Below are 57,671 nucleotides of genomic sequence, written 5' to 3' on the forward strand. Positions count from 1 at the left end.
GTGGAGCCTGCGTCTCCGCAGGTCCGAGCTGGTCTACCTGGACTCGAACCAAGACTAACTGAACCAGAATCAGTCGTGCTGCCAATTACACCATAGACCAATGTGGTTTAGACCAGACAGTACCCCCGACCGGATTCGAACCGGCGCTACCGCCTTGAGAGGGCGGCGTGCTAGGCCGCTACACAACGGGGGCCCTAGCGATCCTGCATCGATGGTGGTGGGAGCTACCCGAGCCACCTTCGCGGGAAGGATCTGTACCCCCGACCGGATTCGAACCGGCGCTACTGCCTTGAGAGGGCAGCGTGCTAGGCCGCTACACAACGGGGGCTTTGCAGATGAGCTCTGCGAGCTGGCCTACCTGGACTCGAACCAAGACTAACTGAACCAGAATCAGTCGTGCTGCCAATTACACCATAGGCCACTGGAACGCAAGCCCCGAGGGGGATCTTGTTCTAGTTTCACGCTGTGGGGTTCCGGCCTTTCGGCCCGCTCCCCTCGGCGCAGGAAGAACATTACCCGAAGGTGGACGGGGCTCCAAAACGGGTATCCGCGCCGAGGAGCGCGGGGAGTTCGGCGAGGGTGGCGATCCGGTGCGGGCCGACGGGTGCGTCGACGTCGGCGTAGGCGCCGTCACGATTGATCCACACCGAGAGCAGGCCGGCGTCGGCGGCGCCCCGGCCGTCGATCTCCGGGTGGTCCCCGACGTACGCCACCTCGTGCGGGGCGAGGTCGAGGGCGTCGCAGGCGGCGAGGAAGGCGGCGGCCTCCGGTTTGGAGACACCGAGTTCCGCAGCGCACAGGATCGCCTCGAAGCGGTCGTGCACGCCGAGGACGCGCAGCTTGTGGTCCTGGACGTGGATGCTGGAGTTGGACAGCACGGCGTGCCGGTGGCTGGCGGCGAGGCTGTCCAGGACCGGCAGGACGTCCGGGAAGAGGGCCCAGACGGTCTCGTAGTGGGCCAGGTAGCGCCGGAACCAGGCATCGGCGTCGGCGTCCGTCAGCCGCTCGCCCAGGAACACCCGTACACGGTCGCGGCGCTGGTCCTCGAAGGAGATCTCGCCGGCCGAGAAACGCGCCCACTGGGCGTCGGTGATGTTCCGCCAACGCACGAGGGCCTGCTCCGGGGTCTCGTCCCCGGTGAGCAGGCCCTCGGCCGTCAGATGCAGGCGCATGCCCTCGCGGTCCGCCGTGGTGTAGTCGAAGAGAGTGTCGTCCACATCCCAGATCACGGCGTGAATGCTCATGATCCGACGGTAACTCGGGCCGCGCGGGCGCGTCCGGCGATTGGGATTACGCCGCCAGCTTCGCCAGCGCCGCGTCGATGCGGGCCAGCGTCGTCTCCTTGCCCAGGATCTCCAGGGACTCGAAGAGCGGCAGGCCGACGGTGCGGCCGGTGACGGCGACGCGGACCGGGGCCTGGGCCTTGCCGAGCTTGAGGCCGTGGGCCTCGCCGGCGGCCAGGACGGCCTCCTTCAGCGACTCCGCCGAGGTCCAGTCGGCCGCGTCCAGCTTCTCGCGGGCCGTCGTCAGCAGGGCGTCGCTGCCCTCCTTCATCGCCTTCGTCCAGGACGGCTCGTCGAAGACCGGCTCGGGGAGGAAGAGGAAGTCGACGTTGTCGGTGATCTCCGACAGGACCTTCAGACGGGTCTGCGCGTGCGGGGCGATCGCCTGCCACTTCGCGTCGTCGAAGTCCTCCGGGGACCACGGGGCGAAGGGGGCCTTCAGCCAGGGCGCGCAGCGCTCGGTGAAGTCCTTCACGTCCAGCAGGCGGATGTGGTCGGCGTTGATCGCCTCGCACTTCTTCAGGTCGAAGCGCGCCGGGTTGGGGTTCACGTCCGCGATGTCGAAGGCCGCGACCAGCTCGTCGGTGGTGAAGATGTCCTTGTCCGCCGAGAGCGACCAGCCCAGCAGGGACAGGTAGTTGAGCAGCCCCTCGGGCAGGAAGCCGCGCTCGCGGTAGAGGTTGAGGGAGGCCTGCGGGTCGCGCTTGGAGAGCTTCTTGTTGCCCTCGCCCATCACGTAGGGCAGGTGGCCGAACTGCGGGATGCCCTTGGCGACGCCCAGCTCGATCAGCGCCTTGTACAGGGCGATCTGGCGGGGGGTGGAGGAGAGCAGGTCCTCGCCGCGCAGGACGTGGGTGATCTCCATCAGGGCGTCGTCGACCGGGTTGACGAGGGTGTACAGCGGGGCGCCGTTGGCGCGGACGATGCCGTAGTCCGGGACGTTCTCCGGGGTGAACGTCAGCTCGCCGCGGACCAGGTCCGTGAAGGTGATCGTCTCGTCGGGCATGCGGAAGCGGACGATCGGCTCGCGGCCCTCGGCGCGGTAGGCCTCGACCTGCTCGGCGCTCAGGTCGCGGCAGTGGCCGTCGTAGCCGGAGGGCTTGCCGGCGGCGCGGGCGGCCTCGCGGCGCTCGTCCAGCTCCGTCTGGGAGCAGTAGCAGTGGTAGGCGTGGCCGGCGTCCAGGAGCTTGGCGGCGACGTCCTTGTAGAGGTCCATGCGCTGCGACTGGCGGTAGGGCGCGTGCGGGCCGCCGATCTCGGGGCCCTCGTCCCAGTCGAAGCCCAGCCAGCGCATCGAGTCGAGCAGCTGGTTGTACGACTCCTCGGAGTCGCGGGCCGCGTCGGTGTCCTCGATGCGGAAGACCAGGGTGCCCTGGTGGTGCCGGGCGAACGCCCAGTTGAACAGGGCGGTGCGGACCAGGCCCACGTGGGGGTTACCGGTGGGCGAGGGGCAGAAACGTACGCGGACGGGTGCGCTAGCCACGCTTGACAACCTTGTTGGTGAGAGTGCCGATGCCTTCGATGGTGACGGCGACCTCGTCGCCGACGGTGAGCGGCCCGACGCCTGCCGGGGTGCCCGTGAGGATCACGTCGCCGGGGAGCAGCGTCATGGCCTCGGAGATGTTGACGATCAGATCCTCGATCGGGTGGATCATCTCGCTGGTGCGGCCCAGCTGGCGTTGTTCGCCGTTGACCGTGAGCTGGATGGTCAGGTCGGACGCCGTCGCCAGGTCGAGGCCGGTCTCCACCCAGGGCCCGAGCGGGCAGGAGGAGTCGAAGCCCTTGGCCCGCGCCCACTGCTTCTCACGCTTCTGGACGTCACGGGCGGTGATGTCGTTCGCGCAGGTGAAGCCGAAGATCACGTCCTGGACTCGCTCGCGCGGGACCTCGCGGCACATACGGCCGATGACCACCGCGAGCTCGGCCTCGTGGTGGAGGTCCTCGGTGAAGGAGGGGTACTGGATCGCGTCGCCCGGGCCGATCACCGAGGTGGAGGGCTTGAAGAAGGCGAACGGGACGTCCGGGACCTCGTTGCCCAGCTCCTTGGCGTGGTCGGCGTAGTTGCGGCCGTACGCCACGACCTTGTTGGGGAGCACCGGCGGCAGCAGCCGGACCTTGCTCAGCGGGACCTTGGTGCCGGAGAGCTCGAAGTCCGCGAACGGGATGCCCTTGATGATGTCGAGGACGAGCTCGTCCGGCTTGTCACCCTCGACCGCGCCGAAGGCGACGTTCCCGTCGATGGAGAATCTGGCGATGCGCACGGGATCCTTGCGCCCCTTAACTGAGCTGGCTGGAGTCTGACGCTCCAGGCTAACGCGGCAAGGGGCGGGTGCCGCGCGCAATAACCGAGGGCGCCCCGCGGCTCGGCGTGGGCGCCCTGGTGGTGGTGCGGCTGTGATCTACTCGGCGACGGCTGCGGCCGGGATCTCCATCAGGACCGTGCGCCGCGGGTTGGCCGTCTGGGCCGGGAGGTCGACGGAGTGCTCCGGGAGCTCCGGGGTCTGCAGGTCGTCGGCGTCCTCGAGATGCGCCAGCGTCGTGCGCCGCGGGTTGGCAATGTTGCGGAACATCATCGTCGTCTTCACGGTTGTAGTGGACCTTGTCGTCCTCGGGCGCAGGCGGGGCCCCGAAGGACCCTCGCGCAGACGCAGGTTGTCAAAGTGTTACGTCATGTAAAGCGTCAGGCTAAACATGCAATTCCCCTCCGATCAGCCGAAGACCCCTTGATCCGCATGTGAGTTTGCTCACGGCCGGAGGGGCAAAGCGGTCAATTCCGGCCCGCGCCTCACCCCTACGAAACGGACATTGACCCCCTGAAGCCATCATTCCGCTCCTGATCATGGCGACTGGGACACCCGCCCCGCACCAACGTTACGTGGGCATACGTCCGTTATCGCCCGGATCACTTTCTACGACCGGTGACGCACCCCTCACATGGTGTCACGTAGGTCACGGCCTGACCCACGGCCCTTGTTGGAGATCCTGCACTGTGCTGGAATCTCACGGACCGCCGCAGGAACGAGCCGGCGCACAGGGGGCGCGACGAGCGCCGAGTGGCGGCGAGAAGGGGGAGCCAGCGCCGGTCACTCACGACCATCGGGGGGCGTAATTCAGGGCGCCCCTCAGTACGCCGACACCGTGTCCTTCCGTTCACCCGGAGGGCGCCTGGTCCAGAGGTTGCGACGCTAGTGCAGGGACGTTTCAAGAGGGATGGCAGTGCTTCGGCGGAGCCGGAGCCGCACGGCGGGACGACTGCCCCCAGCAATGGCAGCTCCTCGCCCCAGCACGCCCAGAACCCGGGCACGGCGGCATCCGGCGACGGAGGGCCGCGCCCCGGCGCGTCGGCCTCCGGGGCCGGGAACCCCGCCGCCCCGAAGACCAGGACGCCGAAGGGCCCTAGCGGTCCCGGCTCGCGAATAGCGCTGCGCAACTGGCGTATCTCCACGCGTCTGGTCTCGCTGCTCGCGCTACCCGTGGTCGCGGCCACCTCGCTGGGCGCCCTGCGCATCAGCGACAACGTGGACGACATCCAGCAGCTCGAGAACATGAAGCTGCTCACGGACATGACCAAGCAGGCCACGGCCCTGGCCGAGGCGCTGCAGAACGAGCGTGACCAGTCGGCCGGCCCGCTGGCGCACGGCTCCAGCGCGAGCGACTACACGATCAAGGGACTGCGGGACAAGACCGACCGCGCCATCACGGACTTCGTCGACTCCTCGGAGGAGATCGGCGACGAGAGCGGCAGCCTCCAGGGCATCCGCGACAACGTGGTGCTCCTCGTGGCCAGCCTGCGCTCGGTCGCGCAGGTCCGTAACAGCGCCTACGAGACCCAGGACAACTCCACCCAGACGGTGGAGGCCTACCACCGGCTCATCACGCAGCTGCTGGACCTCTCGCAGGACATGGCGCAGGCCACCAGCAACCCCGACATGATCCAGCGGACGCGTTCCCTGGCGGCCTTCTCCGCCGCCAAGGAGTACGCCTCCATCCAGCGCGCCGTCCTCGCCGCGGCCCTGCCCGCGAACAAGACGACCTTCGGTGACCTCTCGGAGAACGACCGGCTGTACGCCCAGTCGGCCCTGAAGAGCGAGGAATCCGAGCTCAAGAGCTTCCAGTCCATCTACGGCAAGGCCAGCGCCGTCGAGCTTCTGGAGCCCATCAGCGACAACAACACCACCATCCAGGCCTCCGACACCTACGCCAGCCGTGCCCTGGACTCGCCGAACGGTCTGGAGAACCTGGACAAGCGGTCGTACAAGGACTGGCTGGACGACAGCTCGACCAAGATCGACCAGATGGGCAAGATCGAGAGCACCCTGCTCGAACAGATGGAGCAGAAGGCCCGCGAGCTGCGCAACGAGTCGCAGAGCGAAGCGATCATCTCCGGTGCGCTGATCCTGCTCGTCCTCGGTATCTCGCTCGTCGGCGCGTTCGTCGTGGCCCGGTCCATGATCCGCTCGCTGCGGCGGCTGGAGGAGACCGCGACCAAGGTCGCCACCGACCGTCTGCCCGAGCTGGTCAAGCAGCTGTCCGAGTCCGACCCGCAGGACGTCGACACGTCCGTGGAGTCGGTCGGTGTGCACTCGCGCGACGAGATCGGCAAGGTGGCCGCGGCCTTCGACGACGTGCACCGCGAGGCGGTCCGCCTCGCCGCCGAGCAGGCCCTGCTGCGGGGCAACGTCAACGCGATGTTCACCAACCTCTCGCGCCGTTCCCAGGGTCTTATCCAGCGCCAGCTCTCGCTCATCTCCGAGCTGGAGTCCCGCGAGGCCGACCCGGACCAGCTGTCCTCGCTGTTCAAGCTCGACCACCTCGCGACGCGTATGCGCCGTAACGGTGAGAACCTCCTCGTCCTCGCCGGTGAGGAGCCCGGCCGTCGCTGGACCCGGCCGGTCCCGCTGGTCGACGTGCTCCGCGCCGCCGCCTCCGAGGTGGAGCAGTACGAGCGCATCGAGCTGGCCGCCGTGCCGACGACCGAGGTCGCCGGCCGGGTCGTCAACGACCTCGTGCACCTCCTCGCCGAGCTGCTCGAGAACGCCACCTCCTTCTCCTCGCCGCAGACCAAGGTCAAGGTCACCGGTCACGCGCTGCCCGACGGCCGCGTCCTGATCGAGATCCACGACACCGGCATCGGCCTCTCCCCCGAGGACCTCGCCGCGATCAACGAGCGGCTCGCCTCGCCGCCCACCGTGGACGTCTCGGTCTCCCGCCGCATGGGTCTGTTCGTGGTCGGCCGGCTGTCGCAGCGCCACGGCATCCGCATCCAGCTCCGGCCGTCCGACTCCGGTGGTACGACCGCGCTGGTCATGCTGCCCGTCGACGTCGCCCAGGGCGGCAAGAAGCCGCAGCCCAAGCCCGGTCAGGGTGCGGGCGGCGGCGCGCCGTCCGCCGCGCAGGCGGCCGCCGGTGTGGCCGCGGCCCGTAGCGGCTCCGGCCGGCCCGGTGGCGGTTCGCTGGGCGCCGGTGCGCCCGGTGGCGGTGCCCTCGGTGGCGGTGCTCCGGCCGGTGGCCGGATCGGCGCCGGTCAGGGACCGCGGGCCGCGCTGCCGGGTACCGGCAACGGCGGCCGTCCGGGCGCGCCGGGTGGCGCGCGCGGGCCGCAGTCCCCGTCGGCTCCGCCGCAGGGCCGGCCCGCTCCGGCCGGTGCGGGTGCGGGCTTCGGCGGTCAGGCTCCGGGTGCCCCGCAGGGTCTCCAGGCGGCCGGTACCGGTGGCATGCAGGACGCGTTCGGTGGCGGTCGGCCGCCGCAGCAGTCCGCTCCGTCGGCGGGCTCGGGCGAGCGGGGCGGCCGTCGGGGCCGTCAGCTGCCGGGCCGCAACGGTCCGCGGGCCGAGCTGCCGGGCGGCAACGCTCAGCAGTCGCGGCCCAGTTGGAGCGACGAGAACGCCCAGCCGCAGATCTCGCACGCCTCGCTCGACACCCCGCGCGGCCATGACGAGCAGGACCCCTCGCAGACCTCGCGCATGCCGCGGATCGACGACCGGCAGGGCCCGGGCTCCACGTCCGAGTTCCCGCGCCCGGACTTCGACGCCCCGATGCCCGGTGTCGGCGGCCCGCAGCAGACCGGTCAGTTCCCGCGGCCGAACATGGCCCCCGGTGCGCAGGACTCCGGCCAGTACGCCAGGCCCGGGACCTCGCAGGACTCCGGCCAGTTCGCCCCGTCCGACTTCGGCGGGCCGCAGGGCACGGGGCAGTTCGCCCAGCCGGGCGGCAACGCCCCGCAGGACGGCACCGGTTCCTTCGTCCGCTCGGACATCTTCGGCACCCCGGCCGCGACCGGCCCGTCCGCGACCGGCCAGTTCCCGGTCCCGCAGGGCTACGACAACGGCTCCACCGGCCAGTTCCCGGTCCCGCAGAGCTACGACAACGGCTCCACCGGCCAGTTCCCGGTGCCGGGCCAGGACAGCAGCTCCACCGGCCAGCACGCGCTGCCGGGCCGCCAGTCCCCCGGCGGACCGGTGAACCCGCAGCAGACCGGCCAGTTCGAGCGGCCGCAGCAGGACGCCGGACGCGGTCCCGCCGACTTCGGCGCCCCGCGGCCCCCGGCCCCGCAGCGTCCGCAGGCGCAGCGGCCGGTACGCCAGGAGCCCGAGGCGCTGCCCCCGGCGACCGGCTCCGGCGACGGACGTACGCCGCTCTACGACACCCTGGAGACCAACTGGTTCCACGGTGCGCAGGACCAGGGCCAGGGTCAGCAGGCGAACGGCAACGGTGCGGCCCCGGCCGCCCCGCAGGCCCAGGCTCCTCAGCAGCCGCAGGCTCCGGCTGCCCCGCAGCGCCCCGGGTCGGCGGCCTGGCGCAGCTCGCCGAACGACGACCTCGTCCGGCAGGCCGAGCGCGTCCGGCAGCCCGCCGCGGGCGGTGTCACCACCTCCGGTCTGCCGCGCCGGGTGCCCCGGGCGAACCTCGTCCCGGGCACGGCTCAGCAGCAACAGCACCAAGCCGGTCCGGCGGTCTCCCGTGCGCCTGATGACGTACGCGGCCGTCTGACCAATCTCCGTCGGGGTATCGCACAGGGTCGTCAGGTCGGCGGTAACGGCCAGACGGGCAGCTTCCCGAACCCCACTCACCAGCAGGAGCGTTAGTTGAGCCCGATGAGCCAGGCGGCACAGAACCTCAACTGGTTGATCACCAACTTCGTGGACAACACCCCCGGGGTGTCCCACACCGTCGTAGTGTCCGCCGACGGTCTTCTGCTGGCGATGTCCGAGGGCTTCCCGCGCGACCGTGCCGACCAGCTGGCGGCCGTCGCGTCGGGTCTGACCTCGCTCACGGCCGGGGCCTCCCGGATCTTCGAGGGCGGCAACGTGGCACAGACGGTCGTCGAGATGGAACGGGGTTTCCTGTTCCTGATGTCCATCTCCGACGGTTCGTCGCTGGCCGTGCTCGCGCACCCGGAGTGCGACATCGGCCTGGTCGGCTACGAGATGGCTCTGCTCGTCGACCGCGCGGGAGCGGTGCTCACGCCCGATCTCCGCGCGGAACTACAGGGCAGTCTGCTTCACTGAACCACCCCCGATCCACCCGCCTCACGAAATCACCGTCGGCCGACACAATCCCCCCACCGGCCTCACCAAGACGGCACGACTGACCGGAAGTTTGCTGTCCCGCCCGGAGGATCAATGACCCCGCCCACCGCCTCTCATGATCCGTACGCGGAGCCGTACGAGGATGAGGGCGACCAGCCGCTGGTACGTCCGTACGCGATGACCGGTGGCCGGACCCGGCCGCGCTACCAGCTGGCCATAGAGGCCCTGATCAGCACCACGGCCGACCCGGCAGCGCTCATGGGGCTGCTCCCGGAACACCAGCGCATCTGCCACCTGTGCCGCGAGGTCAAGTCGGTGGCCGAGGTCTCGGCGCTCCTGGCCATGCCGCTCGGCGTGGCCCGCATCCTCGTCGCGGACCTCGCCGAGGCAGGTCTCGTCGCCATTCACCAGCCGGGCGGCGACGAGAGCACCGGCGCTCCGGACGTGACACTGCTCGAAAGGGTGCTCAGTGGACTTCGCAAGCTCTGACGGAGGCCGGGCGACCACCTCCGCGAAGATCGTGGTGGCCGGCGGCTTCGGCGTCGGCAAGACCACGTTCGTGGGCGCCGTCTCCGAGATCAACCCGCTGCGCACCGAGGCCGTGATGACGTCCGCGAGTGCGGGCATCGACGACCTCACCCACACCGGGGACAAGACCACCACCACGGTGGCCATGGACTTCGGCCGTATCACCCTGGACCAGGACCTGATCCTGTACCTCTTCGGTACGCCGGGCCAGGACCGCTTCTGGTTCATGTGGGACGACCTGGTGCGCGGCGCGATCGGCGCGGTGGTCCTGGTGGACACCCGTCGGCTGGCCGACTGCTTCCCCGCGGTCGACTACTTCGAGAACAGCGGTCTGCCGTTCGTCGTGGCCCTCAACGGCTTCGACGGACACCAGCCCTACGCGCCCGAGGAGGTGCGCGAGGCGCTCCAGATCGGTCCGGACACCCCGATCATCACGACGGACGCCCGGCACCGCTCGGATGCGAAGAGTGCCCTGATCACACTGGTCGAGCACGCCCTCATGGCACGTCTGCGGTAGCACTCAAATCGACAGCGCCATACGGCAGTTGTCGTAGATGCACCGGAGCCGGCTGTGTCCTTTGACACGGTCGGCCCCGGTGTTCATAACGTTTCGGCAGAGGAATCGGGTGGTACGGCCACGCGTCGCGGTCAACCGGTGTCGCTGCGCGCACAAAGGCCCCGTCTTTTGACGGGGCTCGCTCTTTATGACCGTTTTATCTGGGGCTTACATCACTCGGAATCCCCGCCGTCCCATGTTTGGACGAGTACCGGACCACGTGCTGGAATGCCTGAACTGCCCAATAGTCAAAGACGTACTCATCAGTCGATGGCGTACTGGGCTCTGAGAGACTGCGGCACAACGTAGGTGCCGACCCCTCCGAGAGGTTGTTGGTCGAGTGAGGCGAAGCAAGAACGGTCCCGAGCCGTCGGCCCGGGGCAACTTCACCCCGCCGCCGCGCGGAGCGGCGCCCGCCCCTGTGCCCGGACCCGAACCAACGGCTGCTCCGGCGCCGAGCGGTGGCCGGCTGTCTCCCCGCAACTGGCGGGTGCCCACCAGGCTGAACGCGATCCTGCTCATACCCGTGGTGGTCGGCCTCGTCATGGGCGGCTTCCAGGTGAAGAGCTCGATCGACACCTGGCAGGAGGCCGAGGACGCCGAGAAGACCGCGCGCCTGGTCCAAGCCGCGCTGACCTACGGCGACGCCCTCTACAACGAGCGCGACAGCACCGCGGCCCCCCTCCTGGAGGGCAAGGGCCAGAGCTACAAGACGGTCGTCGCCGCCCGCAAGGCCACCGACGACGCGGCCGACGCCTTCGACGAGGCCGCCCAGAACATGCCGCAGAAGGCCGGCCTCAAGCGCCGCCTGGAGCTGTTCCGGGAAGGCGAGGCAGGACTCCAGGGACTGCGGGCCAAGGCCTACACCAAGCAGCTCGGCGGCGTGCAGACCGAAGAGGGCTACGTCGCGGTCGCACACCCCCTCATGGAGTTCGCCAACGAACTCGGTCTCGGCACCGGAAACATCACCAGCTACGGCCGTACCGTCTACGCGATCTCGCTCACCAAGGCGGCGCTGTCGCTGGAGCGCTCCATCGGTACGCACATGCTGGTGGAGCCGGGCCCCAAGGACACCGACCTGGCCGCCCAGCGCACCGCGCTCACCTCGTACGCCTACCTCGAGGGCATCGCCATCGAGGAGTACATCGGCGGTGGCACCGAGGCCGACGCCGCGAAGCTGAAGACGCTCCAGGCGCAGGCCACGGCCGACGGCAAGACCATGGCCGGGCAGGCCAAGCAGAAGGACCCGGACTACGTGGCGCCGCCGTCCGACCCGACCGACATGGTCAGGGCCCTCGGCCAGCTGAACACCACGGACGGCGCCGCGCGCCAGCTGCTCGCCGGCCAGGGCATCACCGCCGACAACTGGTGGGCGGTCAACAGCCTCAAGTACAAGGTCTACCGGACCATCGAGTCCGACATGGCCAACACCGCGGTGGACGAGGCCGCGGGCATCGCCGACGAGGCCAAGCGTGACGCCTTCATCACCGGTGCCGCCGTGGTCGTCGCCCTGCTCGCCGCGTTCATCCTGGCCGGCATGGTGGCCCGCCAGATGTCCCGCTCGATGCGCCAGCTGCGCAACGCCGCCTTCGGCATCGCCGAGCAGCGGCTGCCGATGCTGGTCGACCAGCTCTCGCGCACCGACCCCGGCCGCGTCGACACCCGGGTCGCGCCGATCCCGATCACCTCCACCGACGAGATCGGCGAGGTCGCCCGCGCCTTCGACCAGGTCCACCGCGAGGCCGTCCGGCTCGCCGCCGAGCAGGCCCTGCTGCGGGGCAACATCAACGCGATCTTCACCAACCTCTCGCGCCGCAACCAGTCGCTGATCGAGGGCCAGCTGACCCTGATCACCGACCTGGAGAACAACGAGGCCGACCCGGACCAGCTGGAGAACCTCTTCCGTCTGGACCACCTCGCGACCCGTATGCGCCGCAACGGCGAGAACCTCCTGGTCCTCGCGGGCGAGGAGCCCGGCCGCCGCTGGGACCAGCCGGTCCCGCTGGTCGACGTGCTGCGCGCCGCCTCCTCCGAGGTGGAGCAGTACGAGCGCGTCGAGCTCTCCGGCGTCCCCGAGGCCGAGATCCACGGCCGCGCCGTGACCGACCTCGTGCACCTGCTGGCCGAGCTCCTGGAGAACGCCACCACGTTCTCCTCCCCGCAGACCAAGGTCCGCGTCACCGCGACCCGTCTCCCCGACGGCCGCGTGATGATCGAGATCCACGACAAGGGCATCGGCCTCACCGCCGAGGACTTCGCGGACATCAACCACAAGCTGGCCAACCCGCCGACCGTGGACGCCGCGATCTCGCAGCGCATGGGTCTGTTCGTGGTCGGCCGGCTGTCCGACCGGCACGGCATCCGTGTCCAGCTCCGCCCCTCCGGCGAGCAGGCCGGCACCACCTCGCTGGTCATGCTGCCGGACGCGATCACCCACGGTGGCGGTGGCGAGCAGCAGGCGCCGGCGGACGAGTTCACCGTCTCGCAGATCATCCCGGAGCAGCAGCAGTACCAGGGCGAGGACTTCAACAACGGTCTGCCCATGCGGACGGCCGCCGAGCTCGGTTTCGACGACAGCCGCTACAGCACCGAGGTCCCCGACGACATCCGTGAGCTGGACCCGGTGGGCCGCTCCCTGATGCGCGAGGAGCGCCGCGCGGCCCTGGAGGCCCAGGCGCACACCCCGCAGCCCGGGCAGGAGGCGCCCACGGTCCCGTCGTACGGCGACGAGTTCGACGCCCGGCCGGCCGCGTACGACAACGGCCAGGGCGGCGGCTACCAGGAGCCCGCCTCCTACGAGGGCCGGCAGCAGTCGGCGTACGCCGAGCCGCAGCAGGCACCGTACGAGGAGCCCCGGCAGCCGTCGTACGACGAGCAGTACTACGCGCCGAACGGCGGCCTGCCGCAGAACGACACCTTCTCGTCGAACGGCGGCGGCTACCCCGACCCCGCGTATGCGGAGCCGGTCCAGGAGGAGCCCGCGGCCGCCCAGGCCTCCGTCCCCGAGTCCTTCCCGGCCTTCGAGGAGCGGCGTTACCAGGACGACTGGCCGCAGCAGGACGGCTACCAGAACGGTTACCAGGACCAGTACGCTCCCGAAGCGGAATCCGCACAGGCCGCTGACGCGGGTGAGCGTGACCGCGTAGGCTTCGACCGTCCGGGACCGGGTCCGTCGACCGTCCACGAGCTGACCGACGCCGGCCTTCCCCGCCGCGGATCCACCGGTGGCGGAGCGAACGGCACGAGCAGCGCGAACGGTACGAACGGCACGGGCGGCACGACCGACCTGTTCGGCGCGCGGTCCGTGACCCGCGAGTCGGCGCCCTCCCCCGCGGAGAGCAACGGCAACGGGACCGGCAACGGAGACTGGCGCTCGGCCAACGACGAGCGCTGGCAGCAGGCATCGGCGCTCCGGAAGCCCAAGGCGGGCGGGGTCACCTCCTCCGGTCTGCCGCGGCGGGTACCCAAGGCCAACCTGGTCGAGGGAGCCGCCGAATCCACCCCCCAGGGGGGCCCACAGGTCTCCCGCGCTCCCGAGGACGTCCGGGGCAGGCTGAGCAACCTGCGCCGGGGTGTCCAGCGGGGTCGCAGCGCAGGAAGTGAAACGAACGGCCAGGCCACCAGGAATCAACACGGTGGTCCTGACAGCACCTACAACCAGGAGCGTTAGTGTGAGCCCGATGAGCCAGGCGGCACAGAACCTGAACTGGTTGATCACCAATTTCGTGGACAACACCCCCGGGGTGTCTCACACGGTGGTGGTCTCCGCCGACGGACTCCTTCTGGCGATGTCCGAAGGGTTTCCGCGCGACCGCGCCGACCAGCTTGCGGCCGTCGCCTCCGGACTGACCTCGCTGACCGCGGGTGCTTCCCGCATCTTCGAGGGCGGCAGCGTGAACCAGACGGTTGTGGAGATGGAGCGGGGATTCCTCTTCATCATGTCCATCTCCGACGGTTCCTCCCTCGCGGTGCTGGCCCACCCGGAGGCGGACATCGGCCTCATTGGGTACGAGATGGCCCTTCTGGTGGACCGTGCCGGCACGGTTCTGACGCCCGATCTGCGTGCGGAGCTCCAGGGGAGCCTTCTCAACTAACAGACAGACGGTGCGTTTTGGCGTCCCGGGGTCGTAAGGTTTCGGGACGCGGCTCCACAGAGATGCGGTGCCCGGCACAGTCGGAGGAGGAGAGAGAGTGGCAACACCCCCAGGCGGTTCATCGTCGGGCAATTGGTCGTACGGCCCCGGACAGGGCCAGAACGACGGTGCCCACAACCCGAACCGTTACAACTTCCCCTCCGCACCCAGCCAGCGGCAGCCGTACGCGCCCCAGAGCCCCCAGGGTCCCGGGCCGTCGCCGTACGACCAGCCGCCGGCGCCGCGCATCCAGCCGGTGCAGCCGCATCGACGCGCCCCTGAGCCGGCGCCCGCAGGGGCGTCGAACAACCCCTTGGTGCGCCCGTACGCCATGACCGGCGGCCGGACGCGCCCCCGCTACCAGCTCGCCATCGAGGCGCTGGTGCACACCACCGCGCAGCCGCACCAGATGCAGGGCCAGTTGCCCGAGCATCAGCGGATCTGCAACCTCTGCCGAGAGATCAAGTCGGTGGCCGAGATCTCGGCCCTGCTCACGATCCCCCTCGGCGTGGCCAGGATCCTCGTCGCCGACTTGGCGGAGGCGGGACTGGTCGCGATCCATCAGCCCGGCGGCGACGAGAACGCCGGCGGCCAGCCAGACGTGACACTGCTCGAAAGGGTGCTCAGTGGACTTCGCAAGCTCTAGCGGCGGTCCTTCCCGCTCCACCACCTCCGCGAAGATCGTGGTGGCGGGCGGCTTCGGCGTGGGCAAAACCACGTTCGTCGGCGCCGTCTCGGAGATCAACCCGCTGCGCACTGAGGCCGTGATGACATCCGCGAGTGCGGGTATCGACGACCTCACCCACACCGGGGACAAGACCACCACCACGGTGGCCATGGACTTCGGCCGTATCACCCTGGACCAGGACCTGATCCTGTACCTCTTCGGTACGCCGGGCCAGGACCGCTTCTGGTTCATGTGGGACGACCTGGTGCGCGGCGCGATCGGCGCGATCGTGCTGGTGGACACCCGTCGTCTCGCCGACTGCTTCCCCGCGGTCGACTACTTCGAGAACTCGGGTCTCCCCTTCGTCATCGCCCTCAACGGCTTCGACGGCAACCAGCCGTACAACCCGGACGAGGTCCGCGAGGCGCTCCAGATCGGCCCCGACACCCCGATCATCACGACGGACGCCCGCCACCGCGCGGACGCGAAGTCGGCCCTGATCACGCTGGTGGAGCATGCGCTGATGGCGCGCCTGCGGTAGGTCTGCGACGCATCAACGGCCCCTGCGCCTCCCTTCGGGGGTGCGGGGGCCGTTTGCGTGGCACGGTCACCAGAGACCGACGGGGTCACGGCGGGCCGCCCTGAGGAGGATGCCGCGGAGGGAACCCATCCCGTACTTGTCCTCGTCGCTTGAGAGATCGGCGATCTCCAGGAGGAGTGGACGGAGGTCGACTCCGGCGTCGCGTGCCTACCGTTGGCGAACAGGCCGGCGGACTTCAGCGACCCGGACTGGTTCAGCGCGTTGGCACAGGGGCCCGACCCGCTGGACGAGGCAGGTGTCCGCGCGGAGGCGGAAGCCGCGTTGGCAGGCTGCTCGCGCTCTGCCCGTGCGAGGAGCCGACGCGGATCGAAGTGCGGGCCCTGCTGAACCGCTGCCGATCGTTCAGCAGATCAGCTCGACCTCGTCCGCCAACTCGCCCGGAAAACCCACCAGTTGCCCCCTTCCCTGGTCATCAGCGACCCCACGGTAGGCACACAGAGGCCCCGGCCGCCATACAAAGCGGTCGGGGCCTGTGCGTCGTGCCGGTACGGCTCAGTGCCAGCTGTGCGGGGCGCGGAAGCCGCCCTCGCGCTCCAGGCGGCGCCAGCCTGCCTTGGGGTGGCGGTGGGCCGGGGTCTCCGTGGGCTGGGCGGCGGCGCGGGCCAGGAGGACGGCCGTGATGGCGGCGACTTCCTCGGGCTCGGCGTGGCCCTTCTCGACGCGGATGTCAGGGGAGTTCATAGGTCACAGTCTCCGTGAGAGAGGTTTCCGCAGCGGTACCCGTGGGTTACTGCGGGGGGTTGCCGTGCTTGCGCGAGGGCAGGTCGGCGTGCTTGGTCTGCAGCATCGCCAGGGACTTGATGAGGACCTCGCGGGTCTCCGCGGGGTCGATCACGTCGTCCACCAGGCCGCGCTCGGCCGCGTAGTACGGGTGCATCAGCTCGGACTTGTACTCCTTGACCATCTTCTGCCGCATGGCCTCGGGGTCCTCCGCCTCGGCGATCTGCCGGCGGAAGATCACGTTGGCGGCACCTTCGGCGCCCATCACCGCGATCTCGTTCGTCGGCCAGGCGTAGGTGAGGTCGGCGCCGATGGACTGGCTGTCCATGACGATGTAGGCCCCGCCGTACGCCTTGCGCAGGATCAGCGAGATCCGCGGCACGGTCGCGTTGCAGTAGGCGTAGAGGAGCTTCGCGCCGTGCCGGATGATGCCGCCGTGCTCCTGGTCGACACCCGGGAGGAACCCGGGGACGTCCAGGAAGGTGACGATCGGGATGTTAAAAGCGTCACACATCTGGACGAAACGCGCAGCTTTTTCCGACGCCTCGATGTCCAGTACGCCCGCGAGGGTCTGGGGCTGGTTGGCGACGATGCCGACGACCTGGCCGTCGAGGCGGGCGAGCGCGCAGATGATGTTGCGCGCCCAGCGCTCGTGGACCTCCAGGTAGTCGCCGTCGTCGACGATCTCCTCGATGACCTTGACCATGTCGTACGGCCGGTTGCCGTCCGCCGGCACCAGGTCGAGCAGGACGTCGCCGCGGCGGCCCGGCGCGTCCGTGGACTCCACGCGCGGCGGGTTCTCGCGGTTGTTCTGCGGGAGCAGGGACAGGAGGTAGCGCACCTCCGCGATGCACGTCTCCTCGTCGTCGTGATCTTGTCGGGATGCCCCTCGGTCACGGACTCCGAGGTGAACAGACGACGGGACATGACACTCCAGTTGATTGCGGTCCAAGCACGGACGGCGTCACAGACCGGGCGAAGTGACCCGTGTCACGGCCACGATGGACGACGTCGAACGAGGAGCGCTTGAAGTGCGGCGGAACAAGGGTGGAACGCCCCCGCCGGCTACGGGTTCGTGCCGGCGTTCTGCATTCCCGCGTTCTTGAGGGCTCGGGCGAGTTCGCGGGCGCGTTCCTGGTCGTCCGCGGAGACGCCGGCGACCACGACCTTCGCTCGCGGGCCGCCGTCGGCCGCGATGCGCCGGGCGATGTCGCAGGCGAGGGCGCCGGCTCCGGAGAAGCCGCCCAGCAGCAGGTGGCGGCCGGTTCCGTGGGCGGCCAGGGCGGATCGGGCGCCGTCGGCGTCGGTGGTGAGCACCAGCAGTTCGTCGGAGCCCGTATAGGCGCGGGACAGCAGGTCGTAGCAGGTCGCCGTGGTGCCCGGCGGCGGCACCAGGCAGATCGTGCCCGCCGACTCGCGCCGTGCCGCGCGCAGGGAGACCAGCGGGGCGCCGCGGCCGGGTTCGGGGGGCTCGGTCATGCGGGGTACGGTCCTGCCCTCCAGCAGGCTCAGGATCTCCGCGATGGTCGTGGTCTCCCCTGTCCTGGACGGGAGTTCGCGCAACAGTGTGGCGCTCTGCACCAGCAGTTCGGCCGCCGCCTCCTCGTCGAGTACGTCGCGGTCGTGGACGCGGGTGAGGACGAGGCGGCCCGCGCTGTCGTGGTGGGCGAGCAGCCCGATGGGCAGGACGGAGCGGGCGGGTACGGTGCCCGGGAACTCGGCCTTGATGCCGTGCGCGGCGAGTTCGGCCTCCAGGCCCTTCACCGGGTGCGGCAGATCCTCGAAGACGATGACGGTGTCGGCGTGGCCGACTCCGGGCTCCTCCTGTTCGTGGGCCCGGAACCAGCCGACGGGAACCCATTCGTAGGCGGCCATGTCCAGGGCGCGGTCCCGCAGTTGGCGCAGCAGGTTCGGTACGGTGCCGGCCGGGTCCACGTCGACGGACATGGGCAGGGCGTTGCGCAGCGGGCCCAGCATCCGGGCGGCGCCGTCGAGCGGGATGCCGCGTCCGGGGGCGGTCACGGCGAAGCAGACGGGGGCGGGGCCGGTGGCGTTGGAGGCGCGGTAGATGAGCATCGCCCAGACGGCCTGGAGGACCGTGCTCTCGGCGATGCCCCAGCGGCCCGCCCACAGTGCCAGGCGGATGGTTTCTGCAGGGGTGAGCCGGAGCCGGGCCCGGCCCACGCCGGTCAGTGCCGCGGTGCCACGGGCGGAGCGGCCCGGCCTGGAGGCGGCGGTGTCGGGGGGTGCGGCGCGCTCCCAGAAGGCCCGGGAGGTCTCCAGGTCCTGGGCCGCGATCCAGGCGGCGTAGTCCCGCAGGTCGGGGCGGCGTTCGCCGCCGGACAGGCTGCCGCCCGCGAGGTAGGCGCGGTAGAACTCGCGCAGCAGGATGTGCGCGCTCCAGTTGTCGAGCAGCGCCCGGTGGTAGGTGAGCACGATCCGGATGGGGGAGGCGGGGGTGCTGGGCCGGTGGCTCCCGTCCGTCTCCAGCAGGGTGAGGCGCAGTGCTCCGGGGCAGCGCAGGTCGAAGCCGCGCAGCCGGTCGTGTTCCAGCAGCGGGGACCAGTCGTCGCCGCGGTGGACGCGGCGGGTGATCTCGGGAGCGACCCGGCTGTGGACCATGAGCTGTGGCTCGGGGCCGCCGGTGAACGCGGTGCGCAGCACGGTTTCGCAGTCGAAGACGGACTGCCAGGCCGCCGTGAAGCGCTCCAGGTCCAGCGGGCCGTGCCAGACCCAGACGACCTGCTCGACATGGCGGCCGGTGCCGGGCTGTCCGTCGCCTCCCAGGTACAGCTCCACCTGTTGGGGGGTGGCGCGGAAGACGGACGGGATCGGGGCGTCGGAGGCCTCGGCCAGCTCTCGCAGCACCTCGCGCAGCAGCTCGCCGAGGGCGGCCACGGTGGTGTCGGTGATGCCCTCGGCCGGGTCGGACAGCCAGTCGAGGCCGATGTGCAGCTTGCCGTCGGCGATGTGGGCGCATGCCTGCAAGCGGTGCGGGGGCCGGTGGCGGGTGCTGTCGTTGTTGCCGTCGTTGCTGCTGTCGTTGCTGCTGTCGTTGTTGCTGTCGTTGTTGCTGTCGTCGGTGCGGTCGCCGGGCACCGGGTGGGCGGCGTGCGGCAGGAGCTCGTCCGGGCCGTGCAGGGTCAGGCAGGCCTGGGCGGGCGCCAGTTCACGCAACGCGGTGCGCAGCAGCGGGTCGGGGCTCCACTCCCGACAGGCCCCGAACCCGGCGCCGCCCGGTGCCTGCCCGGCGGCTGCCGCCAAGGGTCCTGCCACGGCGGCCAGTTGTCCCAGGGTGGTGAGGCCGCGGTCCAGGGTGAGGTGGATGGGGTGCACATCGGTGAGGCGGCCGACATGGCGACGTAGACCCGGATGACCGTTCCGCGGATCGCTGCGGACGTCGAAGCCGACGTCGTCGGCGTGCTGCCAGCGGGCCAGGGCCAGTGCGAACACGCCGGTCAGCACCTGTCCGACGGTCAGCGCGAGCCGCTGGGCCAGACCCTGGGTGATCCGCTCGGTGGCCCCTTCGGGCAGCACGAAGCCGGTACGCCCGACGCCGACCGACCCGGCATCGGGCATGCCGACCAGCGCGGCCTCCGGCACCACCCCGGCCGGCGCCGCGTCCCGCGTCTCCGCCAGGGCGGCCTCGGCCGTGTCGGCCGTGTCGATGGAGCGGAGCACGTGGGCCGAGGTGCGGGCCTCGGTGCCCCGGGCCCTGCGTTCGGCGACGGTCGACCAGTGGCGCATCTCGGCGGGGTCGCGGGCCAGTTCCCGCAGTTCGGTGACCCAGTCGGCCAGCCCGCCCGGCGCGCGTCGCGGCGAGCGTGCCGGAGCTCCCGCCGTCGATGTGCCGAGGGCTGCGATGAGGTCGTCGACGACGATCCGCCAGGACGCGGCGTCCACGGCGAGTTCGTGGGCGACCAGGACCAGCCGGTCGGCGCGCTCCTCCGCGGGGCGACGGTCCCGCGCGAGCAGGGCCCGCACCTGGATGCCGTCGGACGCGTCGAGGCCGCGTCCGACGGCTTCGACGGCGGCGGCGAAGCCGGCCTCGTCGGCGAACTCGCCTTCCACCAGCAGCCCTTGCCCGACCGAAGCAGCCGCAGCAGCCTCAGTAGCCGAAGCAGCCGAAGCAGCCGCAGCAGCCTCAGTAGCCGAAGCAGCCGAAGCAGCCGAAGCAGCCGAAGCAGCCGAAGCAGCCTCAGTGGCCGAAGCAGCTGAGGCAGTGCTCTCCCCTGTCACCACCGCTGCCGCACCCTGTCCGCTCAGCCGCCCGCCCCTGCTGTCGAGGCGGAAGCCCAGTTGCGGGTGGGCCGTCAGGACGGTGCGCAGGGCCTCGCGCGCCGTGTCCGCGTCCAGCGGGGTGGCCGGTTCGAGGTACACCGCCTCGTAACGGGGGCCGCCCCCCGAAGCGAGCGCGGCGCACTGGGCGGGCGTGAGGGGATGGTCGGCGGCGGACCGCTCGGTGAGCAGGTCGGCGAGGCGGCCCACCACGAAGGCGGCGGTCGCGTCCTCCCCCGGGGTGAACCGGAGCGTGTGGTGGTCGGGGCCGTGCCGCAGCAGCCGGTGCTGCCGGTCGGCCCGGTCCGGGTCGCCGTCGGCGAGTTCGCCCAGGACGCCCGCCAGCGCGGCAGCGTCGAGCGGCCCGCGCAACTCGAGGTCCCACGGGCTGTCGTGCGGGACGGGTCCGGGGTCCACGACCACGGACATCACCGCGTGCGAGGAGCGAGGAACAGTCATACGCGTCCAGGGACGAGCGCCCCGCCGTGACCGGCGCGGTCCCCTCTCTCCTCTCGGTGGCTGGTGGATGAGCTGCTGGGATGGCGCTCACTCAGCTCTTGCGGGAGCCGGGAGCCGTGCCTAGGACGAGCCGCCTGCGGCCCTGATGGGGGCCGGCCGTAAGCAGTGCCTACGACGTCGGCGGCACCGGTCGGGACGGACGAGCCCCGGAGCCACGCCGTACTGCCTCGCTTCCATGACGCCTCCTGGTCCGCCGGAATCGACAACGGTCGTGCTCAGCACGCTAAAGGCAGCACGTGCTCGGCGTCCGATTTCCCAAGCGGGTGTGGAGCGCTGCCCGAGTTCGGCAGAGGTCATCCGTGAGCGGGGCCCCCGTCCCGCGCTCACGACGCACCGGTCACAGCATGCGGACGGCACTCTCCGCGTGCGTCTTGGCGTGGGCCAGCAGGACACGGCTGTTGCGGCCGAGCGCCTCGCGCACATGCCTGCGGGCGTCGGCGAGGGTCGCCTGCTCGCCCAGTTCGCCGGCGATCTGTTCCTCGCTCAGTACGACGTTGTGCTGCGCGGTGACGGTGACGCCTCGTTCGTCCGGGACGACGGACCATTCGCCGGTGTGGGCCTCTATGAGGGGCAGCGGCGCGGTCTGCTTGTAGACGATGCGTTCGGCGTGCGGGAAGCAGATCCGCACCGAGGAGGTGGTGTGGGTGCCGTACTCGGTGAGCGTCCGCATGGTCAGGTGCTGCACGCCGGGGACGCTCTCGGTGAGGTCGACCTGTTGGACGTGCGGTACCAGGTCGGGCCAGTCGCCGGCCCGGTAGAGGAAGTCGTAGACGAGTTCGGCGGGTCCCTTGATGTGGACCGTGTCCTCGAAGGACAGGACGAGTTCGTCCAGGCGCGTCCATCGCTCGGCGAACGCCTTGAGGTCGGCGAGCTGGGCGCGGGCGTGGGTCTCGGTGGCCCGCTGTGCCCACTCCAGGTCGGCGGGTGAGTCGGCGCCGACGCTGTAGTCGTAGCGCAGTTCGAGCTCGCTGTCGTGCGGGCCGTCCGGGTGTGCGCTCAGGACGCCGCCCGCCGTGCGGAAGGGGGGTGCGGCGATCTCCTGCCAGAACTCCATACGGCGTGCCACGGGGTCCAGGCGCCGCTGCGAGGTCCACGCCTTGATCTGGTCGTCAAGGAGCGTCCAGGTCAGCAGCCGCTCCCGTACGCCGTCGAATTCCAGTTGTTCCACATGGATGATCGAGGAGAAATAGAGCGGCCAGTTCGGCGCGTCGGCCATCAGCGCGTAGGCCACGCCGGCAGGTGCGGATGCGTGCACTTTGCGTGCCCTCTTGTCCGCATGCTCAGCAATCATTTGAGCTCCCCTCCTCTTATAGCGCCGACGGGAACATGAACGGATTATGGCGGCCGTCTGAAGACCGCTCGGGGACGAACAGAATCAGGGTGGATCCGGGCGCGCCCGGGTAGTTGCCGTAATCGGTCGGCGTGTATTTCTGTCATGCATGAGGTGAGCGGGCGTCGTGGGCCCGCACCGGTTGTCCGAGTGCGCACGCTCAGCCGACCGGCATGCTCTCGCGGGCGAGGCGGCCGGTGATCCGGCAGGCGCGGCCCAGCAGGCGAGGCAGTAAACGGCCGCGCGCGAAGAAGTGATGCTGGGGGACGGTGCGGAGCCAGGAGGGTCCGTCGGTCCACTGCCGCCAGCCGTCCGCGATCGTGGGCGGCGCCAGCGGGTTGTCCTGGGAGGCGACGATCAGCATGGGGGTGGTGAGCGGCCCGGCCGGAGAGGGTGTGGCGGCCGCGTCCTCGAGGGACTGGGCGAGCTCCAGGTCGGCGCGGAGCACCGGCAGCATCGCGTGCAGCCAGATGCCCTCGTCGCTGGTGGGCGGCACGGACCCGTTGGCGCTCAGGGCGTCCAGCAGTTCGGCGTCCGTCGCGGTGCGGGCGTCCGGCAGTGCGGGGGCCATGCGGGGCGGCGGGCAGGCCGCGAGGGCGAGGAGCGCGGGGCCGGGCAGGCCGGCCTCGTACAGGATCCGCGTGACGGTGAAGGCGACCATCGCGCCGAGGCCGTGTCCGTAGAGGACGTACGGGCCGGGCTCCGGGTCGGTGAACCGGGGCAGCACGTCGGCGAGCAGGGCCTCGTACGCGGTCGTACGGGTGTCGGATCGATGCCATGGTCCGCCCGGCACGGGGACCGGGACCACCTCCACTCCGGGGCCGACGTTCTCCGACCAGTGGTCGAAGACGGAGACACCCCCTCCGGAATGCGCGAAACAGTGCAGGCGCACCGGCCTTTCGTCCGACATGGCATCCTCCTCTACCCCGACCTGCGTCGCACGGGGTGGGATTCGAGGATTGCCGGACCCCCTCAAGTGCCGCTTGAACCTGATCGGAGGACCCGAGCGGGACACCTCCCGCCCTCCTCCGTCCCGGCCCAGGGACCGGGGAGGGCGCCTGGGCCACGAACAGCCGCCGTGGCCGGCGCCCCCGCTCGGTTCCCCTGCTCGGTGGCCGTGCTCGCTGGCCGTGGTCGGTGGCCGTGGTCGGTGGCCGTGGTCGGTGGCCGTGGTCGGTGGCCGTGAACGGTCGCGATGGTCAGTCACCCGCGAACAGCGGCCGTGGCCGATCACCGGGGTCGATCACCGCAGTGGTGCGCCTCGGACGGCCACCGAGGTCAGTCACCGCGACCGCTCGCCGCGCCGAGAAGGCCGGGGCCAGGTCACCCGGCCTCCTCGGCGATCCTGTTTCCGCATTCGCCTCCGCCTCCGCGTCCGTCGGGCCGGCTCCGCAACCGGCCCTGCCGTCCGACGGCGATCAGGCGTTGAGTACGACGGGGCCCCCGCTCCGGCCGGCCTCAGGCGGCGAAGAGATCGAACGTCGAGGAGCGCCGCTCCCCGGCGACGACGTCCAGCTGCGGGTCGACGGCCAGCATGGCCTGGTGCAGCCGCTGCACCTGGGGGGACGGCTCGACGCCCAGTTCCTCGATCAGCCGGATGCGCAGCTTGCGGTAGACGGCGAGGGCCGACGCCTGCCGTCCCGACCGGTACAGCGCCACCATGGCCTGCGAGTGCAGCCCCTCGTGCTGCGGGTAGCGGGCCGTCAGTTCGGCGAGCTCCGCGATGAGTTCGGAGTGCCTGCCGAGCCGAAGGTCGGCGTCGATGCGGCGCTCGACGGTGCCGAGCCGGCTCTCCTCGAGGCGCATGACCTCGATCCCGAGAATCGGTCCGACGCGTACGTCGACCAGGGCGGGGCCGCGCCACAGTTCCAGCGCCTTGCGGAACCGGTCGGCGGACATCTCGTCGTCGCCCGCCTCGAAGGCCGCCCGTCCTTCGGTGACCATGCGTTCGTACTCGTGCACGTCCACGCTCTCGGGCGGTATCTGCAGCAGATAGCCGCCGTGCCGGGTGGCGAGCACCTCCTTCGCCGCGTCGGGAGCGTCGGGGCCCATCGCGGTGCCCAGGCGCCGGCGGAGCTGAAGGATGTAGGTCTGCAACGTGGTGAGTGCGCTCTGCGGCGGCTCGGTCCCCCAGATTTCCTCCATGAGCATGGGAACGGGCATCACCCGCCCGGGGTAGAGGGCGAGCAGGGAAAGGATCTGCCGCGGCTTACCGGCCGTTGGGACGATCGATCCCCCGTTGACCTCGGCACTCAACGGACCCAGAACCTGAATCTTCACTGCTTTCCTCCGTAGCTCGCGAGTTCCTCTCGTGGCTGAATTCCGTCGCCATAAGCACACTAGCGGGAATCGCGCCAGGCCCGCTTTTCCTCGACCAGGGCTTGAGGACGCTTCAACTTACCTATTCTGTCTGCAAATTGATCGCCCCAAAGGCATCCCCGCCAATTACTTCGCTCTTTTTAATTCCGTGGCGAACAAAGCAAATTGCGGAATGCTTGACGCCGTTTGTCGAGATGGGGCATCTCGCCCGGCACCGCACGACGCCGGCCGCCTCCGGAAACGCAGCAGGCCGGCCCGAGGGACCCGTGTCCCCGCAGTGCCGGCCCGGCTGACGTGCGCGCCCGACTCTCAGCTCGTGTGGACCAGGCGCTCCTTGGCCACGCTGGGGGCTGCCGGCGCGGTCTCGGGGTTCGCCGTGAGGATGGACCGCTGCAGGCGTCGCAGCCCCGCCGACGGCTCCAGGCCGAGGTCCCTCACGAGGGTGGCGCGCAGCCGCTGGTAGACCTCCAGGGCCTCGCCGCGGCGCCCCGAGCGGTACAGGGCGAGCATGAACTGGGCATGCAGGCTCTCGTGGGTGCGGTAACGGTTCACCAGCACGGTCAGCTCGGACAGCAGCTCGCGGTGGCGGCCCAGGCGCAGGTCGGCTTCGATGCGCTGGTCGAGTGCGCACAGCCGGCTCTCCTCCAGGCGCCTGATCTCCATCTCCAGCTGGGTGCCGGCCTGGACGTCCGCGAAGGCGGTGCCGGACCACAGCGCCAGCGCCTCACGCAGATGCCGGGCCGCGTCGGGGAAGTCGCCCGCGTCCATGGCCCGGTAGCCGGTGCCCGCGAGGCGCTCGAAGGTGCGGACGTCGCTCTGTCCGCCGCCGGCGGCCAGCATGTATCCGCTGGGCATCGTCATCAGCACGTCCTTGGCGGTGCGCTGCCTGCCGCCCTCGTCCGCGCCGTCCCGCTCGCCCTTCTCCAGCGCCACGGCGATGAGTTCGCGCAGCTGGAGGACGTAGGTCTGCAGGGTGGTGCGGGCGCTGCGCGGCGGTGCGGCGCCCCACAGTTCCTCGATCAGTGTGGAGACCGGCACCGCCTGGTCGGCGTGGAGTGCCAGCAGAGCCAGAACCTGCCGCGGCTTGGGGGCCGTCGGTGTGATGGAGACCCCGTTCTCCTTCACGGCCAATGCGCCGAGTACCTCGATGTCCACGCGATCTCCCCTGTCTAGTGCCGAGTGCTCCGGTCGTTTCCGTAACCGTCGTCAGATGTCAGTCCGGCGCCATGGACCAGACTAAAAACAGCGCATGCGGTCTGTCAATATCAAACCGCATGCCCTGTATTTTCCAAGCGAGGATCTAACGCCACACAAGACCTGACCTGCGACGATGCAAAATCTCCAGCACACTTCAAGGCCCCCTGGTGCGGATCTCCAGGGGGCCTTGAGGCAAAGAAGGGGCCTAGGTCGGCAAAGTTGATCTCTAAACAGACCGGAAGGTCTGCTATTGCTCGGTACTCGCCCGCAGGGCAGGCCGGTCCTGGGCGGGGATGCCGGCCTGCGGCCAGGTGCCCGCGCTCGCCAGTCCGTCCAGGTTCCGCCGGTCGGCCAGGCGCGGCAGGATCACGTCCCAGAAGCGGGTGACGTTCTGCCGGGACAGCCAGGAGGCGTCATCGCCGCCGAGCACCTCAAAGCCCGCGGTGGCGGCGACGATGAGCCGGGCGCCGTCCGCCCAGGACACCCCTTCCGCCAGAGCCCCGTCGCGCTCGGCCCCGCGCAGGGTGTCCTCGACCCACTCCTGCCACTGCGCCCGCAGGGAGCACTCCCCCCGGTACGCGCAGTCGCCCGCGAGCTCGAACCCCCCGCGGACCACGATGTCGTGAGCGAGCGCTCCCATCAGTTCGTGCGTGGCGTCCACCACCGTCTGGAGCGAGTTGCCCTGCCGGGCGAGCGCCGCCTCGGTGATGTCGCGCACGGCCCTGGCCGCCTGCGTCTCCACCGCCTCGGCGAGCATGCTCTTGTTGGCGAAGTGGAAGTGCAGCGCCCCGTTGCTGACACCGGCCCGCCTGCTGATGGTGCTCAGCGACGCAGTGACGAAGCCTTCCTCGGCGAAGACCGCGGCGGCGGCCTGGATCAGTGCATGCCGGGTACGGGCCGCTCGCTCCTGTTTGACCATGTGGTGTCTCCTGAGAACCGGGACGTCGAGGGCCGGCGCCGCGCCGACGTCCCAAGTCCCACGGAAGTGGTGCTACTGCGGGGGATTGCCGTGCTTGCGGGACGGCAGGTCGGCGTGCTTGCTGCGGAGCATGGCCAGGGAGCGGACGAGGACCTCGCGGGTCTGCGCCGGGTCGATGACGTCGTCGACCAGCCCCCGCTCGGCCGCGTAGTACGGGTGCATCAGCTCGGACTTGTACTCCTTGACCATCTTCTGGCGCATGGCCTCGGGGTCCTCCGCCTCGGCGATCTGCCGGCGGAAGATCACGTTGGCGGCACCTTCGGCGCCCATCACCGCGATCTCGTTCGTCGGCCAGGCGTAGGTGAGGTCGGCGCCGATGGACTGGCTGTCCATGACGATGTAGGCCCCGCCGTACGCCTTGCGCAGGATCAGCGAGATCCGCGGCACGGTCGCGTTGCAGTACGCGTAGAGGAGCTTCGCGCCGTGCCGGATGATGCCGCCGTGCTCCTGGTCGACACCCGGCAGGAAGCCGGGGACGTCCAGCAGCGTGAGGAGCGGGATGTTGAAGGCATCGCACATCTGAACGAAGCGCGCGGCCTTCTCCGAGGCCTCGATGTCGAGCACGCCTGCCAGGGTCTGGGGCTGGTTGGCGACGATACCGACAACCTGCCCGTCGAGGCGGGCGAGTGCGCAGATGATGTTGCGCGCCCAGCGCTCGTGGACCTCCAGGTACTCGCCGTCGTCGACGATCTCCTCGATGACCTTGGCCATGTCGTACGGCCGGTTGCCGTCGGCCGGGACCAGGTCCAGGAGCACCTCGGAGCGCCGGTCGACGGGGTCGTCGGCCAACGCCCTCGGCGGAGCCTCCTGGTTGTTCTGCGGGAGCAGGGACAGGAGGTAGCGCACCTCCGCGATGCACGTCTCCTCGTCGTCGTACGCGAAGTGGCACACGCCGGAGGTCTCGGCGTGGACGTCGGCGCCGCCGAGGCCGTTCTGGGTGATCTCCTCGCCGGTCACCGCCTTGACCACGTCCGGGCCGGTGATGAACATCTGCGAGGTGTCGCGGACCATGAACACGAAGTCCGTCAGGGCGGGGCTGTAGGCCGCGCCGCCCGCGCACGGGCCGAGCATCACCGAGATCTGCGGGATCACCCCGGACGCCTTGGTGTTGCGCTGGAAGATGCCGCCGTACCCGGCGAGCGCGGAGACGCCCTCCTGGATACGGGCGCCGGCGCCGTCGTTGAGCGACACCAGCGGCGCGCCGGTCGCGATGGCCATGTCCATGATCTTGTGGATCTTCGTGGCGTGGGCCTCGCCCAGGGCGCCGCCGAAGATCCGGAAGTCGTGCGCGTAGACGAAGACCGTGCGGCCCTCCACCGTGCCCCAGCCGGTGATGACACCGTCGGTGTACGGCTTCTTCACGTCCATGCCGAAACCGGTCGCCCGGTGCCGGCGCAGCTGCTCGACCTCCTGGAACGAGCCCGGATCGAGGAGGAGTTCGATGCGTTCGCGGGCGGTCAGCTTGCCCTTGGCATGCTGCGCCTCGGTCGCCTTCTCGCTCGGTCCGGCCAGTGCCTGGGCACGGATACCGTCCAGTTCGGCCACTCGCCCGTACATGCCGGTCGGCTCCAGGTCGATCGGCGCCGGGGCGGTTGTCATCGCCATACCAGGTCCCTTCTGGGGCGCGGCCGATGAGAAGTCCCGCCCCAGGTCCATGTAGATCAGATTAACAAACCGCCCACGCGGTTTCCAGTTCGGGGTGCAACTTTCCTGAACCTCTGTCAGCGCCAGCTGTCGGGGGCCCGGTACACACCCGGTGACCGCCACCCGCCGGAGCCGCCGCGGCGCGGCTCCTCGGGCTGCTCCTCGACGGCCCCCTGGAGCGCGAGAAGAACGACCGCGAGCGCGGCCAGCTCCTCCGGCCCGGCCTGTCCGCGCTCGACGCGCAGCATCGGTTCGCCGTTGCCCATGTCCCCCACTTCCCTTCTCAGGCTTGTGGACACGGTCTGCCGGGCTGCTCAAGAACCGGTCTCGTTCCGCTTGAAGTCCGCTTCGGGTCTGCGCCCGAAGAGCCGCGCGCCGGCCGGAATGCCGAGGACTCCGCAACCCGGTGGGGCTGCGGAGTCCTCGGTTCCCGTGCGGCAGGCGGGGTCACCCCAGCCGGACGGGCAGTTCCCGGTAACCGTTGATCAGGAAGGACTCGACCGGGGCCAGTTCCGCCGCCCCGACAGCCAGTTCGATGTCGGGGAAGCGCTCGAAGAGCGCCGCCAGGGCCTCCCCGGCCTCCACCGTGGCCAGGGGGGCTCCCAGGCAGCGGTGCACACCGTGGCCGAAGCCGAGTCCGAAACCGTCGCCGCGGTCTGTGCGCAGAAGGTCGAAATCAGCCGCGTCCCGGCCGTAGCGGTCGGGATCCAGTCCGGCCGCCGCGAACGAGACGAGGATCGGGTCCCCCTTCTTGATCAGGACGCCGTCCAGGTCGATGTCCTCGACCGCGAAGCGCATCGGCGAGTAGGCGCCAGGGGCGTGCGTGCGCATCGTCTCGGCCATCACGTCGTCCCAGTCCGCCCGCCCCTCCCGCACGTGGGCCAGCTGCTCGGGGTGGCTCAGCAGCGCCCCCACCGCGTTGGTGATGAGGGTGCTGGTCGTCTCCTGGCCGCCCGCTATCAGCAGGTTGAGGCTGCCGAGAAGCTCCTCCTGGGTGAGCCGGTCGCCCTCGTCCCCCGCCACGATCAGCGCGGACGTCAGGTCATCGCCCGGTTGGGCCCGCTTGCTCATGACGAGCTCGCCCAGCAGCTCGAAGACCCTCATCTGGGCCGCGGCCATCGCCTGGGCCGAGACGGACGTGCTGAACACCGTCTCCATGGCGCCGCACAGCTGGTCGCGGTCGTCCCGGTCGATGCCGAACAGCTCGCAGATCACCCTCATCGGCAGCAACTTGGCGAACGCGGCCCGCAGATCGACGACTTCGCCCGGGGGCAGGGCCGCCAGATCGTCCAGCAGTTCCGTGGTGATCTCCGCGACCCGGGGCCGCAGCAGTTCGGAACGCCGTGCGGTGAACGCGCCGGCAACCAGGCGCCGCAGCCGGGCGCGCTTCTCGCCGTACGTGAAGAGCATGTTCTCGTTGGCCACCCACGGATACAGCGGCCAGTCCTCGGTGATCCGTCCGTCGATGAACGCCGGCCAGTGCAGCCGGGCGTCCTTGGAGACCCGGGGATCGACCAGCAGGCGCTTGACCTGCTGTTCGCGGACCACCGCCCAGGCGCGCACGCCGCCGGGCAGCTCCACCTCTACGGCGGCCCCCCGGGCCCGCAGCATCGCGGCTTCCCCCGCGAGGTCGCGCGCCGAGACGTCCAGCCGATAGGGGCAGACAGCAGTTTCCATTGGTGCGCTCCATCCGAATCAGTCGCTTCTGATCTGATACGTGCCGAGGAGGCTGCTGCGTACAGCTCCTCGCGTCCCCCCGCGATGGATCGCTGCGAGGTTGTCGTCAAGCGGTCATGGCGGTTTCCTCAGTGGCGGGCTGTCGTTCTTTCATGACCGTCTCGTACACCTTCTTGCCTCGCTCCGGAGTGAAGTCGAGCTGTACGAGAACGCCGGGCACCGCGGCGGCCGTCAGGATGTACGAGTACAGGTCGCAGACCCGCTGCATCATGTCGGAGCGTCCCTCCATGATGTTCGACAGCATCTGGACCCCGGTGAAGGCACCCACGGACAGCCGTGCGATGGACTCCAGATCGACGTTCGGGAGCAGTTCCCCGGCCGCCTTCGCCTCGGCGAACAGCGACTTGTTGTAGTCGATCCACAGCCGCATCGGGACCCTCTGGTCCAGCCCCGCCGCGCCCACCGCCGGATCGATGGTGAGGCTCACGCTGCCGCGGATAATGGGATCACCCGTCTCCTTCTGAAGCAGCAGCGTCAGCAACAGCACCTCGTCCACCACCTGTTGCAGCTTCAGCGGCGGCACCGGGACCGACGGCAGCGCTCTGACCTGCTCCGCGAGTACGGCCTGGGCGAGCTCCTCCTTCGACGTGAAGTGGAAGTACAGCGCACCCTTCGTCACCCCGGCCTCTTTGAGGATCTCGGAGATGGTTGCCGCGTCGTATCCGACGTCGTCGAACACCTTGGCGGCGGCAACCAGGATCGCCTGCCGGGTCCGGATGGCTCGATCCTGCCGCGCCACAACGCACCTCCATACCGTTCTACGGCATCGCTCGGTCTGTCGGCCCGGAAAAGAAACCGACAGGTTCGATTCTAGTGGCACCACCTCTGTCAACGGGACGGTCAGCTTCAGCCTCTTGCCCTGTCAGGCGCTCTGGTGCATCCCCCGAGGGGACAATAAAACCTGGCATCCGGTTTTTCAAGGGCCTCCGACTAGGGCATACCGGTCGGCTCCGCCTTGAGCAGCGACGGAGTGAGAACCCTGTTCCGCCAGCTCTCACTTGGAATACGGCCGTCCGGATCCCGATGGTCAAGCGTTGCTAAAGAGCCTTGAGAAAGAAACCGGTGGGTTTGTATTTTGCTAGTCCGGCGCTCCTCTCCCCCCCACATCACTCCAACCCCACTTGTGGAGAGGGTTATGACCCTGCTGACCATGCAGAGCCAGGCTCCCAGCTTCGACGGAGCTGCGGAGACCGCCCCCGACCGGGCGATCATCAGCGAGTTGACGCACCAGTTGTTCAACGAAGACGAACGTGGCCGACTGCACGGAACCTGGCGGGATCTCATCGGGAACGAGAAGTTCCGATACCGCCCGGGGCTCACCTCCGACGAACGCATAGCGCTGTCCTACGAGCGCCTGCGGCTCGTCAACGAGTCGATCGACGACCCGGCGTCCCTGGCCCGCGATCCGCACCTGCTGGCAGGCCTGCACGAGTGGACGGGGGTGGTGGACGGAGCGCTCGGCACACTGGCCGGCATCCACTACAACCTGTTCCTGGGCAGCCTGCTGGACCACGACGACAGCGAGCGCCACCAGTTGCCCCAGTTCACCTCCATGCAGCGCACGGGAACCTTCCTGTGCACGGAGCTGGACCACGGCAACGATGCGGCGGCCTTGCAGACCACCTGCGAACTGGACCGCACCACCAATGAGTTCATCCTGCACACGCCCACACCGGGCGCCCGGAAGTTCATGCCCAACACCAGCCTCGCCGGCGGTCCCAAGAGCGGTGTCGTGGCAGCCCGGCTCCTGATCGACGGCCAGGACCAGGGCGTCTTCCTCTTCCTGACCCCCCTGACCGACGAGAACGGCCCACGGCCGGGCGTCCGCATACGTCCGCTGCCCACCCGGCTGGCCAGCCCCGTCGACCACTGCCTCACCAGTTTCGACCGGGTACGGCTGCCCCGTGAGGCCCTGCTGGAAGGCGACCACGGGCGTCTCACCCCGGAGGCCGGTCTCCTCAGCGGCCTGGGCAATCCGCGCAAACGTTTCCTCCACTCCATCAAGCGGGTCACCTGGGGCAAGCTCTGCATGAGCGGCGCCGGCATCGGGGTCGCCCGGGCCGCGCTGTCCATCGCCGTACGGCGCGCGCACCTGCGCACCATCAGCGGCCCGAAGGTCGGTACCCACGTTCCGCTGGCCGCCCACCGCACCCACCACAGCAGGCTGCTTCAGGCGGTCGCCACGACGTACGCCATGACCTTCCTGCACCGTGCGGTCCTCGCCCGCTGCGTCGACGCCGTCGAGGCCGAACGCGAGGAGGTGGAGCGGCTGGTCGCGATCACCAAGGGGTGGATCACCTGGCAGGGGCGTGACATCGCCATGGAGTGCCGTGAGCGCTGCGGCGCGGCCGGATTCTTCTCCTTCAACGCGCTGCCCGACTTCACCCAGAACCTGGAGGGCGCCATCACGGCGGAGGGTGACAACCTGGTCGTCTGGGCCAAGGCCGCGGCGGAGATGGTCTTCGGGCACCAGACGGACCACAGCACCTCTCTCACCATGCCCCTGGATCTCCAGCCGCTGGCCGAACTGTCCTTCCTGCGGGGGCTCATGGCCAAGGTGGAGCACCTGTGGCAGGCCAGGGCCAGGACGGCGCTGCGCGGCGGTCCGTCGGGCAATCCGCTGGCCCGCTGGAACGTCGCCTCGAACGCGGGCATCGAGATGGTCCGGGCCCACGCCCGGCTCCAGGCGGCCGACGCCTTCCTCGCCGCGATCGCCCGCACCACGGAGCCGGGGGCGCGTTCCCTGCTGGAGGACCTGTGCCGGCTCTTCCTGCTCCAGGAGCTCACCCCGCACACGGGTGATCTGCTGGCCGAAGGACACCTGACCCCCGATCACGTCCATGAGCTGCCGGTCGCCGTCGACCAGCTCATGGAGCGCCTCGCCCCTCAACTGCCGCTGCTGGTGGAGGCGTTCGACCTTCCGGAGGAGTTCCTCGCCCGGATCCCGCTGGCCAACGGGGGTCACTCGCTGATGCTGGACGACTTCCTGACCCCCGAGACCGAGACGACCCCGCCCCTGGACCTCTCCGCCTGCCTGCCCAGGCAGCGCCAGAACCCGGAGGCGTCCGACAGGGAGCTCGCGCTGCTGACCTAGGACACGGGCCGTGGGGCCTTCGGGGCCTTGGGCGCAGGGCGCGGGCAAGTTTGTGCGCGTGTGGTGTGGCCGCCTTCTCCGCGGAGGGGCGGCCATGCCGCGTTGCCCTGACGGCGGCGTGACCCGCACCTGCCGTGAGAGACCCGCGAACTGCCTTGGATGCTGAGGGCGAAGTCCCGGCACAAGAAGCCGGAGATCGCCTCGGGGGAGGGTTTGAAGCAGCGGCGATCTCCGGGCCGACCAGCCTGCTCGCCCCCGGCGCCGCCCGCCGTCGACCGCCTGGCCCCGGTCGGGGCCGGCCCGCGCGGGTGGGGGCGTTCAGCGCGGGCGGGGGCGGGGGCGAGCAGCGCGGGCGGGGGCGGGGGCGTTCAGCGCGGAATCACCCAGCCCGGGGTCCAGGTCCCGGCGGCGTCGTGGCCGGTCGTCGTGGCGGCGAGGTGGGTGCGGAGGGTGGCCAGCGCTGGGTGGGGGTTGTCGCGGTGCCAGAGCAGCGAGTGCGGGTAGACGGGTGTCGGGTCGGTCACCGGGATGCGGCGCAGACCGTGGTCGGCGGGCCAGATGAGGCGGGTGTGCTCGCCCATGAAGGTGGCCAGGGCCGGGGTGTCGGCGATGGTGTCGAGGAGCGCGTCGGAGCCGAAGTTGGGGCCGGTCACCTCGATGGTGAGGCCGAACTCGGCGACGAGGTCGTCGTAGTAGGCGCCCCACTCGGTTCCGGGGGCGATGCCGGGCATCCAGATCCGGTGCCCGGTGAGCTGGGCGACGGTCACCGACCGGGCGCCCGCCAGTGCGTGGGCGGGGCCGGTGAGGAGCTGGAGCGGCTCGTCGAGCACCCGGACGGAGGCGATGTCCTCGGGAAGAGGCCGGCCGGGCGCGGCGACGGCACGGAAGGACGCGTCGATCGCACCGGAGCGAAGGGCGGTGACGGCGGTCTCGATGTCGAACAGCATCATCACGTCGAGGTCGATCTCGGGGTGCGCGCGGTGGAAGCCGCGCATCAGGCTGGACTGCGCGCTGCGCGAGGCGATCACGTCGACGCGCAGCGGACGCCGGCCGGGGCGCACGGACGCGGACGCCCGCTCGGCGACGCGCAGCAGTTCGCGTGCGTGGGGCAAGAACGCCTGACCGTCGATGGTGAGCTCGGCGCCGCGCGGGGCACGGGTGAACAGCCGCACACCGAGGGCGCGTTCCAGCGCGGCGATGCGTTTGGAGACGGCCTGCTGGGTGATCGACAGGTCGGCGGCGGCCTTCTGGAACTGACCCGCATCAGCGACGGCGACGAAGGTGCGCACTGCTTCGAGATCCACGCCGACCCACCTTAGTGAACAACTGATTGTTGTGGATCGTAGGCAGGTCAGTTGTTTGACCTGCTGCTGTCCTGCCCGCTTGTCTCTCATCGGTCAACGTCGGTTTGTTCGGGTGGGGACCAAGGGGAGTGCGCTGAGCATGGTGGGCAGGAGACGGCTGGGCCGGCAGTTCGGCTGGCTGTGGGCGTCGTATGCGGTGAGCGCATACGGGTCCGGGCTGGGGTTCGGGGCGTTGCCGCTGATCGCCGTGCTGGTGCTGCATGCCGGACCCGCCGAGGTGTCCGCGCTGTCCGCGATGGGACCTGCGGTGGGTGCGCTGATCGCGGTGCCGCTCGCGCCGTGGGTGGAGTTCCGGCGCAAGCGCCCGGTCATGATCATGATGGATCTGACCCGGTTCGCGGCCATGGCGACAATCCCCGTCGCCTACGCCTTCGCATGGCTCGGTTTCGTCCAACTGCTCGTGGTCTCGGCCGTGGTCGCCGCAGCCAAGATCGCCTTCAACGCGGCCGGCGGCGCCTACCTCAAGGCCCTCGTCCGGCCGGATGACCTGCTCGTCGCCAACGCGCGGTTCGAGTCCACGAACTGGAGCTCCATCGCGGTGGGGCCACCGCTCGGCGGGGCGGCGATCGGCCTGCTCGGGCCGGTCACGACCGTGGTGGCCGACGCGCTCAGCTACCTGCTCTCCGCGCTCGGCATCACCGCGATCCGCGGCCAGGAAGAAGCACCGCGAACCACCGGCAAGAACCCGGTCCGGGCAGGCGCGCTGCTCGACGGCTGGCGACACATCATGGGCCACCCCGGTCTGCGGCCGCTCTACCTCAACCAGCTGCTGGTCGCCGGTCTGATCATGGCCACCGAGCCGCTGCTGGCCGTGCTCCTGCTGCGCCGGCTCGGGTTCCCGCCCTGGCAGTACGCCCTCGCCTTCGCCGCTCCCTGCCTCGGCGGACTCGTCGGCTCCCGGCTGGCCCGCCGTGTCGTGGCCCGCTTCGGCCGGCACCGGGTCTTCCGGACCGTCGGCACCCTGCGCGCCATCTGGCTGATCGGCCTGGCCTTCGTCCGTCCCGGGGTCGTCGGCCTCGTCACGGTGATCGCCGTCGAGCTGGCCATCATCATCAACATGAGTCTGTACGGCCCGGTGCTCGCCACCTACCGGCTCGACCACACCCCCCAGCATCTCGTCGCCCGCACCCTGTCGGCCTGGTCGATCGGCCAGCAGGCGTCCATCGCCGTCCTCACCGCGCTCGCCGGGCTGTTCGCCGACGTCACCAGCCCACGCACCGCGCTCACGGTCGCGGGACTGCTCATCCTGACCAGCCCGCTCCTGCTTCCCCGACAGGACCGGACGGCGCAGCACGAGCCGGAACTGTCCCGCAGCCACTCATGAGGCACCACAGCGCGCCACCCGCCGGCCGCGGCCGGTCCGCCGGTGCGCGTCCGCGGAAACGCCACGTCGCTTTCTGCTCCCCAGACGGCCAATTCGTTGCGAGAGATCGACATATCTGCAGTTCGAGATAATGAAATCGTTGCAACCAGCTATAGTTGAAAAACACGCGCACCGCCACCACGGACCGCCGAGGAGACCCCGTGCCAGGAGGCAGACTCACCCAGCAGGAACGCCAGCAGATCGCGCTGGGACTGGCCGACAGCCTCGCCTACGCCGAGATCGCCCGTCGCATCGACCGCCCGACCTCCACCGTCACACGTGAGGTGATGCGCAACGGCGGCCCCACCGGCTACCGCGCCGACCTGGCCCAACGTGCCACCGAGCGGCGCGCGCACCGGCGTCGTGCCACGCCCGCGCGCGGCGCGCAGGCCACCCCGCAGCGCGGCGGACGCGACGCGGAGGCCGTGGCCGAGTACGAGGAGACGTTCACCACCGTCCTCATGGGCTCGGGCCTGCCCAAGATGACGGCCCGGGTGCTGACGTGTCTGTTCACCACCGACGCGGGCAGCCTCACCGCGTCCCAGCTCGCCCAGCGCCTCCAGGTCAGCCCGGCGTCCATCTCCAAGGCGATCGCGTTCCTGGAGAGCCAGAGCCTGGTCCGCCGCGAACGCGACGAACGCCGCCGCGACCGTTACATCGTCGACGACGAGCTCTTCTACCAGGCGACCATCGCCAGTGCCCGCGCCAACGACCAGCTCGTCGCGACCGCCCGCCAAGGGGTCGCCGTCCTCGGCCCCGACACCCCTGCCGCGGCCCGCCTCGAGAACATCGCGCGCTTCCTGGACTTCATCAGCGAGAGCATCCTGCGCGCGGCCGAGCAGGCCCGTGAAGTCCTGCACACCGCACCGGAGACAGCCTCGGACGACGCCGCCGAGCCGGAGCAGGGCGAGGGATAGTCAAGCGCCTCAGTGCCCCGCCGTCACGGCTGCAGCTGTGCCACGTCCGACGACAGCGGGCCGCCCTCGGAGCGCTCGGTCTTGCGGCCCTTGCTGCCCGGCGCGAGGGTGCGCGGGTCTATGGCCTCGGCCGGCGCGCCCGTCGTGTACAGGCCTTCGGGGTCGGTGTCCCGGTCGTGCGGCAGCAGCCAGAAGACCCGGCGGCGGAACGTGCCCGAGGAGCGGGAGGGCTTGGCGCGGGTGCCGAGCACCGCGTAGCCGACCATGCGGCCGTCGCGGTGGTAGGCCGGCTTGCCTCGGCGCGTCGGCAGCCGGTCCAGGCTCTGGCGTACGTAGTCGAGCGTGCTGATGTCTTCGAGCCAGACCAGATCGTCCTCGTGGACGAGCTCGTCCTCGGCGATGAGGGCGCTCATGCTGTCTCCTCGTCGGCGACAAGTCCGATGCCCGGGTAGTACTTACGCTGGTTGGACAGAATCATCTCCTTGGGTGATTCCAGTCCCACCACCTCACGGACCCGCGCCGCGAAGGCCCGGGATGAGAGTGCCGGGGCGCCCTCATTGTGACACCAGCTCTTATATACCGCGTAGAGCTGTGCCTGTTCGGCCCTCAACTCCGGGGCAAGTCGGCAGGATTCCGACAGGAAGCGTCCGGTGTGGTCCTCGGTCTCCGCGTACGCCGTGGTGGCGATCCGGACCCGCTCGGGCCCGTTGAGGTCCTTCTGGCCGCCCAGGTAGCGACGGGCGCCCAGGATCAGCCAGTTGAGGATGCCGGGGCCTTCCTCGGTGACGAGGATGTCCGCGAGGTTGTCGACCTTGCGGTCGTCCGGGACGACCCGCTCGAACGGGATCAGCCGCATGCGGCGCCAGAACGCGAAGCCGCCGGTGCCCACTTCGGGCCGGTGGTTGCCCAGCAGCCAGAGTTTGTGGGTGGGCTGGAAGCTGAAGAAGTCCTGGCGCATCCGCCGGGCCTTGATCCGGTCGCCGCCGGTCAGCAGCTTGACCCGGGCCTCGTCGAAGCGGTCCCCCGGCTTGACCTCGCTGCACACGATGACGCGTCGGCCGTGCAGTTCGGCCAGGTCGGTGGGGTGCCCCTCGTAGGGGCGGGCCATCAGGAAGCCGGGCGGGGCGGCGTCGGCGTAGTCACCCACGAGCTTGATCAGCACGTCCAGCAGCACCGACTTGCCGTTCTTGCCGGAACCGAACAGGAACGGCATGACCTGCCCGCCGACGTCGCCGGTGATGGAGTAGCCCAGCAGCAGATGCAGGAAGTCGATCATCTCCGCGCCGTCGGGGCCGTCGCCGAAGGTGTCGGTGAGGAAGCGGTCCCAGCGCGGGGTGGGCATCGCCTGGGGCGCCGCGGTGGTGGAGCGGGAGTGGAAGTCCTTGTCGGGGTCGGGGGTGCGGATCAGCCCGGTGCGCAGGTCGACGACGCCGGCCGGGGTGCACAGCGCGTACGGGTCGGCGTCCAGGCGGGCCGCGTTGAGGACCATGCCGGGGGCGGACTTGGCCTGGGCGAGCATCGCGTTCATGCCGCTGGTGCTCAGGGCGCGGCGCCGGTGCTGCTGCAGCGCCAGGGAGGTGTACACGCCGCGCGGGTCGTTGCTGGCGAGGGACTCGGCGAGGTCGCCGGCCGCCCACATCACGGTGTCGTCCTCGTCCATCTGCCAGCGGGTGCTGTCCCAGCGGAACCAGCCGAGCCCGGGGACGTGCCGGTAGTCGTTGGAGTACAGCCTGACGAACAGTTTGGCGTTGCCCCGGTCGCTGAGGGTGTCGGGCAGCAGCCCGTCGGCGGTGGCCTCCGTCTGCACGGGGTCGGCCTCCTCCGGGCGGGGAGCCGGCTCGGGCGGGGGCTGGGCGAGGATCTGTGCGGCGACGGCCTGGGCGTCGAAGAGGGTGTCCTCCTGGCGGGACGTCATGCGCGACCTCCCGGCAGCAGCGGGCGGGTGCGGCCGGCGTCGAGCCCGCTGCGGATGATGGCCGTGTAGCGCCGCTCCTGGCCCGGCCTGGCGTGTTCGGCGGCTTCTTTGAGGACGTGCTCGGCCTCGGCCTCGGCGAGCTGCCCACCGGCCACCAGGCCGCCCGCGGTGAAGGCGGCCCGGTTCAGCTTCTCCGAGAAGGCGGCTCCTTCGGCCATGGCGGCGCAGGCGGCCACCTCCGCGAGCAGTGCGGCCAGGACGCGCCCTGCGGCTCCCTGGCCGCCTCCGGCGGCGAGGACGGCCTGCCGGGCCCGTGGGGGCACCGGACGGGGCGCGGGGACGTACGGGGGCGGCAGGTGGCCGGTGCGCTCCAGTTCGCGGGCGAGCCAGTCGGGAAGCGGTGCGGGTTCCCGGGCGGGGCCGACGGGTTCGTAGATCCCGGCGTCGGTGACGGTGCCGGGGGCGACGATGTACCCGCCGTGCGCCCGTACGTCGACCTGCCAGGCCAGCGCGCGGCCGCCGGAGCCGGTGGAGCACTGCCAGCGGTGCCCGCCGTGGGCCCGGTACCAGACGTGCAGGCCGCCGGAGGGGGTCCTGACGCGCAGGGTGGTCTCGTCGTCGGCGGGGCTGGGAAAGCCGCGCAGGGCGGCCAGCACACCGATCGTGTGGAAGCCGTTGGCCAGTCCGGTCAGGTCGATGCTGTCGGAGATCGCGATGCCCGGCAGCAGACGGTCCCGGTGCGGCAGTTGGCGTTCGTGCGCGTCGATGTCGACGACGAGCAGTCCCGCGGGGCCGCAGGAGATGCCCACGCCGAAGCCCGGGTTGGCGCCCCACCACTTGTCGATGCGGGCGAAGTCCAGGGTGGCGGCGTGGAATCCGTGGCACCAGCGGCCCGCGGCCGGGCAGCCGCAGCCCTTGTGGTGATGGCCGGGCCGACGGCAGTCCTCGCAGTTGCCCGCGGGGGTCTTGCGCCCCGGGGCCAGGGGATGGACGGGCCATCCCCGGCTGGCACACCACCGAGCCGTCACCAGCGGGCCCGCGGACGGTGCGGACGCCGATGAGTAGCTACGCCAGTTGTGCAGCTCAGAGGCCATGCGCACCCCCCACCAGCGACCGAAGCGACTGAGCGACCGGAACAGCCTAGCGAAGCAAGTGGGAAACGAGCGTCCCCTGTGGAAAACAGAGTTTCGATTTCCTTCGAGGGCTCAGCTACTCAACGAAAGCGACCCAGCGACTGAACGGGTTTCGGTAGCTGTTCAGTCGCTCGAAGAAAACCGCAGGTCAGAGAGGGTAGAGAGACCAAAACAGCGACTGAAGCGACTCAGCGACTGAATATATGACGCGCACACGCGCACACGCACGCACGCGCCAATGTCTTCATATACCCGGGCCTTGAGTCGCTTCAGTCGCTGTTTCCCTGACCGAACCGCCTCTGACCTGCAACTTCTTCACAGCGACTGAACAGCTACCGAACCGGCTTCGGTAGCTGGACTTCAGTCGCTGGTCGCTCATCGGCGGCTCTTCGGGCCGATCGGAGGGCAGCGACCGAAGCCGACCCCGCCCACGGGCCAGCGACTGAAGCGACCGAAGCGACTCAAGCGACTCTGCAGCCGACCTGAAGCCGGGCCGGGCCGGCCCAGGCCGGGCCGTCCGAAAAGCACTGGTGCGCGCACCGACTCCCGCGCACAACTTCGAAATTCAATCGCTTCAGTCGCTGTTCCCCGCCGAAACCTCCCTGACCTGGGCCTTCTTGACAGCGACCGAGAACGCAGGCGAGCGACCCAAGCCCCACTCCCCCGGAACCGGGCCACGCGGCAACACCGTTACCCCGTACGGCGAACTTCTCCCCCTCCTGGCCCATACTGATCTCCTGCGGGACACCCGGGGCGAGCGAGGAGAGGAAAATGCCGGAGCGCACTCATGAGTTCGGCATGTACGGCGCCCGTGGCATCAAGGGCCACGAGGCCGTCGCCCGTCGCCTGGACGCCCTCGCCGGGTACATCGCCACCCCTGTCACCGCCCGCCGTGGTCTGCTGGCCCGCCTGCACTACCTCACCCGCACCGACCACGCCCGGGCCGCCGCGCGCGCCGCGGGACTGACGGTCACCGACCGCACGCTGAAGGCGTGGCTGGACGGCAGGCGCAGCCCCTCCAAGAAGAACCTGGACCGCATCGAGCAGGCCTACCGCACCGTCCGCCGCCACAACACCGCCCGCTACCTCCTGGCCCGCCTCAACCGCGAGGGCCGCGGCACCCGCGTCGAGATCCATCCCCTCAACCAGTCCCAGGTCCCCCGCCCCCGCCAGCGCATGGTGGAGTACCGCACCCTCAACGTCCGCCACTGGGACCGCATCGTCGAGGCCTGGGCCGCCGACAACCTCCAGGCCCTCGACGACGCCTGGGTCGACCAGATCGTGGACCTGGGCTCGCAGTGGGGGCAGTACGAGTACGTCACCAACATCGGGTTCGCGGCCTGAGCCTCCGCATGAGGTGGTCGGTGTGCCACCGGGCCCAGTTCCCGGTCCTCTTCCCCGTGCACCCTGCGCCGGACGGCCTGTCAGAGGCGGGCGGCGCGACCGCTTCTCAGGCGGTGTCTGCGGGGGCCAACGGCACGGTCGCGGTGACCGTGGTCCCGGTGCCGGGAATGTGCCGCGCCGTCAGGGTGCCGTCGAGGGCTGCCACCCGCTCGGTCAAGGCGGCCAGGTCCGCGCCCGTCGCGGGTTCCGTTCCGTCGTCCGCCACGGTGACCACCAGAGCGGGCCCCTCAGAGTCCATGTGGACGTGGTCGGCGGTGACGTGGACGTGGTCGGCGGCACCGCCGACCACGGCCCGCTCCATGGCCTCCGCGACGAAAAGGTAGGCGTGGGTCTCGACCAGCTGAGGCAGCCGCTCGGACAGGGTGCCGGAGACGGTCAGCCGTCCGGGCCGGCGCCGGGCGAGGGCGGCGAGCGCCACGGGCAGTCCTCCGGCGCGCAGGGCGCCGGGGCACAGGGCGTCGGTGACCTCCCGGACCGTGGCGAGCGCCTCCTCGGTGTCACGGACCGCGTCGCTGAGCAGTGCGACCGCCTGTGCCGGGGCCGCGGTCAGCTCCTCGCGGGCCATGCTCAGCCCGAGCAGCGTCCTGACCATCCGTTCCTGCACCTCGTGCTGGAGGATCCTGGCGTGACGGCGTTCCCGCTCGGCCTGCCGGTGCGCGAGGCGCCGGTACGGCGGGCCCGTCTCCCCGGGGCCACGGTTGCCGAGGAACGGCTCGGCGCCGAGTGGACGGAAGACGTACAGGACCGCGTCGCCGCGCGCTCCGGGCAGCGGCAGCCGGGTCCACTCGACCGGCAGGAGCGAGCCGTCGCTCCGGGTGAGTGTGCCCTCGCCACGACCGTCGAGGTCCGCAGCCGGGAACGGGCGGCCGTCGAGCCCCAGCAGCTCGGAGGGGGCGCCGTAGCCCATCACTTCCGCAGCCGCCGGGTTGGCGTAGCGTACGAGCTGGGCGGCGTCCACGGCCCAGACGGGCTGCCGTATGACGTCGAAGACGCATCCCCAATCGCCGGCGATCGACGTCATCGCGCAGGTTCCTTCCCCCCGGGCCCGGCGGCTCGCCCACCGCGCCCCACCACTGGCCTGACTCTCACATCCGGTCCAGGGGCACGCATCAGTCATTTGACTTGAAAGAACACCCTGTTGACTTGAAAGAGCGCCTGGGAGGGGGGTCGGCCGCTCTCAGTCCTTCGCGAGGGACAGGACTCCGGCGATGCGGTAGGCGTCCGCCTCGTCCAGGGTCTCGTGCTCCAGCAGAGCGTGCGCCAGGGCGTCCAACTGGGCTCGGTGGTCGCGGAGTTTAGTGCAGGCCTCCTCGTAGCACTCGTCGACGATGCGGCGCATCTCGCCGTCGATCACATCGAGGGTCTGCGGCGCGGCGGCCAGCCCGTACGCCTGCTGGCCGTCGTTGGGCAGCGCCGACAGCCGGCCCACCCGCTCGCTCATCCCCCACCTGGCGACCATGCCGCGCGCGATGTTGGTGACCTGTTCCAGGTCGTTCTCCGCGCCGGTCGTGATCACGCCGTACACGACCTGCTCGGCGGCCATGCCGCCCAGGGCGCCGATGATCCGGCCGCGCAAGTACTCCTCGGTGTAGGCGTACTTGTCGGCGTCCGGCGTCGACAGCGTCACGCCCAGCGCCCGCCCGCGCGGCACGATCGTGATCTTGCGGACCGGGTCGGCGCCCGGCTGCAACATGCCCAGCAGGGCGTGACCGCTCTCGTGATAGGCAGTGCGGCGGCGCTCCTCCTCGGGCATCACCAGCGGGCGCTGCGCGCCGAGTTGCACCTTCTCCAGGGCATCGGCGAGATCGTGCCCGGTGACCCGGACCTGGTCGCGCTTGACCGCGAGCAGGGCGGCCTCGTTGGCGAGGTTGGCCAGCTCGGCGCCGGTCATCCCCGGGGTGGTCTTGGCGACCTGGGCGAGGTCGACGTCCGGGGCGAGCGGCATGGAACGGGTGTGGATGCGCAGGATGGCCTCGCGGCCGGTGCGGTCCGGCGGGGAGACGGTCACCACCCGGTCGAAGCGGCCGGGTCGGGTCAGCGCCGCATCGAGGATCTCGGCGCGGTTGGTGGCCGCGATGACGATGACGCCCTCGGAGGCGGAGAAGCCGTCCATCTCGGTGAGGATCTGGTTGAGGGTCTGCTCGCGCTCGTCGTGGCCGCCGACCGAGGAGCCGGTGCGGGCCCGCCCGATGGTGTCGATCTCGTCGATGAAGACGATCGACGGGGCCACCTTGCGCGCCTCGGCGAACAGCTCCCGCACCCGGGAGGCGCCCACGCCGACGATCATCTCGATGAACTCGGATGCCGAGGCGGAGAAGAACGGCACCCCGGCCTCGCCCGCCACCGCCCGCGCGAGCAGCGTCTTGCCGGTGCCGGGCGGACCCGCGAGCAGCACACCGCGCGGCATCTTGGCGCCCATGCTGCGGTAGGCGTCGGGGCGCTTGAGGAAGTCGACGACGTCGTTGAGCTCGTCCTGCACCTCGTCGATGCCGGCCACGTCGGCGAAACTCGTACGCTCCTGCTCGGCCTCGACCGGCTTGGGCGGCTTACGGCCCAACACGCCGCTCATGCCGCCCAGTCCGCCGCCCGCCTTGCGGGCCACGAACACCCACACCCCGATCAGCAGCGCGGTCGGCAGCAGCGACACCAGCAGGGACTGGCCGAGCCCGGGTCCTTGCGCGACCGGCGAGGCGGAGACCGACACCTTCTTCTGCTCGATCTCCTTCCACAGCTGGTCGTTGTCGGCGAAGGCGGGCTTGTACGTCTTGAAGTGGACGTACGTCGTGTCCTGCGTGCTGCCGGGAACCTTGCGGGCCTGCTTCAGGGTGCCCTGGATCTGTGAGCCGCGGGAGTAGACGGTCTTGACGTTGCCCGTGTCCAGCTGGGCGGTGAAGACCGTGTAGTCGACGGACGTGGTGCCGTCGCCGTGCATGCCGTTGTAGAGGAAGCCGGTCCCCAGGTAGATGGCCAGGAAGATCAGGACTTGCAGCAGGCAGCCGTTGCGGGAGCGGCGGCCGTCCGGGGCGGGCGGTCCGCCGGGGACTCCCTCGGAGCGCCAGGGGGACCGCGGGTCGTGGCGGGGTGGTACGGGTGCGGCCATCGGCCTCTCCTCACAAGCGGGGCACGGACGTCAGGGGACTCGGTTGGCCTGGCGGACCAGGACGGCCGACACCAGGCCGAGCATCAGGGCGAGCACGCCGAGGACCACTCCCCCGACGGCGGTGGCGCGGCCCGGGGCGTGGCCCACCACCCAGGGCGAGACCGCCATCCACAGGCCGGTGACCCCGAGCGCGCCGCTCAGTCCGGTCATGCGTTCCGGGGCCACCGTGAAGCCGCCGGCCAGCAGACAGATGGCGCTGCCGACGACCAGGTCGTGCACCGCGAGGTCGTGATGGGTGCGGGCGAAGCCCAGCACCCAGGGGGAGACCGCGTAGAACAGGCCGACCAGGAAGACGGGCCCGTTGACCAGCGCCACGTCGTGACCGCTCAGCACCCGGATGCGGCGTCCCGACGTCCCGAAGGTGTCGGGCGGGTATGTGCTGTCGTCCCTTTCCTGCGTGAATCCTGGCACCTGAGGGCTCCTCACACTCGCCGTCCCGGGGGCTGCGTACGCACATGCTGTCGTCGGCGCCCGCGGCGAGACATCACACATGTGAGTGATTGGCCGCCGGCCGACCGGGAGCCCTCCCCCCCTTTGCCCCTTTTGGCATGTTTGTGCGATGCGGTCCGCCGTCCCGCGAGGGCAGCCTCGGGCGGAGCACACTCCGCTCTCGCGAAAGGAGGATCCCGTGTTCGACATTCAGAACTCGGTCCGCAGGGACGACGGCAGACTGGTCCGGGTGGGTCGGCGCTGGGGCTGGCTGGCCGTTCTGGCCGTCGGCCTGCTGCTGTTCTGGCTGATCCACTCGGCACTGATCTCCACCGGGAACCCCAATCTCGTCCCGGCCCTGCTCTTCTTCGGGGCAGCCCTGGTACCGGCGGCGTTCGTGAGCTTCGTGGCCGGGCGGCGGCTCGACTTCGGCGTCGGATCGTCCGTCGTGGGCGTCACGGCGCTGGTCGGCGGCGCCATCGGGGTGACCACGGCCGGGTTCCTGGAGTACCGGACGCTGATCCTGCTGGACGTCCTGCCGATGGCCGCCGTGGGGGTGATCGAGGAGGCGGCGAAACTGGTCATGCCGCTCGTGCTGCTGCTGTTCATTCGGCACCGCTCCCCCGGTGACGGCCTGCTCATCGGCGTCGCGTCGGGCGCGGGCTTCGCGGTGTTCGAGACGATGGGGTACGCCTTCGTCGAACTCGTCCAGTCCGGTGGCGACCTGCACGTGGTGGATCATCTGCTGGTGGTGCGCGGCCTGTTGAGCCCGGCCGCCCACATGGCGTGGACCGGGCTGACCAGCGCCGCACTGTGGTCGGCCGCGGCGCACCACTGGCGCCGCCGCTCCGTCGGGGTACTGGTCCTGGTCTACGCGGTCGCCGTGGGCCTGCACACCGCCTGGGACAGCTTCGACGACGACACCGCCTACGCGGTGCTGGCGGCCGTCAGCCTGTCCCTGCTGGTGTACACCACCCATCGCCTGGCGGGCCTGTCCCGGCCCAAGGGCGTCTCCCTGCCCGCCGCAGCGCCGGCGGTGGCGCCCGCGCCCCACGGCTGATCCGCCGCCCTCCGCCGATGCTCTATGACCCACGCCACATGCAGCTCCTGTCAGCAATCGCGCCGCTGTCCCGCTCAAGTCGCCGGGAGCAAGCGAACCGACAGGAGCATCACATGAAGCACCGCATCGTCGTGCTCGGCGCCGGCTATGCCGGCGCCTACGTGGCCGGGAACCTGGCCCGTCGGCTGTCCTCGGCGGACACCGAGATCACCGTGGTCAACGCCGTGCCGGAGTTCGTCCAGCGGCTGCGGCTGCACCAGCTGGCGGCCGGCCGGGACATCGAGGCGCCGCGGCTCACCGACGTCTTCGCGGGCACCGCGATCCGGCTGCGGGTGGCCCGGGTGACCGCTGTCGATCCCGAGCGCCGGAGCGTTGCCGTCGCGGACACCGCCGGTGGCGGGGATCTCGGCTACGACACGCTCGTGTACGCGCTCGGCAGCCACGGACACGACCACGGCGTCCCCGGCGTGGCAGAGCACGCCTTCGACGTCGCCGCCCGGCCCTCGGCGCTGCGTCTGCGTGCCCGCCTGGAGCACCTGGGCAGGGGCGGCGGAGAGGGCAATGTGGTGGTCGTCGGCGACGGGCTGACCGGCATCGAGACCGCCACCGAGATCGCCGAGACCCGGCGCGACCTGTCGGTGACGCTGATCGCCCGCGGCGAGCTGGGCACCCGGCTCTCCGCCGGGGCCCGCGGCCACCTGCGCCGGGCGTGCGACCGGCTGGGCATCACCGTCGTGGAGCACACCGGCGTCCAAGCCGTCGAAGGGGCACGGGTGCTGTGCGCCGACGGCACGGTCCTGGCGTCGGACGCCACCGTGTGGGCGGCCGGTTTCGCGGTCGGCTCCCTCGCTGCCGCCGCCGGGCTGGAGGTCACCGGCGACGGCCGGATCGTCGTCGACCGCACCATGCGCTCAATCTCGCATCCGGACATCTACGCCGTCGGCGACAGTGTCCATGCCGTCGGCGACAACGGCCGCCCGCTGCCGATGTCCTGCGGCTCCGCCGGCTACACCGGCCGACAGGCCATCGAGGCGATCGTCGGACGCCTGACCGGCCGGGAGCTACTCACCGACGACGCGACCGCGGTCTCCGACGGCGCCGGTCTGACGGAGAAGCTGATGCGGTTCGACACCCCGCAGCGCATCGCCGCCGTGGCACGGGCCGGCTTCAAACCGACAGCCGCGAAGCGGCGTCTTGCCGGCGGCACGCCCGCCGTCCACTACGCGCTCGTCAACGGCGCACCCGCTCTGCTCTTCGTGCTCGGCGACCAGGTCGTCGGCGCGGTGACGTTCGACCTCACGGGCGGCAGGATCGCCACCGTGCGCGGCATCGCCGCCCCTGCCCGCCTCGTCCGTCTCACCGAAGCCTGGCGGCGGCACGGACCGGACACACCGCTGATCACGCAATGGTGACCGGCGCCGATCGGGACGAGACGTGGCGCCCGCGTTCTGCTGCTGCGCGGCCCGGCGTTCAAGCCGGTGCTCCGGGGCCGGTGGCGGCGGAGCAGGAGGGTGCAGGGAGTTGGGGGGGAAGGGCCGACGGGACCGTTGCGGGCCCGGGCCCGCTCGTCACCGCGAGGCCACGTCGTGTGTGTCGGTCCTGTCGGAGCTGCTTTCCATGTCCGTACCGAGCTGTCGGCGTTCGTCGTCGGAGAGCCCGCCCCAGACGCCGTAGGTCTCCCCGTGCCTCAGGGCCGTGGCCGCGCAGATGTCGACGACCTCGCACCGGCCGCAGACGGCGCGGGCCCGCTCCTCGCGCAGGCGGCGTGCCCGGCCCCGTTCGCCCGGCGGCGAGAAGAAGGTGGAACTGCTCATCCCGCGGCAGGCGGCGCGCTGCTGCCACTGCCAGTCGGCCAGCAAGGGGCGCAGTGTGTTCTTCGGCGTGTTTCGCATGGTCTTCCTCTCTCCCTGTCTCCCTGCGCCGGTCCGGCCCCGGCGGCCGGGCCCGGCGGCATCACTCCGCCAGCTGGGCCCACTCGTCCCAGTCCACGCCGTCCAGCTCGGTGCCTCGCGGGACCATGTCGTAGGTCCTCGCCAGCCACGTCATGACCGGCTCGGCGGGCACCTCGAACACCGCCTTGCGGGTGCTGCCCACACGGACGCAGAAGGACGACGGCTCACCGTCGAGATCGAGCACCGGCCAGAGCATCACGTCGCCCTCGCCCACCCGGGCGACCATGCCGTCGGCCAGCAGATCCCGGGACAGGGCCCAGGTCACCGGTCGCACGCCCTCGGTGTCGAAGACCACGGTGACGGCGAGCGGGTCCTGGGTGTCGTAGGAGAATTCGCACTGCAGCGGCAGATCGAGCTCGGAACACACCCAGTGGGTGATCTCCAGTGCGAGGTGGCACTTCTTCATGGTCGCCTCCTATTAGGACCTCAGCCGGTCGTTCGGCGTGGAACGTGGATGGTGCTGCTGCGTGGTGCTGAGCTCAGTCGATGGCGCGCAGTGTGCGGGGGTTTCGGCGTGCGGCGGCCAGCGCCTCGAAGGCCGCGGTGGCCACCAGCACAAAGCCGCCGACATGGGCCAGCTGCTCCGGTGACACGAAGGGGAAGGCGGTCATGAACAGACCGGCCGAGACGATCACCGCGTTCAGGACGTCGTCGTAGACGAAGACGTGGCTCACCGAGGGCGAGGTGACGGAGATCGCCATGGTCAGGCCGCGCAGCAGCCAGGCGCAGCCGGTCCACAGAGCGAGCAGGAACACCGTGTCGGCGCGGCCGGCGAAGAGGATCGCGCCCAGCGGCAGCGCGGCGACGCCACCGCCGGCCAGCAGCCAGTGGACAGCCGCCGAGGCCGTGGACCGGCGTACGGCCAGCAGTTGAAGCACCCCCTGGACCGCGATGTGCACCCCGAACAGCGTCCCGGCCGCGGCCGGTGTGTGCACGGGCACGACGATCAGCAGGCCGCCCACGGTCGCCGAGACCAGCGAGCCGGCCAGCATCGTCGCCCGGGTGAGGGCACCGCCCGGGCGGGCGTCCCACCGGGCGCCGGAGCGGCGCACCTGCTGAGATGCCGGATGAGGTACGGGCTGGCGCATCCGGTCGCGCACCTCATGGGGAGGTGTTTCCAGCTGAGCCATCTCTGTTCCCCGTTCCTGCGCCACAGGTGTTCGATGTACTGCGACACGTTTCTCGTACTGCCGGTGAGACCTTGTTTCCGGTGGGGGGCGGCCCAAGGGATGTCCAGTGGGATCGGCCGTCCCCCACACTTCACGTTCTTGAGCGGAACTTCCGAGCCGAGCACAAGTTTCTGAGCGGGCCGCAGCTCGGTCTGTCGTGTGTTCCCTCGGCCTTCCTCGGGGTTCCCCCGAGGCTTTGTAGGGCCCACCCCACCCTGGGGCGGAGACCGGCCGTGTGACCTGCGGCGGCGTCCGGACCCCGGCCGGACCGGAACCGTCGGGTCCGGGCCCGTCCGCACCCAGAGCTCGGGTTTTCCCTACATCCTCCGTCAGGCGGGCCCTCTGAGCGGCTCCGGTGTCCTTGACAGCCACCGGCCGCGACGAGGACACATGCTGAGTCGCGTGCGACACACCTCACGATGCCGCCGGGACACCTCACATGTGACCCGGCCGGGCCGTGCGGCACACGGAACACTGGAGGCTGCCTTGATGAAGGCGACGATGACCGACACCCCGGAGCTGCTCCTACGGCGCGTGCTGCGTCTCGTCCACCGTCATGAGGGTGGAGTGCTGTGGATCGAGGGGCCCGCCGACTCCGGCAAGTCCCATCTGCTGGCCCTCGCCGCCCAGCAGGCGGCCCCGGCGGGAGCAACGGTCCTGACCGCCCCGCTGCTGGGCGCCCTCGCGCAGCAGCAACCCGAGGCGGGAGCCGGGGAGTCCGGCTCTCCGTACCAGGTGCTGCGGCAGGTCGAGGACGGACTGCGGGAACTCTCCCGACAGCGGCCGGTCCTCGTCGTCCACGACGACGTGCACCAGTGCGACGACCTGACGCTGCTGGCTCTGCGCACGCTCACCGCACGGCTGGCCGGGCTGCCCGTGCTGTGGGTTCTCGCCGCACGCTCCCACCTCGACGTGCCCGCGGTCACCGCTCTGCGCCGCGACCTGCCGGCCGAGCAGACGGACGGCTTCGAACTCACCGCCCTCGCCCCCGATGCCGTACGACGGCTCGTGACGGACCTGATGGGCCCGCGGGCCGCGGAGGCCGAACCGTATCTGCCGCTCCTCGGCGGACTGCCGGGCACGATCCGGCACGCGTGTGCGCTGCTCACCTCGTCGCCCGGACGGGACGAGGTGGCCTCGGCCGTCGTCACACGCCGGCTCGACCAGCTGACGCCGCCCGCCCGGGAACTGGTGCTCACCGCCTCCGTGCTGGGCGACAGCATCGGCGTACGGCACCTGTCCCGCATGCTGGAGCTCAGGGAACCGGCGCTGCTGAGCCCGCTGCGCGAGGTGCTCGCGGCAGGGCTGATGCGCACCGAGCAGGACCATCTCGTCTTCGTGCATCCGGCGCTGCGTGCGGCCGTCGTCGCGACGCTGCCGCTTCCGGTACGCGTGTCCCTGCGCCGGCGTTCGGTCGACCTCCGGCTCGCGGACGGCACCCCCGCGACGGCCCTCGCGGCCGAGATCGGCGCGTTGGCGGACCCCGGCGACGAACGGGCGATCCGCGTCCTGGAGGCCGCCGCCCGAGAGGCCGCCCCCCTCGCACCGGCGGCGGGCGCCGCCTATGTGCGCCGTGCGATGGAGCTGGCCCTGCCCGCCACGCCCCGGCGGTCGCGGCTCGCGGCGCGGCTGGTGCCGCTGCTGTGGGAGGCGGGCGAGCCCGACCAGGCCCGCGCCCTGGCCCGTGAGGTGCTCCAGGCCCCTCCCGACCCGGTCACCCATGCGCACGTCTGCCTGGAACTGGCCCGGATGGGCGGCCCGTTCCCGGTGCCCCAGGCCGACGCCCACCTGCGCCGGGCCCTGCAACACACCGACGTCCCGCTGCCGGTGAAGGACCAGCTGCGGTCGACGACCCTGCTGAACCGTCTCCTGTCAGGCGCGGCCGAGGAGGCCGGCGGGACCGTGGCCGGGGCCCTGACACACGCCCGTGGCACCCATCCGCTGAACGACCTCACACAGCGCACCCTCAGATCGATCAGCGCCTGTCACCGGCAGCGCTGGAGTGACGCCCTCCGGCACAGCGAACCGGTGCCGGCGCAGGCCGCCGAACTCGATCCGGCGTACGGGCCCATGCTGCCCGAGGTCGTCCTGTCGCTGATCTGGAGAGCCGAGCTGCTGGGCCTGGCCGGCGACCACCAAGGCGCCGCGGATCTCATCGACAGCGGTCTGGCGGAGGCGGAACAGCGGGGCCGTGCGGCGTACGCGGCGCTGTGGCGGCCCGCGCGGGCCCGGATGCTGCTCGGCGGCGGCCGGCTGCGGGAGGCGGTACGGGAACTCGCCGTCATCCATGAGCCGACCGGGCAACAGCAACCGGCCACGGCGGGCACCTCCGACGCCGCCGCCGAGGCGGCCGTGCTGTGTGCGCGGGCCCGGACCGCCTTCCATACCGGCGACGACCGGGAGCTGGAGGCGTGTGCGGAGCGCGCGGAGGTCTGTCTCGCTGACGGCGACCGGCAGTTGCGCCGGGCCGGAGCGTGGGTGTCGGTCCTGGTCGCTCTCTATCGGGACGAGCCCTTGAGCGGCGAGCGGCTCAAGGGCGCCGCCGCCCATCTGCGCCGCGGCTTCCTGCACGTGGCCTGCGTCGATGCGGGGGACGTCGTGCTGCTGGTGGCGGCGGCGCTCGCCTCCGGGCAGCGTGAGGTGGCCGCCGCGGCGGTGGAGTTCGCCGAGGAACGGGCCCGGCTCAATCCCGGCCTGCCGCTGTTCACCGCCGCCGCCACGCACGCGCGGGGCCTGTACGCGGGTGACGCGGAGCTGCTCGTGGCGGCGGCGGAGGGTTACGGGGATGTCCGCCCCCTGCTGCGGGCCCGCGCCCGGGAGGACGCCGGTGCGTGTCTCGCGGCGGCCGACGCCCGCGGTGCTCTGTCCCGTCTCGAGGAAGCGCTCAACGGCTACGCCGCCTGCGGGGCCGAACGCGACGCCCAACGGGTGCGCGGAAGACTGCGTGCGCTCGGCGCCCGGCCCCTGGCCACGGCGTCCGCCGCGCCCGCGGCACCGGCCGCCGAATGGCGCGGACTGACCAGGTCGGAGCTCGGTGTGGTGCGCCTGATCGCGCAGGGGGCCACCAACCGCGAGGCGGCGGAACGGCTGTTCGTGTCCCCGCACACCGTGAACACCCATCTGCGGCACGCCTTCGAGAAGCTGGGTGTCCGCTCCCGGGTACAGCTGGCCCGCCTGTACGCCCGCGAGGTCGAATCCATCGGCGTCTCCGTGTGAGCGGGTAACACCTACAGGCTCTGGCCGATCAGCGACGCTACGCACACGTGTTAACGTCGAAAAGCGAAACAGGTGCAAACAGCACCCATGCCTGTCACCTCGTGATCCGTGCTCGTCACGAGGTGTCCACCCGCAGCCAGGAGTGACCGTGCCGATCACCGCCCTAGACCGGAGGACCGCGTTGATCGTCGTCGACCTGCAGAAGGGCATCGTCGAACTGCCCCTCGCGCACCCGGCCGCCGACGTCCTCGCCCGGAACGCCGAACTGCTCGCCGCGTTCCGCCGCCGCGGGCTGCCCGTCGTGCTCGTCAACGTCGCCGGTGGCCCCCAGGGCCGCAACGACCTCGGCGCGAGCTTCCCCGCCCAGGTCGCCCCGGAGTGGACCGAACTCGTTCCGGAGCTGGGCACGGACGACAACGACCATCTGATCACCAAGTACTCGCGCAGTGCCTTCACCGGCACCGGCCTGAGCGAGTGGCTGCGCTGGCGGGACGTCACCCAGGTCGTCGTCACCGGTATCGCCACGAGCAGCGGTGTGGAGTCCACCGTCCGCGACGCACACGAGCAGAACTTCCATGTCACGGTCCCGGTCGACGCCGTCACCGACACCGACGGCGTGGCCCACGAGCACACCCTCACCAAGATCTACCCGCGCATCGCCGAGACGGGCAGCACCAGACATGTCCTGGCCGCTCTCGCGGTGTCGCGTTGAGGCCGCGCAGGCCAGGACGGTTGTCTCACCTTCCTCGCCAACTCGGCGCGGGCGCACCGCGGGTTAGGATCCCGGCATGAATCAACCACTGCGGGCGGTGCTGGGAGAAGACCAGCCGTTCATGCGCGAAGGTATCGCGGCCATCCTGCGCAAGTCGGGCATCGACGTGGTCGAGGCCGTCGACAACGCGGTGGACCTCGTCCGGGCCGCCGCGGAGCACCGCCCCGACGTGGTGATCACCGACATCAGGATGCCTCCGGGCCTGGAGGCGGACGGTCTGCGGGCCGCGCAGAAGATCCGCGCCGCCCGGCCGGAGACCGCCGTCATCGTCCTCTCCCAGTTCCTGGACGCCTCCTACGCGCTGGACCTGGTCGGGGACGATCCGAGCGGGGTCGGTTATCTGCTGAAGGAGAAGGTGGCCAGCCCGCAGATCCTCATAGACGCCGTCGAGCGTGTCCTGGCACGTGACTCGGCCCTGGACCCCGATGTGATCGCGGCACTGCTGGGGCGCAAGCGTCCGGAGGATCCGTTGGCCGCGCTGACGCCGAAGGAACGGGAGGTCCTGGCGCTGATGGCCGAGGGCCACTCCAACACAGGTATCTCCGAGCAACTCTTCGTCAGTGTCGCCGCGGTGGAGCGGCATGTGACCGGCATCTTCATGAAACTGGGCCTCAGCCAGACGGCCACCGGCCAGCACCGGCGGGTCCTGGCGGTGCTGCGCTACCTCGGCCAGTAGGTACGTAGCCCTGGGGGGGCCGGGCCGCGGTCGGGCCGCGGGTCGTGGGGTGTCAGGGTGCTGTGGGGGTGAACAGGCTCTTCAGGTGGCCAGGTCGAGCACGCCCGCGAACTCCAGGCCACCGTCGACGCCTGGGCCCGACCCCGCGGCGTCGGCTTCCTCACCCAGATCACCGACACCATCGGCACCACCGCCGCCCTCGCCGAAGGCGACTACGAAGCCGCCTACCTCCACGCCATCGGCATCACACCCCCCGGCACCTTCCACCCCTACGCCCACCAAGCCCCCCGCACCCTCCTCGACCTCGTCGAAGCAGCCCTCCACACCGGCCGCACCCAACAAGCCCACCAACACGCCCAGGCCGCCCACCACGCCGGCCTCCCCCACATCAGCCCCCGCCTCGCCCTCACCACCTACGGCGCCCTCGCCATGACCACCCCCGACCCCACCCAAGCCGACCACTACTACCACCAAGCCCAAACCCACCCCCAAGCCCACCACTTCCCCTACGAACTCGCCCGCATCCACCTCGCCCACGGCATCCGCCAACGCCACACCCACGGCCCCAAAACCGCCCGGCATTCCCTCACCCTGGCCGCCCAGACCTTCCAGCGGCTGGGCGCGGCCACCTGGGCCGAACGGGCCCACGCCGAACTCCGTGTCTCCGGCCTCGCCACCCGCGCGACCACACAGCTCGCCGAACTCACCTGGCAAGAACGCCGCATCGCCAACCTCGCGGCGAGCGGCCTGACCAACAAAGAGATCGGCGAGCGCATGCATCTGTCGCCGCGCACGGTCAGCTCACACCTGTACCGGGTCTTCCCCAAGCTCGGCATCACCTCCCGCGCCGCCCTGCGCGACGCGCTGGGCAAGATTCCGGATGACCAGAACGTATGAGTGCGCTCCCGCCGGCCTCCTACAGCGAGTGGGCCCGCAGGCCGTGTTCGTCGAGCCAGCCGAGCACATAGTCCGCGACGAACCGCCATCCGTTGTCGATGATCAGTGAGTGCGCACGGTCCGCGAACTGCTTGAGGTCGGTCACGGCCATCGAGTCGCCGTACTGCTTGTAGGCCGCGCGCGTGGCGGCGTCGGGCACCAGCAGATCCTCCTGCCCCGAGATCAGCAGGAGCGGGCCGCGGTCCGCGTTGCCGACGTCGGCCACGGCACGCGGGCTGCGGGGCGAGTCCGCGCACCCGAGGTCGGCGAGCAGCCGGCGGGGCATCGGTACCACGTAGCGGTCGTAGAGCCGGGCCGACTCCTCCTCGGTGACCGTGTTCGCGACAAAGCGGTGGAACTGCTCCGCGGACAGGGACACCAAGGGGTCGAACGCCAGGGTGCCGGATGCCGGGGGAGCGTCGCCGTCGGCGTGCCCGGGAATCCACAGTCCGGTGGGCGGGGCGGGCAGCACGATGTCATTGACGGGGGCGGGGGCGATGGCCACCGCGGCCTGGCCGATGTTGGCCCCGATGAGGTGCTGGGCGATGAGCCCGCCGACCGAGTGGCCGATGATCACCGGCGCAATATCGAACGAGTCTACGATTTTGGCGTAGTGGTCCGTCAGCAGATCCAGGCCCACGTCGGTCAGCCCCTCGGAGGACCTGCGCATCTCCCCCACGGTGAGGGGCTCCCCCGGCCAGCCCGGTGTGAAGGCGAGGAAGCCGCGACTCGCGAAACGCTCCGCCCACGACTCCCAGGACAGCGCGTGCAGCCACGCGCCATGGATGAAGACAACGGGAGTACGGTTCACGGCTGCTTCCTCCGAGCACGACGACGACCCGGCACCGGCACGCGGGCGACCCGTTCAGCATCGTTCAGGCGCAGGTCAGGGGCGACAGTCGAATGACTTAATGTTCATGGCCGGTGGCCCCGGGCAGAGCCGGACAGCCCGGACCAGGCGCCCGGCCAGGCCGCCGTCAAACGGACACGGGTCCGTCTCGAGAGGCGCCCGCGGACCGGCGCAGACCGTCTGTGCTCCGTAAGGCGGTGAAGATGGCCGGTCAAGTTACTTATGTACGTCGCTGCCGGGGCGACCACAGTGGATCGGGCCAGCTTCTGCCACAGAGAGGGATCCACTCGTCATGAGCGGCAACCAACCAGACCGACAGACCCGCCGAACGGCATCGGACGGTCGTCCTGAGCTGGTCCTGGACATCGAGCGCGTGCTGGACCTCACTGCCCGGCAGGCCGTACGAGCGACGTTCCGATACGACCCCGATGCGCCGTGGGTCGTCTCCGTGGAGCTGGCCGTCGAGCACGGCCCGCGAGTCCTGTGGCGGATCGGCCGCGAGATTCTGCAGCAGGGGCTCCACTCGGTGAGCGGTCTCGGCGACATCCAGATGTGGCCGTCCTCGTTCGGAGACGGCGCCACCGCGCGTCTGCAACTGACCTCCCGGGACACGGCGGCCCTGTTCGAGCTGCCCGTACCGCCGCTGGCTCAGTGGCTGGCCGACACGTACGAGCTGGTGCCCGCCGGTGCCGAGCTCAGCGAGATCGACTGGGATGCCGCGACCGCGGACCTGCTCCAGGAGCCGCAGCCCCACTGCGACTGACCTCGCGTTGAGCGTCGGCGCCTTCGTCAGTGCCGGGGGCGTGGCGTGCGCTGTGGCTCGGGCCACGCGGCGGCGGACAGGGCGGTGGCCGCGGTGACCGAGGTCAGGCGGTCGTAGTCGAGAGTCCTCGGCACGTCCGTCGACCGGTGGTAGTGCGGATTGCGGAAGGTCGCGGTGTCGGTGAGCATCAGCGCGGGAATCCCGCGGTTCCAGAACGGGGCGTGGTCACTGCGTCCCAGATGGTTGGCGGGCGGAACGGCCAGACCGATGAGCAGGCCCAGCGGGCCGTCGGGCCGTGGATCGCGCAGCAGCAGGGCCGGGAGCGAGGGGGAGGCAGCCGCGGCGGCCTGCTGCCACACCCGTGCCGCCGCGGTCGAGGAATGCCGGTGCACCACGAGGGTGAAGTCGCCCCGGTGGCCGCCTGCGCGAACCGCCGCGGACGCCTCGGGAAAGACCCGCTCGAAGCCGACGGGCAGTTTCTGCGTGCCGGGGTCGTCCGCGAAATACCCGACGGATTCCAGGCAGATCATCCCCCGCACACCGCCGCCCCCGGCCAGTTCGCGGGCGGCCTGACGAGCCCCGATCAGCCCGAGCTCCTCCATGTCGAACACGGCCAGGACAACGCGCGCGGGCGCCGGCGCCTCGGCCAGCAGACGGGCCGTCTCCAGCAGGACCGCCACGCCGGAGGCGTTGTCGTCCGCGCCCGGACTGCCGCTGACGCTGTCCAGATGAGCGCCGACCACCACGGCCGGTCCGGTACCGGAGCCGGGCAGCGAGGCGATGAGGTTCGCTCCGCGCAAGCGCCGGTGCAGGCGCGGTTTCAGAGCGAGCGCCCGGTGGCCGTGCCGGTCCGTCGAGCCGATCTGCCAGCGCACGTCGAACGGTCGCCGCCCCACCGACCAGCCCACCGCGGCCAGTTGGTCATGGACGTAGGTCTCGGCACGACCCATGCCCTGGGGCGCCCGCAGCCGGCTGCGAGGCTCGGCGGCGAGGAATTCCACGTGCCGGCGCAGCCGCGCGGTGTCCGGCAACGGCACCGCCAGCGGTGCCGAAGCAGGCGTCGTCGTCGGGTCGTTCGTCATCCGTGCTCCGGTTCGCATGCGGTCGTGAGGGGACAAACAGTGCCGAATCGCACCGCCGGGGCCGGTTGATTCTCTTGCCTGTGAACCTGCCGTGCCCTCAACCCCGTTGCCTCAGAGAAGAACTCCTGCGCCAGGGTGTTCACTGGCTGGCCTGGACGCAGGACGGGGTGGTCGTCCTCGTGCTCTTCCCCGACATGAGGACGACCACCCCACCCACGGCCGAGGATCAGGACCTGGTGGAGGTGAGGTCCTGGCAGTCGGCGGTCCGGACGGTCTCGAAAAGAGCCTGCAGTTCGGCCGGGGGCGCGGCGATCTTGCGGGTGGCGAGGTCGATCCAGGCACCCAGGGTGCGCACCTCGGCGGCCTTCTCACCGCTCTCGCGGGTGAGGATGTGCT

The 57,671-nt window shown here is 70.6% G+C and carries 47 protein-coding genes, 4 tRNA genes and 1 pseudogene (1 of these 52 cut by a window edge); 19 read left to right on the forward strand and 33 right to left on the reverse strand.

All coding sequences use genetic code 11. The annotated features are described in order from the left end of the window. Positions 1 to 28: 28 nt before the first annotated feature. The 8 genes from DI272_RS14405 to DI272_RS14440 all read right to left on the reverse strand — a co-directional run bounded on the left by DI272_RS14405 (position 29) and on the right by DI272_RS14440 (position 3,868). Positions 29 to 100: transfer RNA gene (locus tag DI272_RS14405), tRNA-Gln, on the reverse strand. Positions 101 to 120: 20 nt separating this feature from the next. Then, positions 121 to 193 (reverse strand) — tRNA-Glu (locus DI272_RS14410). Positions 194 to 255: 62 nt separating this feature from the next. Further along, a tRNA-Glu gene (locus DI272_RS14415) sits at positions 256 to 328 on the reverse strand. 21 nt (positions 329 to 349) lie between these two features. Beyond that, a tRNA-Gln gene (locus DI272_RS14420) sits at positions 350 to 421 on the reverse strand. Positions 422 to 512: 91 nt separating this feature from the next. Next, positions 513 to 1,244 (reverse strand): HAD family hydrolase, encoded by a 732-nt coding sequence (locus DI272_RS14425; protein ID WP_109495765.1) that lies wholly within the window; start codon positions 1,242 to 1,244, stop codon positions 513 to 515. Positions 1,245 to 1,290: 46 nt separating this feature from the next. Beyond that, complete coding sequence (gltX, locus tag DI272_RS14430) at positions 1,291 to 2,775, reverse strand: glutamate--tRNA ligase (RefSeq protein WP_109495766.1); 1,485 nt, start codon at positions 2,773 to 2,775, stop codon at positions 1,291 to 1,293. Beyond that, positions 2,759 to 3,544, reverse strand: a complete 786-nt coding sequence (locus DI272_RS14435) for a fumarylacetoacetate hydrolase family protein (protein ID WP_109495767.1) — start codon at positions 3,542 to 3,544, stop codon at positions 2,759 to 2,761. The genes gltX and DI272_RS14435 overlap by 17 nt, the downstream gene beginning before the upstream one ends. Positions 3,545 to 3,682: 138 nt before the next feature. Continuing rightward, positions 3,683 to 3,868 (reverse strand): hypothetical protein, encoded by a 186-nt coding sequence (locus DI272_RS14440; RefSeq protein WP_109495768.1) that lies wholly within the window; start codon positions 3,866 to 3,868, stop codon positions 3,683 to 3,685. 603 nt (positions 3,869 to 4,471) lie between these two features. Between DI272_RS14440 and DI272_RS14445 the strand changes: the two genes are divergently transcribed. From DI272_RS14445 to DI272_RS14480, 8 genes are all read left to right on the forward strand, one after another. Continuing rightward, positions 4,472 to 8,368, forward strand: a complete 3,897-nt coding sequence (locus tag DI272_RS14445) for a nitrate- and nitrite sensing domain-containing protein (protein ID WP_109495769.1) — start codon at positions 4,472 to 4,474, stop codon at positions 8,366 to 8,368. A 9-nt stretch (positions 8,369 to 8,377) separates the two neighbouring features. After that, entirely contained in the window at positions 8,378 to 8,791 is a 414-nt protein-coding gene (locus tag DI272_RS14450) for a roadblock/LC7 domain-containing protein (RefSeq protein WP_030382516.1), read from the forward strand. A 114-nt stretch (positions 8,792 to 8,905) separates the two neighbouring features. Next, complete coding sequence (locus DI272_RS14455) at positions 8,906 to 9,301, forward strand: DUF742 domain-containing protein (RefSeq protein ID WP_030611532.1); 396 nt, start codon at positions 8,906 to 8,908, stop codon at positions 9,299 to 9,301. Next, the gene (locus tag DI272_RS14460; protein ID WP_015657619.1) at positions 9,282 to 9,857 is read left to right on the forward strand and encodes an ATP/GTP-binding protein; all 576 of its coding nucleotides are present in this window, start codon (positions 9,282 to 9,284) and stop codon (positions 9,855 to 9,857) included. Before DI272_RS14455 ends, DI272_RS14460 begins: the two co-directional genes overlap by 20 nt. 379 nt (positions 9,858 to 10,236) lie before the next feature. Then, the gene (locus DI272_RS14465; RefSeq protein WP_109495770.1) at positions 10,237 to 13,566 is read left to right on the forward strand and encodes a nitrate- and nitrite sensing domain-containing protein; all 3,330 of its coding nucleotides are present in this window, start codon (positions 10,237 to 10,239) and stop codon (positions 13,564 to 13,566) included. A 10-nt stretch (positions 13,567 to 13,576) separates the two neighbouring features. Continuing rightward, positions 13,577 to 13,990 (forward strand): roadblock/LC7 domain-containing protein, encoded by a 414-nt coding sequence (locus DI272_RS14470; RefSeq protein WP_004983065.1) that lies wholly within the window; start codon positions 13,577 to 13,579, stop codon positions 13,988 to 13,990. A gap of 97 nt (positions 13,991 to 14,087) precedes the next feature. Continuing rightward, positions 14,088 to 14,675 (forward strand): DUF742 domain-containing protein, encoded by a 588-nt coding sequence (locus DI272_RS14475; RefSeq protein WP_109495771.1) that lies wholly within the window; start codon positions 14,088 to 14,090, stop codon positions 14,673 to 14,675. Beyond that, on the forward strand, positions 14,656 to 15,237 hold the full coding sequence (locus DI272_RS14480) for an ATP/GTP-binding protein (RefSeq protein WP_026248371.1): 582 nt from the start codon (positions 14,656 to 14,658) through the stop codon (positions 15,235 to 15,237). Before DI272_RS14475 ends, DI272_RS14480 begins: the two co-directional genes overlap by 20 nt. Positions 15,238 to 15,789: 552 nt before the next feature. Here DI272_RS14480 and DI272_RS14485 read toward each other — a convergent pair. The 12 genes from DI272_RS14485 to DI272_RS14555 all read right to left on the reverse strand — a co-directional run bounded on the left by DI272_RS14485 (position 15,790) and on the right by DI272_RS14555 (position 30,759). Continuing rightward, on the reverse strand, positions 15,790 to 15,978 hold the full coding sequence (locus tag DI272_RS14485) for an acyl-CoA carboxylase subunit epsilon (RefSeq protein WP_109495772.1): 189 nt from the start codon (positions 15,976 to 15,978) through the stop codon (positions 15,790 to 15,792). 46 nt (positions 15,979 to 16,024) lie between these two features. Further along, positions 16,025 to 16,969, reverse strand: coding sequence for a carboxyl transferase domain-containing protein (locus DI272_RS14490; protein ID WP_309221655.1), 945 nt, complete (start codon positions 16,967 to 16,969; stop codon positions 16,025 to 16,027). A 113-nt stretch (positions 16,970 to 17,082) separates the two neighbouring features. Continuing rightward, positions 17,083 to 20,754: a condensation domain-containing protein gene (locus tag DI272_RS14500; protein WP_181387184.1), complete on the reverse strand. Its 3,672-nt coding sequence runs from the start codon at positions 20,752 to 20,754 to the stop codon at positions 17,083 to 17,085. Positions 20,755 to 21,151: 397 nt separating this feature from the next. Then, entirely contained in the window at positions 21,152 to 22,105 is a 954-nt protein-coding gene (locus tag DI272_RS14515; RefSeq protein WP_109495776.1) for an aromatase/cyclase, read from the reverse strand. A 199-nt stretch (positions 22,106 to 22,304) separates the two neighbouring features. Beyond that, positions 22,305 to 23,054, reverse strand: coding sequence for a thioesterase II family protein (locus DI272_RS14520; RefSeq protein ID WP_109495777.1), 750 nt, complete (start codon positions 23,052 to 23,054; stop codon positions 22,305 to 22,307). A gap of 548 nt (positions 23,055 to 23,602) precedes the next feature. Further along, positions 23,603 to 24,424, reverse strand: coding sequence for an AfsR/SARP family transcriptional regulator (locus DI272_RS14525; RefSeq protein ID WP_109495778.1), 822 nt, complete (start codon positions 24,422 to 24,424; stop codon positions 23,603 to 23,605). A 348-nt stretch (positions 24,425 to 24,772) separates the two neighbouring features. Beyond that, entirely contained in the window at positions 24,773 to 25,618 is an 846-nt protein-coding gene (locus DI272_RS14530) for an AfsR/SARP family transcriptional regulator (RefSeq protein ID WP_109495779.1), read from the reverse strand. Positions 25,619 to 25,907: 289 nt separating this feature from the next. Next, complete coding sequence (locus tag DI272_RS14535; RefSeq protein ID WP_109495780.1) at positions 25,908 to 26,579, reverse strand: ScbR family autoregulator-binding transcription factor; 672 nt, start codon at positions 26,577 to 26,579, stop codon at positions 25,908 to 25,910. A 72-nt stretch (positions 26,580 to 26,651) separates the two neighbouring features. Further along, a complete protein-coding gene (locus DI272_RS14540; protein WP_109500833.1) occupies positions 26,652 to 28,238 on the reverse strand; it encodes an acyl-CoA carboxylase subunit beta in 1,587 nt (528 codons plus the stop codon). 122 nt (positions 28,239 to 28,360) lie between these two features. Beyond that, entirely contained in the window at positions 28,361 to 28,549 is a 189-nt protein-coding gene (locus DI272_RS14545; RefSeq protein ID WP_109495781.1) for an acyl-CoA carboxylase epsilon subunit, read from the reverse strand. 181 nt (positions 28,550 to 28,730) lie between these two features. Then, entirely contained in the window at positions 28,731 to 29,960 is a 1,230-nt protein-coding gene (locus tag DI272_RS14550; RefSeq protein WP_109495782.1) for a cytochrome P450, read from the reverse strand. Positions 29,961 to 30,066: 106 nt separating this feature from the next. Then, positions 30,067 to 30,759, reverse strand: coding sequence for a ScbR family autoregulator-binding transcription factor (locus DI272_RS14555; protein ID WP_109495783.1), 693 nt, complete (start codon positions 30,757 to 30,759; stop codon positions 30,067 to 30,069). Positions 30,760 to 31,155: 396 nt separating this feature from the next. Here DI272_RS14555 and DI272_RS14560 point away from each other — a divergent pair, with 396 nt between their 5' ends. Then, on the forward strand, positions 31,156 to 33,114 hold the full coding sequence (locus DI272_RS14560; protein WP_258314552.1) for an acyl-CoA dehydrogenase: 1,959 nt from the start codon (positions 31,156 to 31,158) through the stop codon (positions 33,112 to 33,114). A gap of 368 nt (positions 33,115 to 33,482) precedes the next feature. Here DI272_RS14560 and DI272_RS14565 read toward each other — a convergent pair whose 3' ends face one another. Next, positions 33,483 to 34,418 (reverse strand): LysR family transcriptional regulator, encoded by a 936-nt coding sequence (locus tag DI272_RS14565; RefSeq protein WP_109495784.1) that lies wholly within the window; start codon positions 34,416 to 34,418, stop codon positions 33,483 to 33,485. Positions 34,419 to 34,557: 139 nt separating this feature from the next. Here DI272_RS14565 and DI272_RS14570 point away from each other — a divergent pair, with 139 nt between their 5' ends. Next, positions 34,558 to 35,802 carry an MFS transporter gene (locus tag DI272_RS14570; protein ID WP_109495785.1) on the forward strand — a complete coding sequence of 415 codons (1,245 nt, stop codon included), beginning with the start codon at positions 34,558 to 34,560 and terminating at the stop codon, positions 35,800 to 35,802. Between the two features lie 200 nt (positions 35,803 to 36,002). Continuing rightward, a complete protein-coding gene (locus tag DI272_RS14575; RefSeq protein WP_109495786.1) occupies positions 36,003 to 36,758 on the forward strand; it encodes a helix-turn-helix domain-containing protein in 756 nt (251 codons plus the stop codon). 23 nt (positions 36,759 to 36,781) lie between these two features. Here the strand turns inward: DI272_RS14575 and DI272_RS14580 are convergent, their stop codons facing one another. The 3 genes from DI272_RS14580 to DI272_RS14590 are packed head-to-tail and all read right to left on the reverse strand — an operon-like array spanning position 36,782 to position 39,767. Continuing rightward, positions 36,782 to 37,171, reverse strand: a complete 390-nt coding sequence (locus tag DI272_RS14580) for a DUF6009 family protein (protein ID WP_109495787.1) — start codon at positions 37,169 to 37,171, stop codon at positions 36,782 to 36,784. Beyond that, positions 37,168 to 38,673 (reverse strand): phage/plasmid primase, P4 family, encoded by a 1,506-nt coding sequence (locus tag DI272_RS14585; protein WP_109495788.1) that lies wholly within the window; start codon positions 38,671 to 38,673, stop codon positions 37,168 to 37,170. The genes DI272_RS14580 and DI272_RS14585 overlap by 4 nt, the downstream gene beginning before the upstream one ends. After that, positions 38,670 to 39,767 carry a bifunctional DNA primase/polymerase gene (locus DI272_RS14590; protein WP_109495789.1) on the reverse strand — a complete coding sequence of 366 codons (1,098 nt, stop codon included), beginning with the start codon at positions 39,765 to 39,767 and terminating at the stop codon, positions 38,670 to 38,672. The genes DI272_RS14585 and DI272_RS14590 overlap by 4 nt, the downstream gene beginning before the upstream one ends. Before the next feature lie 810 nt (positions 39,768 to 40,577). Between DI272_RS14590 and DI272_RS14595 the strand changes: the two genes are divergently transcribed. Further along, positions 40,578 to 41,150, forward strand: coding sequence for a transcriptional regulator (locus DI272_RS14595; RefSeq protein ID WP_109495790.1), 573 nt, complete (start codon positions 40,578 to 40,580; stop codon positions 41,148 to 41,150). Positions 41,151 to 41,256: 106 nt separating this feature from the next. On the opposite strand, the gene DI272_RS14600 is transcribed toward DI272_RS14595, so the two are convergent. From DI272_RS14600 to DI272_RS14610, 3 genes are all read right to left on the reverse strand, one after another. Next, positions 41,257 to 42,231, reverse strand: a complete 975-nt coding sequence (locus DI272_RS14600) for a PAS domain-containing protein (protein WP_109495791.1) — start codon at positions 42,229 to 42,231, stop codon at positions 41,257 to 41,259. A 156-nt stretch (positions 42,232 to 42,387) separates the two neighbouring features. Then, on the reverse strand, positions 42,388 to 44,310 hold the full coding sequence (gene ftsH / locus DI272_RS14605) for an ATP-dependent zinc metalloprotease FtsH (protein WP_109495792.1): 1,923 nt from the start codon (positions 44,308 to 44,310) through the stop codon (positions 42,388 to 42,390). Positions 44,311 to 44,340: 30 nt separating this feature from the next. Continuing rightward, on the reverse strand, positions 44,341 to 44,781 hold the full coding sequence (locus tag DI272_RS14610; RefSeq protein ID WP_258314553.1) for an SPW repeat protein: 441 nt from the start codon (positions 44,779 to 44,781) through the stop codon (positions 44,341 to 44,343). Between the two features lie 217 nt (positions 44,782 to 44,998). On the opposite strand from DI272_RS14610, the gene DI272_RS14615 reads away from it, so the two are divergent. Together DI272_RS14615 and DI272_RS14620 are read left to right on the forward strand one after the other, a co-directional pair. Then, entirely contained in the window at positions 44,999 to 45,859 is an 861-nt protein-coding gene (locus DI272_RS14615; protein WP_258314554.1) for a PrsW family intramembrane metalloprotease, read from the forward strand. A gap of 113 nt (positions 45,860 to 45,972) precedes the next feature. Beyond that, a complete protein-coding gene (locus DI272_RS14620) occupies positions 45,973 to 47,271 on the forward strand; it encodes an FAD-dependent oxidoreductase (protein ID WP_258314555.1) in 1,299 nt (432 codons plus the stop codon). A gap of 156 nt (positions 47,272 to 47,427) precedes the next feature. Here DI272_RS14620 and DI272_RS14625 read toward each other — a convergent pair whose 3' ends face one another. The 3 genes from DI272_RS14625 to DI272_RS14635 all read right to left on the reverse strand — a co-directional run bounded on the left by DI272_RS14625 (position 47,428) and on the right by DI272_RS14635 (position 48,941). Then, positions 47,428 to 47,751 (reverse strand): WhiB family transcriptional regulator, encoded by a 324-nt coding sequence (locus DI272_RS14625; RefSeq protein ID WP_109495794.1) that lies wholly within the window; start codon positions 47,749 to 47,751, stop codon positions 47,428 to 47,430. Positions 47,752 to 47,812: 61 nt separating this feature from the next. Further along, positions 47,813 to 48,217, reverse strand: a complete 405-nt coding sequence (locus DI272_RS14630; protein ID WP_109495795.1) for an SsgA family sporulation/cell division regulator — start codon at positions 48,215 to 48,217, stop codon at positions 47,813 to 47,815. Between the two features lie 73 nt (positions 48,218 to 48,290). After that, positions 48,291 to 48,941, reverse strand: a complete 651-nt coding sequence (locus DI272_RS14635) for a hypothetical protein (protein WP_258314556.1) — start codon at positions 48,939 to 48,941, stop codon at positions 48,291 to 48,293. 540 nt (positions 48,942 to 49,481) lie between these two features. Here DI272_RS14635 and DI272_RS45975 point away from each other — a divergent pair. From DI272_RS45975 to DI272_RS14655, 4 genes and pseudogenes are all read left to right on the forward strand, one after another. Next, positions 49,482 to 52,196, forward strand: a complete 2,715-nt coding sequence (locus tag DI272_RS45975; protein ID WP_309221656.1) for a helix-turn-helix transcriptional regulator — start codon at positions 49,482 to 49,484, stop codon at positions 52,194 to 52,196. A 148-nt stretch (positions 52,197 to 52,344) separates the two neighbouring features. Beyond that, on the forward strand, positions 52,345 to 52,908 hold the full coding sequence (locus DI272_RS14645; RefSeq protein ID WP_109495797.1) for an isochorismatase family cysteine hydrolase: 564 nt from the start codon (positions 52,345 to 52,347) through the stop codon (positions 52,906 to 52,908). 76 nt (positions 52,909 to 52,984) lie between these two features. Next, positions 52,985 to 53,644 carry a response regulator transcription factor gene (locus tag DI272_RS14650; RefSeq protein ID WP_109495798.1) on the forward strand — a complete coding sequence of 220 codons (660 nt, stop codon included), beginning with the start codon at positions 52,985 to 52,987 and terminating at the stop codon, positions 53,642 to 53,644. A gap of 87 nt (positions 53,645 to 53,731) precedes the next feature. After that, positions 53,732 to 54,541, forward strand: a pseudogene (locus tag DI272_RS14655) (LuxR C-terminal-related transcriptional regulator); the annotation flags it as partial. 19 nt (positions 54,542 to 54,560) lie between these two features. On the opposite strand, the gene DI272_RS14660 reads toward DI272_RS14655, so the two are convergent. Then, on the reverse strand, positions 54,561 to 55,391 hold the full coding sequence (locus DI272_RS14660; protein WP_109495799.1) for an alpha/beta hydrolase: 831 nt from the start codon (positions 55,389 to 55,391) through the stop codon (positions 54,561 to 54,563). A 412-nt stretch (positions 55,392 to 55,803) separates the two neighbouring features. Here DI272_RS14660 and DI272_RS14665 point away from each other — a divergent pair, with 412 nt between their 5' ends. Further along, positions 55,804 to 56,193, forward strand: coding sequence for an SsgA family sporulation/cell division regulator (locus DI272_RS14665; protein WP_309221657.1), 390 nt, complete (start codon positions 55,804 to 55,806; stop codon positions 56,191 to 56,193). Positions 56,194 to 56,219: 26 nt separating this feature from the next. Here DI272_RS14665 and DI272_RS14670 read toward each other — a convergent pair whose 3' ends face one another. Together DI272_RS14670 and DI272_RS14675 are read right to left on the reverse strand one after the other, a co-directional pair. Next, the gene (locus DI272_RS14670) at positions 56,220 to 57,275 is read right to left on the reverse strand and encodes a M28 family peptidase (RefSeq protein WP_109495801.1); all 1,056 of its coding nucleotides are present in this window, start codon (positions 57,273 to 57,275) and stop codon (positions 56,220 to 56,222) included. A 226-nt stretch (positions 57,276 to 57,501) separates the two neighbouring features. Further along, positions 57,502 to 57,671 carry the end of a thioesterase family protein gene (locus tag DI272_RS14675; protein WP_109495802.1) on the reverse strand. The gene runs 280 nt beyond the window's last position, so only the last 170 of its 450 coding nucleotides appear in the window; its start codon lies beyond the right edge, outside the window; the stop codon is at positions 57,502 to 57,504.

This window comes from Streptomyces sp. Act143, from assembly GCF_003143935.1.
Lineage (GTDB): Bacteria > Actinomycetota > Actinomycetes > Streptomycetales > Streptomycetaceae > Streptomyces.

Bases quoted from the DNA above. Each gene is read 5' to 3' on its own strand.
- ftsH (WP_109495792.1), bottom strand. From the start codon at position 44,310: ATGGCCGCACCCGTACCACCCCGCCACGACCCGCGGTCCCCCTGGCGC.
- DI272_RS14620 (WP_258314555.1), top strand. From the start codon at position 45,973: ATGAAGCACCGCATCGTCGTGCTCGGCGCCGGCTATGCCGGCGCCTAC.
- DI272_RS14535 (WP_109495780.1), bottom strand. From the start codon at position 26,579: ATGGTCAAACAGGAGCGAGCGGCCCGTACCCGGCATGCACTGATCCAG.
- DI272_RS14540 (WP_109500833.1), bottom strand. From the start codon at position 28,238: ATGACAACCGCCCCGGCGCCGATCGACCTGGAGCCGACCGGCATGTAC.
- DI272_RS14450 (WP_030382516.1), top strand. From the start codon at position 8,378: ATGAGCCAGGCGGCACAGAACCTCAACTGGTTGATCACCAACTTCGTG.
- DI272_RS14650 (WP_109495798.1), top strand. From the start codon at position 52,985: ATGAATCAACCACTGCGGGCGGTGCTGGGAGAAGACCAGCCGTTCATG.
- DI272_RS14560 (WP_258314552.1), top strand. From the start codon at position 31,156: ATGACCCTGCTGACCATGCAGAGCCAGGCTCCCAGCTTCGACGGAGCT.
- DI272_RS14630 (WP_109495795.1), bottom strand. From the start codon at position 48,217: ATGAAGAAGTGCCACCTCGCACTGGAGATCACCCACTGGGTGTGTTCC.
- DI272_RS14545 (WP_109495781.1), bottom strand. From the start codon at position 28,549: ATGGGCAACGGCGAACCGATGCTGCGCGTCGAGCGCGGACAGGCCGGG.
- DI272_RS14625 (WP_109495794.1), bottom strand. From the start codon at position 47,751: ATGCGAAACACGCCGAAGAACACACTGCGCCCCTTGCTGGCCGACTGG.
- DI272_RS14570 (WP_109495785.1), top strand. From the start codon at position 34,558: ATGGTGGGCAGGAGACGGCTGGGCCGGCAGTTCGGCTGGCTGTGGGCG.
- DI272_RS14595 (WP_109495790.1), top strand. From the start codon at position 40,578: ATGCCGGAGCGCACTCATGAGTTCGGCATGTACGGCGCCCGTGGCATC.
- DI272_RS45975 (WP_309221656.1), top strand. From the start codon at position 49,482: ATGACCGACACCCCGGAGCTGCTCCTACGGCGCGTGCTGCGTCTCGTC.
- DI272_RS14670 (WP_109495801.1), bottom strand. From the start codon at position 57,275: ATGACGAACGACCCGACGACGACGCCTGCTTCGGCACCGCTGGCGGTG.
- DI272_RS14580 (WP_109495787.1), bottom strand. From the start codon at position 37,171: ATGAGCGCCCTCATCGCCGAGGACGAGCTCGTCCACGAGGACGATCTG.
- DI272_RS14590 (WP_109495789.1), bottom strand. From the start codon at position 39,767: ATGGCCTCTGAGCTGCACAACTGGCGTAGCTACTCATCGGCGTCCGCA.
- DI272_RS14550 (WP_109495782.1), bottom strand. From the start codon at position 29,960: ATGGAAACTGCTGTCTGCCCCTATCGGCTGGACGTCTCGGCGCGCGAC.
- DI272_RS14485 (WP_109495772.1), bottom strand. From the start codon at position 15,978: ATGAACTCCCCTGACATCCGCGTCGAGAAGGGCCACGCCGAGCCCGAG.
- DI272_RS14455 (WP_030611532.1), top strand. From the start codon at position 8,906: ATGACCCCGCCCACCGCCTCTCATGATCCGTACGCGGAGCCGTACGAG.
- DI272_RS14520 (WP_109495777.1), bottom strand. From the start codon at position 23,054: ATGTCGGACGAAAGGCCGGTGCGCCTGCACTGTTTCGCGCATTCCGGA.
- DI272_RS14500 (WP_181387184.1), bottom strand. From the start codon at position 20,754: ATGACTGTTCCTCGCTCCTCGCACGCGGTGATGTCCGTGGTCGTGGAC.
- DI272_RS14585 (WP_109495788.1), bottom strand. From the start codon at position 38,673: ATGACGTCCCGCCAGGAGGACACCCTCTTCGACGCCCAGGCCGTCGCC.
- DI272_RS14515 (WP_109495776.1), bottom strand. From the start codon at position 22,105: ATGATTGCTGAGCATGCGGACAAGAGGGCACGCAAAGTGCACGCATCC.
- DI272_RS14425 (WP_109495765.1), bottom strand. From the start codon at position 1,244: ATGAGCATTCACGCCGTGATCTGGGATGTGGACGACACTCTCTTCGAC.
- DI272_RS14600 (WP_109495791.1), bottom strand. From the start codon at position 42,231: ATGACGTCGATCGCCGGCGATTGGGGATGCGTCTTCGACGTCATACGG.
- DI272_RS14470 (WP_004983065.1), top strand. From the start codon at position 13,577: ATGAGCCAGGCGGCACAGAACCTGAACTGGTTGATCACCAATTTCGTG.
- DI272_RS14635 (WP_258314556.1), bottom strand. From the start codon at position 48,941: ATGGCTCAGCTGGAAACACCTCCCCATGAGGTGCGCGACCGGATGCGC.